Source organism: Chenggangzhangella methanolivorans (assembly GCF_042648545.1).
In the GTDB taxonomy this organism is placed as follows: domain Bacteria; phylum Pseudomonadota; class Alphaproteobacteria; order Rhizobiales; family Methylopilaceae; genus Methylopila; species Methylopila methanolivorans.
This window is the reverse complement of sequence record NZ_JBHRXS010000006.1, coordinates 1,490,507-1,537,024: the sequence shown is the minus strand read 5'-3', so window position 1 is coordinate 1,537,024 and position 46,518 is coordinate 1,490,507. Positions and strand designations below refer to the sequence as shown.

60 protein-coding genes and 1 tRNA gene (1 of these 61 running past the window's edge) are annotated in these 46,518 nt (G+C 67.9%); 53 read left to right on the top strand and 8 right to left on the bottom strand.

Annotated elements, in window-relative coordinates; all coding sequences use genetic code 11:
* Positions 1-128 precede the first annotated feature (128 nt).
* The 27 genes from rpsJ (at position 129) to rplQ (ending at position 14,590) form a co-directional block, all read left to right on the top strand.
* Positions 129-437 (top strand): 30S ribosomal protein S10, encoded by a 309-nt coding sequence (rpsJ, locus tag ACFOWB_RS18855; RefSeq protein WP_020178162.1) that lies wholly within the window; start codon positions 129-131, stop codon positions 435-437.
* A gap of 31 nt (positions 438-468) precedes the next feature.
* Positions 469-1,224: a 50S ribosomal protein L3 gene (gene rplC / locus ACFOWB_RS18850; protein WP_261403631.1), complete on the top strand. Its 756-nt coding sequence runs from the start codon at positions 469-471 to the stop codon at positions 1,222-1,224.
* Entirely contained in the window at positions 1,224-1,847 is a 624-nt protein-coding gene (rplD, locus tag ACFOWB_RS18845; RefSeq protein WP_261403630.1) for a 50S ribosomal protein L4, read from the top strand. Before rplC ends, rplD begins: the two co-directional genes overlap by 1 nt.
* Positions 1,844-2,137, top strand: coding sequence for a 50S ribosomal protein L23 (locus tag ACFOWB_RS18840; RefSeq protein WP_261403629.1), 294 nt, complete (start codon positions 1,844-1,846; stop codon positions 2,135-2,137). The genes rplD and ACFOWB_RS18840 overlap by 4 nt, the downstream gene beginning before the upstream one ends.
* A 22-nt stretch (positions 2,138-2,159) precedes the next feature.
* Positions 2,160-2,996 carry a 50S ribosomal protein L2 gene (gene rplB, locus ACFOWB_RS18835; RefSeq protein WP_378148804.1) on the top strand — a complete coding sequence of 279 codons (837 nt, stop codon included), beginning with the start codon at positions 2,160-2,162 and terminating at the stop codon, positions 2,994-2,996.
* A gap of 12 nt (positions 2,997-3,008) precedes the next feature.
* Complete coding sequence (rpsS, locus tag ACFOWB_RS18830; RefSeq protein WP_261403628.1) at positions 3,009-3,287, top strand: 30S ribosomal protein S19; 279 nt, start codon at positions 3,009-3,011, stop codon at positions 3,285-3,287.
* A gap of 4 nt (positions 3,288-3,291) precedes the next feature.
* Entirely contained in the window at positions 3,292-3,681 is a 390-nt protein-coding gene (gene rplV / locus ACFOWB_RS18825; protein ID WP_261403627.1) for a 50S ribosomal protein L22, read from the top strand.
* 10 nt (positions 3,682-3,691) lie between these two features.
* A complete protein-coding gene (gene rpsC / locus ACFOWB_RS18820; RefSeq protein ID WP_261403626.1) occupies positions 3,692-4,396 on the top strand; it encodes a 30S ribosomal protein S3 in 705 nt (234 codons plus the stop codon).
* A gap of 25 nt (positions 4,397-4,421) precedes the next feature.
* Positions 4,422-4,835, top strand: a complete 414-nt coding sequence (rplP, locus tag ACFOWB_RS18815) for a 50S ribosomal protein L16 (RefSeq protein ID WP_261403625.1) — start codon at positions 4,422-4,424, stop codon at positions 4,833-4,835.
* 11 nt (positions 4,836-4,846) lie between these two features.
* The gene (gene rpmC / locus ACFOWB_RS18810) at positions 4,847-5,047 is read left to right on the top strand and encodes a 50S ribosomal protein L29 (RefSeq protein ID WP_261403624.1); all 201 of its coding nucleotides are present in this window, start codon (positions 4,847-4,849) and stop codon (positions 5,045-5,047) included.
* A gap of 12 nt (positions 5,048-5,059) precedes the next feature.
* Complete coding sequence (gene rpsQ / locus ACFOWB_RS18805; RefSeq protein ID WP_261403623.1) at positions 5,060-5,332, top strand: 30S ribosomal protein S17; 273 nt, start codon at positions 5,060-5,062, stop codon at positions 5,330-5,332.
* A gap of 77 nt (positions 5,333-5,409) precedes the next feature.
* Complete coding sequence (gene rplN / locus ACFOWB_RS18800; protein ID WP_261403622.1) at positions 5,410-5,778, top strand: 50S ribosomal protein L14; 369 nt, start codon at positions 5,410-5,412, stop codon at positions 5,776-5,778.
* Positions 5,778-6,104: a 50S ribosomal protein L24 gene (rplX, locus tag ACFOWB_RS18795; protein WP_261403621.1), complete on the top strand. Its 327-nt coding sequence runs from the start codon at positions 5,778-5,780 to the stop codon at positions 6,102-6,104. Before rplN ends, rplX begins: the two co-directional genes overlap by 1 nt.
* Positions 6,097-6,654 carry a 50S ribosomal protein L5 gene (rplE, locus tag ACFOWB_RS18790; protein ID WP_261403620.1) on the top strand — a complete coding sequence of 186 codons (558 nt, stop codon included), beginning with the start codon at positions 6,097-6,099 and terminating at the stop codon, positions 6,652-6,654. Before rplX ends, rplE begins: the two co-directional genes overlap by 8 nt.
* A gap of 12 nt (positions 6,655-6,666) precedes the next feature.
* Positions 6,667-6,972 (top strand): 30S ribosomal protein S14, encoded by a 306-nt coding sequence (gene rpsN / locus ACFOWB_RS18785; RefSeq protein ID WP_261403619.1) that lies wholly within the window; start codon positions 6,667-6,669, stop codon positions 6,970-6,972.
* A 10-nt stretch (positions 6,973-6,982) separates the two neighbouring features.
* Positions 6,983-7,378: a 30S ribosomal protein S8 gene (gene rpsH, locus ACFOWB_RS18780; protein WP_261403618.1), complete on the top strand. Its 396-nt coding sequence runs from the start codon at positions 6,983-6,985 to the stop codon at positions 7,376-7,378.
* A gap of 42 nt (positions 7,379-7,420) precedes the next feature.
* Positions 7,421-7,954, top strand: coding sequence for a 50S ribosomal protein L6 (gene rplF / locus ACFOWB_RS18775; protein WP_261403617.1), 534 nt, complete (start codon positions 7,421-7,423; stop codon positions 7,952-7,954).
* A gap of 12 nt (positions 7,955-7,966) precedes the next feature.
* Positions 7,967-8,329 carry a 50S ribosomal protein L18 gene (rplR, locus tag ACFOWB_RS18770; protein WP_378148803.1) on the top strand — a complete coding sequence of 121 codons (363 nt, stop codon included), beginning with the start codon at positions 7,967-7,969 and terminating at the stop codon, positions 8,327-8,329.
* Between the two features lie 29 nt (positions 8,330-8,358).
* Positions 8,359-8,925, top strand: coding sequence for a 30S ribosomal protein S5 (gene rpsE / locus ACFOWB_RS18765; RefSeq protein WP_261403616.1), 567 nt, complete (start codon positions 8,359-8,361; stop codon positions 8,923-8,925).
* Between the two features lie 30 nt (positions 8,926-8,955).
* On the top strand, positions 8,956-9,162 hold the full coding sequence (rpmD, locus tag ACFOWB_RS18760) for a 50S ribosomal protein L30 (protein ID WP_261403615.1): 207 nt from the start codon (positions 8,956-8,958) through the stop codon (positions 9,160-9,162).
* Between the two features lie 17 nt (positions 9,163-9,179).
* Positions 9,180-9,671, top strand: a complete 492-nt coding sequence (rplO, locus tag ACFOWB_RS18755; protein ID WP_261403614.1) for a 50S ribosomal protein L15 — start codon at positions 9,180-9,182, stop codon at positions 9,669-9,671.
* Between the two features lie 96 nt (positions 9,672-9,767).
* Positions 9,768-11,105, top strand: a complete 1,338-nt coding sequence (gene secY, locus ACFOWB_RS18750) for a preprotein translocase subunit SecY (protein WP_261403613.1) — start codon at positions 9,768-9,770, stop codon at positions 11,103-11,105.
* Positions 11,102-11,698, top strand: a complete 597-nt coding sequence (locus ACFOWB_RS18745; protein ID WP_378148802.1) for an adenylate kinase — start codon at positions 11,102-11,104, stop codon at positions 11,696-11,698. The genes secY and ACFOWB_RS18745 overlap by 4 nt, the downstream gene beginning before the upstream one ends.
* 362 nt (positions 11,699-12,060) lie before the next feature.
* Positions 12,061-12,429, top strand: coding sequence for a 30S ribosomal protein S13 (rpsM, locus tag ACFOWB_RS18740; protein ID WP_261403612.1), 369 nt, complete (start codon positions 12,061-12,063; stop codon positions 12,427-12,429).
* Between the two features lie 155 nt (positions 12,430-12,584).
* Entirely contained in the window at positions 12,585-12,974 is a 390-nt protein-coding gene (gene rpsK / locus ACFOWB_RS18735) for a 30S ribosomal protein S11 (RefSeq protein ID WP_261403611.1), read from the top strand.
* A gap of 133 nt (positions 12,975-13,107) precedes the next feature.
* Positions 13,108-14,124, top strand: a complete 1,017-nt coding sequence (locus ACFOWB_RS18730) for a DNA-directed RNA polymerase subunit alpha (RefSeq protein WP_261403610.1) — start codon at positions 13,108-13,110, stop codon at positions 14,122-14,124.
* 55 nt (positions 14,125-14,179) lie between these two features.
* Positions 14,180-14,590, top strand: a complete 411-nt coding sequence (rplQ, locus tag ACFOWB_RS18725) for a 50S ribosomal protein L17 (protein WP_261405880.1) — start codon at positions 14,180-14,182, stop codon at positions 14,588-14,590.
* 209 nt (positions 14,591-14,799) lie between these two features.
* Here rplQ and ACFOWB_RS18720 read toward each other — a convergent pair whose 3' ends face one another.
* The gene (locus ACFOWB_RS18720; protein ID WP_261403609.1) at positions 14,800-14,985 is read right to left on the bottom strand and encodes a hypothetical protein; all 186 of its coding nucleotides are present in this window, start codon (positions 14,983-14,985) and stop codon (positions 14,800-14,802) included.
* A gap of 141 nt (positions 14,986-15,126) precedes the next feature.
* On the opposite strand from ACFOWB_RS18720, the gene ACFOWB_RS18715 reads away from it, so the two are divergent.
* The 6 genes from ACFOWB_RS18715 to ACFOWB_RS18690 all read left to right on the top strand — a co-directional run bounded on the left by ACFOWB_RS18715 (position 15,127) and on the right by ACFOWB_RS18690 (position 20,209).
* Positions 15,127-16,530 (top strand): DegQ family serine endoprotease, encoded by a 1,404-nt coding sequence (locus ACFOWB_RS18715; RefSeq protein WP_378148799.1) that lies wholly within the window; start codon positions 15,127-15,129, stop codon positions 16,528-16,530.
* Between the two features lie 140 nt (positions 16,531-16,670).
* Positions 16,671-17,975 carry a replication-associated recombination protein A gene (locus ACFOWB_RS18710; RefSeq protein WP_261403607.1) on the top strand — a complete coding sequence of 435 codons (1,305 nt, stop codon included), beginning with the start codon at positions 16,671-16,673 and terminating at the stop codon, positions 17,973-17,975.
* Positions 17,976-18,038: 63 nt separating this feature from the next.
* Positions 18,039-18,263 (top strand): hypothetical protein, encoded by a 225-nt coding sequence (locus tag ACFOWB_RS18705; protein WP_261403606.1) that lies wholly within the window; start codon positions 18,039-18,041, stop codon positions 18,261-18,263.
* Complete coding sequence (locus tag ACFOWB_RS18700) at positions 18,260-18,496, top strand: type II toxin-antitoxin system RelE/ParE family toxin (RefSeq protein ID WP_378148796.1); 237 nt, start codon at positions 18,260-18,262, stop codon at positions 18,494-18,496. Before ACFOWB_RS18705 ends, ACFOWB_RS18700 begins: the two co-directional genes overlap by 4 nt.
* Before the next feature lie 51 nt (positions 18,497-18,547).
* Positions 18,548-18,922: a fluoride efflux transporter CrcB gene (gene crcB / locus ACFOWB_RS18695; protein ID WP_261403605.1), complete on the top strand. Its 375-nt coding sequence runs from the start codon at positions 18,548-18,550 to the stop codon at positions 18,920-18,922.
* A gap of 33 nt (positions 18,923-18,955) precedes the next feature.
* Complete coding sequence (locus ACFOWB_RS18690) at positions 18,956-20,209, top strand: RluA family pseudouridine synthase (RefSeq protein ID WP_378148794.1); 1,254 nt, start codon at positions 18,956-18,958, stop codon at positions 20,207-20,209.
* A gap of 144 nt (positions 20,210-20,353) precedes the next feature.
* Here ACFOWB_RS18690 and ACFOWB_RS18685 read toward each other — a convergent pair whose 3' ends face one another.
* Positions 20,354-21,649 carry a DUF3616 domain-containing protein gene (locus tag ACFOWB_RS18685; protein ID WP_261403604.1) on the bottom strand — a complete coding sequence of 432 codons (1,296 nt, stop codon included), beginning with the start codon at positions 21,647-21,649 and terminating at the stop codon, positions 20,354-20,356.
* A gap of 114 nt (positions 21,650-21,763) precedes the next feature.
* On the opposite strand from ACFOWB_RS18685, the gene ACFOWB_RS18680 reads away from it, so the two are divergent.
* The gene (locus ACFOWB_RS18680) at positions 21,764-22,450 is read left to right on the top strand and encodes an HAD-IA family hydrolase (protein WP_261403603.1); all 687 of its coding nucleotides are present in this window, start codon (positions 21,764-21,766) and stop codon (positions 22,448-22,450) included.
* Positions 22,451-22,545: 95 nt separating this feature from the next.
* A complete protein-coding gene (locus ACFOWB_RS18675; RefSeq protein WP_261403602.1) occupies positions 22,546-23,205 on the top strand; it encodes an ATP12 family chaperone protein in 660 nt (219 codons plus the stop codon).
* A gap of 15 nt (positions 23,206-23,220) precedes the next feature.
* On the opposite strand, the gene ACFOWB_RS18670 is transcribed toward ACFOWB_RS18675, so the two are convergent.
* Together ACFOWB_RS18670 and ACFOWB_RS18665 are read right to left on the bottom strand one after the other, a co-directional pair.
* On the bottom strand, positions 23,221-24,150 hold the full coding sequence (locus tag ACFOWB_RS18670) for an amino acid ABC transporter substrate-binding protein (protein ID WP_261403601.1): 930 nt from the start codon (positions 24,148-24,150) through the stop codon (positions 23,221-23,223).
* Between the two features lie 13 nt (positions 24,151-24,163).
* The gene (locus ACFOWB_RS18665) at positions 24,164-25,447 is read right to left on the bottom strand and encodes a dicarboxylate/amino acid:cation symporter (RefSeq protein ID WP_261403600.1); all 1,284 of its coding nucleotides are present in this window, start codon (positions 25,445-25,447) and stop codon (positions 24,164-24,166) included.
* Between the two features lie 207 nt (positions 25,448-25,654).
* Here ACFOWB_RS18665 and ACFOWB_RS18660 point away from each other — a divergent pair, with 207 nt between their 5' ends.
* From ACFOWB_RS18660 to ACFOWB_RS18625, 8 genes are all read left to right on the top strand, one after another.
* Positions 25,655-27,181: an acyl-CoA carboxylase subunit beta gene (locus tag ACFOWB_RS18660; protein ID WP_261403599.1), complete on the top strand. Its 1,527-nt coding sequence runs from the start codon at positions 25,655-25,657 to the stop codon at positions 27,179-27,181.
* Between the two features lie 11 nt (positions 27,182-27,192).
* A complete protein-coding gene (locus ACFOWB_RS18655; RefSeq protein WP_261403598.1) occupies positions 27,193-27,699 on the top strand; it encodes a hypothetical protein in 507 nt (168 codons plus the stop codon).
* A 196-nt stretch (positions 27,700-27,895) separates the two neighbouring features.
* Entirely contained in the window at positions 27,896-29,185 is a 1,290-nt protein-coding gene (locus tag ACFOWB_RS18650) for a glycosyltransferase (protein ID WP_261403597.1), read from the top strand.
* Between the two features lie 104 nt (positions 29,186-29,289).
* On the top strand, positions 29,290-30,603 hold the full coding sequence (locus ACFOWB_RS18645; protein WP_261403596.1) for a hypothetical protein: 1,314 nt from the start codon (positions 29,290-29,292) through the stop codon (positions 30,601-30,603).
* A gap of 155 nt (positions 30,604-30,758) precedes the next feature.
* Complete coding sequence (locus ACFOWB_RS18640; protein WP_378148787.1) at positions 30,759-32,777, top strand: acetyl-CoA carboxylase biotin carboxylase subunit; 2,019 nt, start codon at positions 30,759-30,761, stop codon at positions 32,775-32,777.
* 125 nt (positions 32,778-32,902) lie between these two features.
* Complete coding sequence (locus tag ACFOWB_RS18635) at positions 32,903-33,988, top strand: helix-turn-helix transcriptional regulator (RefSeq protein ID WP_378148785.1); 1,086 nt, start codon at positions 32,903-32,905, stop codon at positions 33,986-33,988.
* A gap of 150 nt (positions 33,989-34,138) precedes the next feature.
* Positions 34,139-35,449, top strand: a complete 1,311-nt coding sequence (locus tag ACFOWB_RS18630; RefSeq protein ID WP_378148783.1) for a hypothetical protein — start codon at positions 34,139-34,141, stop codon at positions 35,447-35,449.
* 189 nt (positions 35,450-35,638) lie between these two features.
* Positions 35,639-35,941, top strand: coding sequence for an acylphosphatase (locus tag ACFOWB_RS18625; protein WP_378148781.1), 303 nt, complete (start codon positions 35,639-35,641; stop codon positions 35,939-35,941).
* Positions 35,942-35,963: 22 nt separating this feature from the next.
* Here ACFOWB_RS18625 and lipB read toward each other — a convergent pair whose 3' ends face one another.
* Positions 35,964-36,683, bottom strand: coding sequence for a lipoyl(octanoyl) transferase LipB (gene lipB, locus ACFOWB_RS18620; RefSeq protein WP_378148779.1), 720 nt, complete (start codon positions 36,681-36,683; stop codon positions 35,964-35,966).
* Positions 36,684-36,755: 72 nt separating this feature from the next.
* Between lipB and ACFOWB_RS18615 the strand changes: the two genes are divergently transcribed.
* Both ACFOWB_RS18615 and ACFOWB_RS18610 read left to right on the top strand, forming a co-directional pair.
* Entirely contained in the window at positions 36,756-37,028 is a 273-nt protein-coding gene (locus ACFOWB_RS18615) for a FliM/FliN family flagellar motor switch protein (protein WP_261403590.1), read from the top strand.
* 71 nt (positions 37,029-37,099) lie between these two features.
* A tRNA-Leu gene (locus ACFOWB_RS18610) sits at positions 37,100-37,184 on the top strand.
* Between the two features lie 110 nt (positions 37,185-37,294).
* Here the strand turns inward: ACFOWB_RS18610 and ACFOWB_RS18605 are convergent.
* Entirely contained in the window at positions 37,295-38,044 is a 750-nt protein-coding gene (locus ACFOWB_RS18605) for a hypothetical protein (RefSeq protein WP_378148776.1), read from the bottom strand.
* Positions 38,044-38,778, bottom strand: coding sequence for a hypothetical protein (locus tag ACFOWB_RS18600; protein WP_261403588.1), 735 nt, complete (start codon positions 38,776-38,778; stop codon positions 38,044-38,046). The genes ACFOWB_RS18605 and ACFOWB_RS18600 overlap by 1 nt, the downstream gene beginning before the upstream one ends.
* 211 nt (positions 38,779-38,989) lie before the next feature.
* On the opposite strand from ACFOWB_RS18600, the gene ACFOWB_RS18595 reads away from it, so the two are divergent.
* The 6 genes from ACFOWB_RS18595 (at position 38,990) to ACFOWB_RS18570 (ending at position 44,141) form a co-directional block, all read left to right on the top strand.
* On the top strand, positions 38,990-40,072 hold the full coding sequence (locus tag ACFOWB_RS18595) for a helix-turn-helix transcriptional regulator (RefSeq protein ID WP_261403587.1): 1,083 nt from the start codon (positions 38,990-38,992) through the stop codon (positions 40,070-40,072).
* A gap of 11 nt (positions 40,073-40,083) precedes the next feature.
* Entirely contained in the window at positions 40,084-41,052 is a 969-nt protein-coding gene (locus ACFOWB_RS18590) for a SphA family protein (protein WP_261403586.1), read from the top strand.
* A 168-nt stretch (positions 41,053-41,220) separates the two neighbouring features.
* A complete protein-coding gene (gene mgtE, locus ACFOWB_RS18585) occupies positions 41,221-42,633 on the top strand; it encodes a magnesium transporter (protein ID WP_378148773.1) in 1,413 nt (470 codons plus the stop codon).
* 102 nt (positions 42,634-42,735) lie between these two features.
* The gene (locus ACFOWB_RS18580) at positions 42,736-42,900 is read left to right on the top strand and encodes a hypothetical protein (protein WP_261403585.1); all 165 of its coding nucleotides are present in this window, start codon (positions 42,736-42,738) and stop codon (positions 42,898-42,900) included.
* A 67-nt stretch (positions 42,901-42,967) separates the two neighbouring features.
* The gene (locus ACFOWB_RS18575; protein WP_261403584.1) at positions 42,968-43,813 is read left to right on the top strand and encodes a glycoside hydrolase family 25 protein; all 846 of its coding nucleotides are present in this window, start codon (positions 42,968-42,970) and stop codon (positions 43,811-43,813) included.
* Between the two features lie 157 nt (positions 43,814-43,970).
* Positions 43,971-44,141: a hypothetical protein gene (locus ACFOWB_RS18570; protein WP_261403583.1), complete on the top strand. Its 171-nt coding sequence runs from the start codon at positions 43,971-43,973 to the stop codon at positions 44,139-44,141.
* Positions 44,142-44,193: 52 nt separating this feature from the next.
* Here ACFOWB_RS18570 and ACFOWB_RS18565 read toward each other — a convergent pair whose 3' ends face one another.
* Positions 44,194-45,309: an acyltransferase family protein gene (locus ACFOWB_RS18565; RefSeq protein WP_378148770.1), complete on the bottom strand. Its 1,116-nt coding sequence runs from the start codon at positions 45,307-45,309 to the stop codon at positions 44,194-44,196.
* 140 nt (positions 45,310-45,449) lie between these two features.
* On the opposite strand from ACFOWB_RS18565, the gene ACFOWB_RS18560 reads away from it, so the two are divergent.
* Complete coding sequence (locus ACFOWB_RS18560) at positions 45,450-46,256, top strand: YdcF family protein (protein ID WP_261403581.1); 807 nt, start codon at positions 45,450-45,452, stop codon at positions 46,254-46,256.
* 64 nt (positions 46,257-46,320) lie between these two features.
* On the top strand, positions 46,321-46,518 hold the start of the coding sequence (locus tag ACFOWB_RS18555) for a potassium transporter Kup (RefSeq protein WP_378148766.1). 1,782 nt of this gene lie beyond the right edge of the window; the window shows 198 of its 1,980 coding nt (coding positions 1-198); its start codon is at positions 46,321-46,323; its stop codon lies beyond the right edge, outside the window.

Sequence of the window (46,518 nt, the reverse complement as noted above, 5' to 3'; positions counted from 1 at the left end):
CATCCGCGAAGGCGGCCGAACCGTCGGCGCCGGCGTCGTCGCCACCATCATCGAGTGATTGAACTTTCCTGACGCGGAAGGGGGCCGGCTTAACCGGCCTGCCTCCGACCCGTGGAGACGGTAGACCCATGAACGGCCAGAACATCCGGATCCGCCTCAAGGCGTTCGATCACCGCATCCTCGACACCTCCACCCGGGAGATCGTGTCGACGGCTAAGCGGACCGGCGCCCAGGTGCGCGGCCCCATCCCGCTGCCGACGCGGATCGAGAAGTTCACGGTGAACCGCTCGCCCCACGTCGACAAGAAGAGCCGCGAGCAGTTCGAGATTCGGACGCACAAGCGTCTTCTCGACATCGTCGACCCGACGCCGCAGACCGTGGACGCGCTGATGAAGCTCGACCTCGCCGCCGGCGTCGACGTCGAGATCAAGCTCTGATCCAGGCTCACTGAGTAGAAGGACGAGGCGGATGCGCTCCGGACTCATCGCACAGAAGCTGGGCATGACCCGCGTCTTCACCGACGCTGGCGAGCATGTGCCGGTCACCGTGCTTAAGGTCGACATGTGCCAGGTGGTCGCCCACCGCACGGTCGAGACGAATGGTTATGTGGCTCTTCAGCTCGGCGCGGGTTCGCGCAAGCCGAAGAACGTCACCAAGGCCGAGCGTGGCGGTTTCGCCAAGGCCGAGGTCGAGCCGAAGCGGAAGGTCGTGGAGTTCCGCGTCTCCGACGACGCCGTGATCCCCGTGGGCGCCGAGCTCACCGCGGACCACTTCGTCGCCGGCCAGCGCGTCGACGTCACCGGCACCTCGACCGGCAAGGGCTTCGCCGGCGCGATGAAGCGCTGGAACTTCGGCGGCCTTCGCGCCACTCACGGCGTCTCCGTTTCGCACCGTTCGCACGGTTCGACCGGCGGCCGTCAGGATCCGGGCAAGGTCTTCAAGAACAAGAAGATGGCCGGTCATCTCGGCGACGAGCGCGTCACCACGCAGAACCTGAAGGTGGTCTCCACCGATCCGGAGCGCGGTCTGATCCTCGTCGAGGGCGCGGTTCCGGGCGTCAAGGGCGGCTGGATCCTGGTGCGCGACGCCGTGAAGACCAAGCTTCCCGAGGGCATTCCGATGCCGGGCAAGTTCCGTGAGCGTGGGCAGCAGTCCGACGCCCCGGCTTCGACCCCGGTCGAGGAGGCCCCGGCCACTGAAACGACCGCCGGGGAGACCGCGTGATGGTTGAGATCGCGATCACCAAGGCCGACGGCAAGTCGGGCGACAAGGTCACGCTTTCGGACGAGATCTTCGGCCTTGAGCCGCGGACCGACATCCTGCACCGCGTCGTTCGCTGGCAGCTCGCCCGCCGTCAGGCCGGCACGCATGTCACCAAGGGCCGCTCGGACATCGCCCGCACGGGCAAGAAGATGTACAAGCAGAAGGGCACGGGCCGCGCCCGTCACGCCCAGGCGTCGGCTCCGCAGTTCCGTGGCGGCGGCCGCGCTTTCGGTCCGGTCGTGCGCTCTCATGAGCACGACCTGCCGAAGAAGGTCCGCGCGCTCGGCCTGAAGCACGCTCTCTCGGCCAAGGCCAAGGGCGAGCAGATCGTCGTGCTCGACGACTTCGCGCTGACCGAGGGTAAGACCAAGGCGTTCCTGGCGCAGATCGAGAAGCTTGGCTTCTCGAACGCGCTGGTCATCGACGGCGCCGACGTCGACGCCAACGTGAAGCTCGCCTCGCGCGCCGTCCACACCGTGGACGTGCTGCCGGTGCAGGGCATCAACGTCTACGACATCCTTCGCCGCGACACGCTCGTGCTGACCAAGGCCGCCATCGATGCGCTGGAGGCGCGCTTCAAATGACCGACCTTCGCCACTACGACGTCATCCGCGCGCCGATCATCACCGAGAAGGCCACCTACGCTTCCGAGCAGAACAAGGTGGTGTTCAAGGTCGCTGACACCGCCACCAAGCCGCAGATCAAGGCGGCGGTGGAGAAGCTCTTCGACGTGAAGGTCGTGAGCGTGAACACCCTCGTCCGCAAGGGCAAGGAAAAGCGTTTCCGCGGCCGCCTCGGCCGGCAGGGCGACACCAAGCGCGCGATCGTGACGCTGGCCGAAGGCCACGCCATCGACGTGACGACGGGCCTCTGAGGCTGAGGACCGGAGAACAGCTATGGCTTTGAAGACCTACAACCCGATCACTCCGAGCCTTCGCCAGCTCGTGATCGTCGACCGGTCGGCGCTCTACAAGGGCAAGCCGGTCAAGCAGCTGACGGAGGGACTCACGTCCTCCGGCGGCCGCAACAACCTCGGCCGCATCACGGTGCGGTTCCGCGGCGGCGGCCACAAGCGGACCTACCGCCTGATCGACTTCAAGCGTCGCAAGCTGGACGTGCCGGCGACCGTCGATCGGATCGAGTACGATCCCAACCGTTCGGCGTTCATCGCGCTGATCCGCTACGAGGACGGCGAGCTCGCCTACATCCTCGCGCCGCAGCGCCTCAATGTCGGCGACCAGGTCGTCGCGGGCGCCCAGGTCGACGTGAAGCCGGGCAACGCGATGCCGCTCGGCGTCGCGCCGGTCGGCACGATCGTGCACAACGTCGAGATCAAGATCGGTCGCGGCGGCCAGATCGCGCGGTCGGCGGGCTCCTACGCCCAGATCGTCGCTCGTGACCAGGGCTACGTGACGCTCCGCCTGTCTTCCGGCGAGCAGCGCCTCGTGCACGGCCAGTGCTTCGGCACCATCGGCGCGGTGTCGAACCCCGACCACGCCAACATCAATCTCGGCAAGGCCGGCCGTTCGCGCTGGCTCGGCCGCAAGCCGCACAACCGCGGCGTGACCATGAACCCGGTCGACCATCCGCATGGCGGCGGCGAAGGCCGCACCTCGGGCGGCCGCCACCCCGTCACCCCGTGGGGCAAGCCCACCAAGGGCAAGCGCACGCGTTCGAACAAGGCGACCGACAAGTTCATCGCCACGAGCCGGCACGCCCGGAAGAAGAAGTAAGGGAGCCCGAGAATGTCTCGTTCAATCTGGAAGGGTCCCTTCGTCGACGGGTACCTGCTTAAGAAGGCGGACGTGGCCCGCGGTTCGACCCGCAACGAGGTCATCAAGACCTGGAGCCGCCGTTCGACCATCCTGCCGCAGTTCGTCGGCCTCACCTTCGGGGTCTACAACGGCCAGAAGCATGTGCCCGTGTCGGTCAACGAAGAGATGATCGGCCACAAGCTCGGCGAATTCGCTCCGACGCGGACCTTCTACGGTCATGCGGCGGACAAGAAGGCGAAGAGGAAGTAATCCGATGGGCAAGCCAGCCGCCAAGCGCGCGCTTCCCGAGAACGAGGCCAAGGCCGTGCTGCGCATGGTCCGGATCTCGCCGCAGAAGCTCAACCTCGTCGCTCAGCTGATCCGCGGCAAGAAGGTCGAGACGGCGCTCGCCGACCTCACCTTCTCGCGCAAGCGCATCGCCGGCCAGGTGAAGAAGACGCTCGAGAGCGCCATCGCCAACGCCGAGAACAACCATGATCTCGACGTGGACGACCTGATCGTCTCCGAGGCGTTCGTCGGCAAGTCCATCGTGATGCGCCGGTTCTCGCCGCGAGCCCGTGGCCGCGTGGGCACGATCCAGAAGCCGTTCTCGCACCTGACGATCGTCGTTCGTCAGGTCGAGCAGGCGTCGGCCAAGGCTTGAGGAGAAGACGATGGGTCACAAGGTCAACCCGATCGGGCTTCGGCTCGGCATCAACCGCACGTGGGACTCGCGCTGGTTCGCCAGCAAGGGCGAGTACGGCAAGCTCCTGCAGGAAGACATCGCGATCCGCGACGCGCTCCTGAAGGATCTGAAGCAGGCGGCGGTCTCCAAGATCGTCATCGAGCGCCCGCACAAGAAGTGCCGCGTGTCGATCTACTCGGCGCGTCCGGGCATCGTGATCGGCAAGAAGGGCGCGGACATCGAGAAGCTTCGCAAGAAGGTCGGCTCGATGACCTCGTCGGAAGTGCACATCAACATCGTTGAGGTGCGCAAGCCCGAGATCGACTCGACGCTCGTCGCGGAGTCGATCGCCCAGCAGCTCGAGCGCCGCGTGGCGTTCCGCCGGGCGATGAAGCGCGCGGTCCAGTCGGCCATGCGTCTCGGCGCCGAGGGCATCCGCATCAACTGCGCCGGCCGTCTCGGCGGCGCGGAGATCGCCCGCACCGAGTGGTACCGCGAGGGCCGCGTTCCGCTGCACACGCTGCGCGCCGACGTCGACTACGGCGTCGCCACCGCGAAGACCGCGATGGGCACCTGCGGCGTGAAGGTGTGGATCTTCAAGGGCGAGGTCATGGAGCATGACCCCATGGCCCAGGACAAGCGTCTGAACGACGGCGACGGCGGCCGTCCCCAGCGTCGCGATCACGCGGCCTGAGGCGGTTCGACCGGGAGTTTGAACAATGCTGCAACCGAAGAAGACCAAGTTCCGCAAGCAGTTCAAGGGCCGCATCTCTGGCGCGGCCAAGGGCGGCTTTGAGCTGGACTTCGGCGCCTATGGCCTCAAGGCCATGGAGCCCGAGCGCATCACCGCGCGTCAGATCGAGGCGGCTCGCCGCGCTCTGACCCGTCACATGAAGCGCGCCGGCCGCGTGTGGATCCGCGTCTTCCCGGACGTGCCGGTCTCCAAGAAGCCGACCGAAGTGCGCATGGGTAAGGGCAAGGGCGCGAACGAGTACTGGGCCGCTAAGGTCAAGCCGGGCCGCATCATGTTCGAGATCGACGGCGTGCCGCTCGACATCGCCCGTGAGGCCCTGCAGCTCGCCGCGGCGAAGCTTCCGATCCGCACCCGTTTCGTCCAGCGCGTCGCCGAGTGAGGGCTGAGATCATGACCAAGGCTCAGGATTTCCGCGCGATGACCGCGGACCAGCTCGACGACGAGGTCGTCAAGCTGAAGAAGGAGCAGTTCAACCTTCGCTTCCAGAAGGCGACGGGACAGCTCGAGAACACCTCGCGGGTGAAGACGGTTCGCCGTGACATTGCCCGCGTTATGACGGTCGCGGCCGCCAAGCGCGCCGAAGCCAAGTAAGAGGAGGACACAATGCCGAAGAGAGTCCTGCTCGGGACCGTCATTTCCGACAAGAACGCCAAGACCGTCGTGGTCAAGGTGGAGCGCCGCTTCACGCACCCGCTGCTGAAGAAGACGGTGCGCCGGACGAAGCACTACCACGCCCATGACGAGAACCAGGCCTTCAAGGTCGGGGACCTCGTCTGGATCGAGGAGAGCCGTCCGATCTCCCGGCTGAAGCGCTGGGTCGTTCGACCCGACGCCTCAGTCGACGCCGACGCCTCGGCCCCTGCGCCGACCGAGTGATCATCTGAAACGGCCCGCCGGGCGAGGTCCGCAGAGTTCGTGGATACCGGTCCGGGCGAAATTGAAAGGCTAAGGCCATGATTCAGATGCAGAGCAACTTGGATGTCGCTGACAACAGCGGCGCCAAGCGCGTGATGTGCATCAAGGTTCTGGGCGGCGCCGGCCGCCGCTACGCCGCCGTGGGCGACATCATCGTGGTGTCGGTCAAGGAGGCGATCCCGCGCGGTCGCGTGAAGAAGGGCGACGTCATGAAGGCGGTCGTCGTTCGCACGGCCAAGGACATCCGCCGCGTCGACGGCTCGGTGATCCGCTTCGACCGCAACGCCGCCGTTCTGATCAACAATCAGAAGGAGCCGGTCGGCACGCGCATCTTCGGCCCGGTTCCGCGCGAGCTTCGCGCCAAGAACCACATGAAGATCATCTCGCTCGCGCCGGAGGTGTTGTGATGGCCGCAAAGATCAAGAAGGGCGACAAGGTCGTCGTTCTCGCCGGCAAGGACAAGGGCAAGACCGGCGAAGTGCTGAAGGTGCTCCCGAAGGAGACGCGCGCCGTCGTGCAGGGCGTCAACGTCGTGATGAAGCATCAGCGGCAGACCCAGAACCAGGAAGGCGGCATCATCCGCAAGGAGGCCTCCATCCATCTCTCGAACATCGCGCTCGCCGATCCGAAGGACGGCAAGCCGACGCGCGTCTCCTTCAAGATCGAGGGCGAAGGCGCGAACCAGACGAAGGTCCGCGTGGCTGCGCGGTCCGGGGAGCGCATCGATGGCTGAGGCCGCTTACACGCCGCGCCTGAAGCGGCATTACGACGACGTGGTCCGGGCCCAGCTCATCGAAGAGTTCGGCTATAAGAACCCCATGGCCGTTCCCTCGATCGAGAAGATCGTGCTGAACATGGGCGTGGGCGAGGCCGTCGCCGACTCGAAGAAGGCCACGACCGCCGCGTCGGAGCTCGCCAAGATCGCCGGGCAGAAGCCGGTCATCACCAAGGCGCGCACCTCGATCGCGACGTTCAAGCTGCGCGAAGGCCAGTCGGTCGGCTGCAAGGTCACCCTGCGCCGCGCCCGCATGTACGACTTCATTGACCGCCTGGTCACGATCGCGCTGCCGCGCGTTCGCGACTTCCGCGGCCTGAACCCGAAGAGCTTCGACGGCCGTGGCAACTACGCCATGGGCATCAAGGAGCACATCGTGTTCCCCGAGATCGAGTACGACAAGATCGACCAGGTCTGGGGCATGGACGTCATCGTCTGCACGACGGCGAAGTCTGACGACGAGGCGCGCGCCCTGCTGCGCGCCTTCAACTTCCCCTTCAGGCAGTGACGGGAGGATCGCATGGCTAAGAAAAGCGCGATCGAGAAGAACACCCGCCGTCGCAAGATGGTCGCCCGCGACGCCGCGAAGCGCGCGGAGCTCAAGGCGATCGCCAAGAACCCGAACCTCGACCTCGAGGACCGGTTCGCGGCGCGGCTCAAGCTCGCCGAACTGCCGCGGAACGGGTCGAAGACCCGCATCCGCAATCGCTGCGAAGTCACGGGACGCCCGCGGGCCTATTACCGCAAGCTCGGCATCTCGCGTATCGCGATCCGTGATCTAGGCTCCAAGGGCTTGGTCCCGGGCCTTCTGAAGTCCAGCTGGTGAGGAGGGACCGATGGTGAACGACCCCCTCGGCGATATGCTGACGCGCATCCGCAACGCGCATATGCGGAACAAGACCTCGTGCTCGACGCCGGGCTCCAAGCTCCGCGCGCATGTGCTCGACGTCCTTCAGTCGGAAGGCTACATCCGCGGTTACACGCAGACGGAGCTGACCAATGGCCGCACCGAGTTCGAGATCGAGCTCAAGTACTATGACGGCGCGCCGGTCATCCGCGAGCTTCAGCGCGTCTCGAAGCCCGGCCGCCGCGTCTACGCGTCGGTCGACAATCTTCCGCGCGTGGCGAACGGCCTCGGCATCTCGATCCTCTCCACGCCCAAGGGCGTGATGGCGGATCACGACGCCCGCGACAACAACGTGGGCGGGGAGATCCTTTGCCGCGTCTTCTGACGCTGGGCGAAGGGTCTTCCACGAAGGATTAGGAGAGCGATCATGTCGCGCATCGGCAAAAAGCCGATCGACGTGCCGTCGGGCGTCACCGCGGCGGTCGACGGTCAGAACGTCAAGGTTAAGGGACCGAAGGGCGAGCTCGCCTTCACGGTCCACGACGACGTCGTCGTCGAGTTCAAGGACGGCAAGGTTTCGGTCCAGCCGAAGGACGAGACCAAGCGCGCCCGCTCGATGTGGGGCATGTCGCGCACCATGGTGTCGAACCTCGTCGAGGGCGTCACCAAGGGTTTCGAGAAGAAGCTCGAGATCACCGGTGTCGGTTACCGCGCGTCGGTCCAGGGCAAGAACCTGGTTCTCGCGCTTGGTTACAGCCACGACGTGATCTACCCGATCCCGGACGGGATCCAGATCGTGACGGGCAAGCCGACCGAAGTGACCATCACCGGGATCAACCGTCAGCAGGTTGGTCAGGTCGCGGCCGAAATCCGCGACTTCCGCCGCCCCGAGCCTTACAAGGGCAAGGGTGTTAAGTACGCGGGCGAGTTCATCTTCCGCAAGGAAGGCAAGAAGAAGTAAGGGCCGGGACCGATGGCGAAGAAACTTGCGACTGAGGCGCGCCGCAAGGCGCGCGTGCGCCGCGCGCTTCGCGCGGCGGCCAACGGGCGTCCGCGCCTGTCGATCCACCGTTCGTCGAAGCAGATCTACGCGCAGGTCATCGATGACGAGCGCGGCGTGACGCTGGCTTCGGCCTCGACGCTCGACAAGGATTTCCGCGCCGCGAAGAAGACCGGCGCGGACATGGCCGCGGCGAGCGAGATCGGCAAGCTTGTGGCCGAGCGCGCCAAGGCGGCCGGCGTCACCGAGGTCGTGTTCGATCGCGGCGCCTACATCTATCACGGCCGGGTCAAGGCCCTGGCCGAGGCCGCCCGTGAGGGCGGGCTCAACTTCTGAAGCCCGCTCGAAGGGAAGAGGACACTTAAATGGCTCGTGAGCCCAGAGAGAACCGCCGCGAACGTGAACGCGAGGACAGCGAGTTCGTCGACAAGCTGGTCCACATCAACCGCGTCGCCAAGGTGGTGAAGGGCGGCCGTCGCTTCGGCTTCGCCGCTCTCGTCGTCGTCGGCGACCAGAAGGGCCGCGTCGGCTTCGGCCACGGCAAGGCCCGCGAGGTGCCGGAGGCCATCCGCAAGGCGACGGAAGCCGCCAAGCGCGGCCTGATCCGCGTGCCGCTGCGCGAAGGCCGGACGCTCCATCACGACGTCGACGGCCGCCACGGCGCCGGCAAGGTCGTGCTGCGCGCCGCCCCGGCCGGCACCGGCATCATCGCCGGCGGTCCGATGCGCGCCGTCTTCGAAACGCTCGGCGTCCATGACGTCGTCGCGAAGTCGCTCGGCTCGTCGAACCCGTACAACATGGTCCGCGCGACGTTCGACGCCCTCAAGGCGGAAGACAGCCCGCGTTCGGTCGCCGCTCGCCGCGGCCTCAAGGTTTCGACCCTGCAGGCCCGCCGCAAGGACGTCGACGCCGACGCGGTCGCCGAAGGCTGACCGTCGGACATCGCTTGAAGGAGCCTGATCATGGCCGCAACTGAGAAGAAGAAGGTCGAAGGCGCGACCGTGACCGTCGTCCAGACGGGTTCGTCGACCCGCCGCCCGTTCGACCAGCAGCAGACCCTCGTCGGTCTCGGCCTCGGCCGGATCGGCAAGCGCCGCGAGCTGATCGACACCCCCGCGGTGCGCGGCATGATCGCCAAGGTCGCGCACCTCGTGCGCGTCGAAGCCTGAGCGTCGGAGAGAAGACGATGAAGCTCAACGAACTCAGAGACAACCCCGGCGCCACCAAGAAGCGGATGCGCGTCGGACGCGGCATCGGCTCCGGCAAGGGCAAGACCGGCGGCCGCGGCGTGAAGGGTCAGAAGTCGCGCACCGGCGTCGCCATCAAGGCGTTCGAGGGCGGCCAGATGCCGCTCTACAGGCGTCTGCCGAAGCGCGGCTTCACCAACATCTTCGCCAAGGATCTGAACGAGGTGAACCTCGCGCGGCTCCAGCAGGCGGTGGACGCCGGCAAGCTCGACGCCAAGAAGCCCGTTACCGAGGAGGCGCTGGTCGAGGCCGGCGTTCTCTCGAAGAAGCGTGACGGCGTGAAGGTTCTCGGCCGCGGCGAGCTCAAGACGAAGCTCGACCTCGAGGTCTACGCGGTCTCCAAGACTGTCGCGGACGTGATCGAGAAGCTTGGCGGCAAGGTGACGCTTCTCGCGCCGGCCGTCGAAAAGGCCGATGCGGAACCCGCGTAAATCGCCTATCTAACGGCGCGCGCCGTCCCTGCCGGGTCCGTCGGGCCCCGGCTGGGGCGGCGTTTCATTTTGTGGTCCAGACGGACGAGGGCGTAGATGGCTTCCGCCGCAGAGCAGCTTGCCGCCAACTTGAATTTCTCGGCCTTTTCAAAGGCCGACGAGCTGAAGAAGCGTATCTGGTTCACACTTGGCGCGCTGATCATTTACCGCCTCGGCACGTACATCCCGATGCCCGGCATCAACCCGGCGGCTCTCGCCGAGGTGTTCCGTCAGCAGTCGACGGGCATCATCGGCCTGTTCAACATGTTCTCGGGCGGCGCCGTCGGCCGCATGGCGATCTTCGCGCTCGCCATCATGCCCTACATCTCCGCCTCGATCATCGTGCAGCTGATGACGACCGTCTCGCCGCACCTCGAGGCTCTGAAGAAGGAGGGCGAGCAGGGCCGCAAGATCATCAACCAGTACACCCGCTACGGGACGGTGGCGCTGGCGACGGTCCAGGCCTACGGCATCGCGGTCGGCCTCGAGGGTCAGGCCAACGTGGTCGTGGATCCGGGCTGGTTCTTCAAGATCTCCACGGTCATCACCCTGACCGGCGGCACCATGTTCCTGATGTGGCTCGGCGAGCAGATCACCGCGCGCGGCATCGGCAACGGCATCTCGCTGATCATCTTCGCCGGCATCGTGGCCGAGCTCCCGGCGGCCATCGCCGGCGCGTTCGAGCTCAACCGCCAGGGCGCGCTGTCGAACGCGCTCATCATCGGCATCATCGTGATGGCGATCGGCGTCATCGCGCTCGTGGTCTATATGGAGCGCGCCCAGCGCCGGCTGCTGATTCAGTATCCGAAGCGACAGGTCAGCCAGAACCGCATGACGGGCGGCGAGAGCTCGCACCTGCCGCTGAAGCTCAACACCGCCGGCGTCATTCCGCCGATCTTCGCCTCCTCGCTGCTGCTGCTGCCGACGACCGTGGCGAACTTCTCGGCGCAGGGGACCGCCTCGGGCTGGCTCACGACCATCACGTCGTACCTCGCCCACGGCCGGCCGCTCTACATGGCGCTCTACGTCGCGCTGATCGTGTTCTTCTGCTTCTTCTACACCGCGATCGTCTTCAACCCGAAGGAGACGGCGGACAACCTGAAGAAGTACGGCGGCTTCATTCCCGGCATCCGTCCGGGCGAGCGCACCGCCGAGTACATCGACTACGTGCTGACCCGCATCACCGTCGTCGGCGCCGCCTACATCGCGCTCGTCTGCGTGATTCCCGAGATCCTCATCTCCTGGGCCGCAGTGCCATTCTACTTTGGCGGGACTTCGCTCCTGATCGTGGTGTCTGTTACGATGGACACGGTGGCGCAGGTGCAGGGGCATCTCTACGCGGCGCAGTACGAGGGCCTCATCAAGAAGGCCCGGCTCAGAGGAAAACGTAGATGAGGCTGATTCTTCTCGGACCGCCCGGCGCCGGTAAAGGCACCCAGGCTGAGCGCCTCGTCGAGAAGCACGGCATCGTCCAGCTCTCCACCGGCGACATGCTGCGCGCGGCCGTCGCCGCGGGTTCGCCTGTCGGCCTCGAAGCCAAGGACGTGATGGCGCGCGGCGAGCTCTGCTCGGACGGCCTCGTGGTCAAGATCGTCGCCGACCGCATCGACGAGCCGGACGCCAAGAAGGGCTTCATCCTCGACGGCTTCCCGCGCACCGTCGCCCAGGCCGAGGCGCTCGAGCGCATGCTCGAGGAGAAGGATCTCCGCCTCGACGCCGTGATCGAGCTCGTGGTCGACGACAACGCGCTGCTCGCCCGCGTCGAGGGCCGCGCGCGCGACGCCGCCGCGGCCGGCAAGCCCCTGCGCCCTGACGACGCTCCGGAGACGGTCAGGAAGCGCATCGCCGACTTCAACCGCGTCACCAGCCAGCTCCGGCCGTTCTACGAATCGAAGGGGCTTCACGCCACGGTCGACGGCATGGCGTCGATCGACGAGGTGACGGAGCAGATCGAGGCGATTCTCTCCGAGACCGTCAGCGCGGGCTGACGGACCCGCCGCGGGGCGCAGGGTCGGAGTTTCGGTCGTTGTCCCCCGGCTTGTCCCGGGGGAACTGCTGCACGTCCGAGAACTGCGCGCCGCTGACGGGCTGACGCTTCTGACGAGCGGGGGCGCGGCGACAGCGGGACAGCGACTGCTGGGCTCCGAATCTCCTAGCAAGGGGTTGACGCCTGGCGTGTAAGGCGCTAACCGCACGCATCCTGAAAGCAGTCTGGTCGCGCTGTGCTTTCCAAGCGCTGCGTCCGCGCTGCCTTTCGGCGCTTCGAATTCATGAGCGCGCATGGGCCGGCCTCCACCGGACGCACGCTTCTTCCGCCGGCCTCGCGCCGGCCCACATGGAGGGGACAAAGATGGCCCGTATCGCCGGCGTCAACATTCCGACGAACAAGCGCGTCGTGATCGCGCTTCAGTACATCCACGGCATCGGCGCCTCGAAGGCGACCGAGATCTGCGCCAAGGTCTCGATCCCGGCCGAGCGCCGCGTGAACGAGCTGACCGACGCCGAAGTCATCCAGATCCGCGAGACGATCGACCGCGACTACATCGTCGAGGGCGACCTGCGCCGCGACGTCGCGATGAACATCAAGCGCCTGATGGACCTCGGCTGCTATCGCGGTCTGCGCCATCGCCGCGGCCTGCCGGTGCGCGGCCAGCGCACCCACACCAATGCGCGCACCCGCAAGGGCAAGCCGAAGCCGATCGCCGGCAAGAAGAAGTGATTTCCGCCGCGGCCTGATCGGCTGCGGCGCGTCGTTCCGGATCGGCTCCGCCGTCCGGGACGACGCCGAACCGAAGATCCCGGGCGCGCGCCCGGGAGACGCATATTTCCCGAGCGCCTGGCATCACGGGCGCGCCTGAAGGACACGAGAGACCTATGGCCAAGGAAGCCCAGCGCATTCGCCGCCGCGAGCGCAAGAACATCGCCTCCGGCGTGGCGCATGTGAACGCCACCTTCAACAACACGATGATCACCATCACGGACGCCCAGGGCAACACCGTGTCGTGGTCGTCGGCCGGCGCGCAGGGCTTCAAGGGCTCGCGCAAGTCGACCCCGTACGCGGCCCAGGTCGCTGCCGAGGACGCGGCCAAGAAGGCCGCCGAGCACGGCATGCGCACCCTCGAGGTCGAGGTCCGCGGCCCGGGTTCGGGTCGTGAGTCCGCTCTCCGCGCCCTTCAGGCTTCGGGCTTCATGGTGACGTCGATCCGCGACGTGACCCCGATCCCGCACAATGGCTGCCGTCCGCGCAAGCGCCGTCGCGTCTGACGTCGTCCTTTTCGACGCCGCGCTCCGAGACGTCGGAGCGCGGGACTGTTCCAGCCGGCTGCGGTTTTCGCGAGGTCGGCTTCTCCGCGGAGGGCGACGGCGGCCCGCGGCGACTGACGAAGGATGCTGAGAAGTGATCCAGAAGAATTGGCAAGACCTTATTAAGCCGAACAAGCTCGAGGTCTCGGCGTCCGGCGACGGCGCGCGGATCGCGACCATGGTGGCGGCCCCGCTCGAGCGCGGCTTCGGCCTGACGCTCGGCAACGCGCTGCGGCGCATCCTGCTGTCCTCGCTCCAGGGCGCGGCCGTGACCTCGGTGCACATCGATGGCGTGCTGCACGAGTTCTCGTCCATCCCGGGCGTGCGCGAGGACGTGACCGACATCGTCCTCAATATCAAGGACATCGCCATCAAGATGCAGGGCGAAGGCCCGAAGCGGATGGTGCTGCGCAAGCAGGGCCCGGGCCAGGTGCTCGCGGGCGACATCCAGGTGGTGGGCGACGTCCAGATCCTGAACCCGAACCTCGTGCTCTGCACTCTCGACGAGGCGGCCGAGATTCGCATGGAGTTCACGGTCGACACCGGCAAGGGCTACGTCCAGGCCGACCGCAACCGTCCCGAGGACGCTCCGATCGGCCTCATCCCGGTCGACAGCCTCTACTCGCCGGTCAAGAAGGTCTCGTACCGCGTCGAGAGCACCCGCGAGGGCCAGAACCTCGACTTCGACAAGCTGACGCTCAACGTCGAGACCAACGGTTCGATCACGCCTGAGGACGCGGTGGCCTACGCCGCCCGCATCCTGCAGGACCAGCTCGAAGTGTTCGTCAACTTCGAGGAGCCGAAGAAGGAAGCCGCGCCGTCCTCCATCCCGGAGCTCGCCTTCAACCCGGCGCTGCTCAAGAAGGTGGACGAGCTCGAGCTTTCGGTGCGTTCGGCCAACTGCCTGAAGAACGACAACATCGTCTATATCGGCGACCTCATCCAGAAAACCGAAGCCGAGATGCTCCGCACTCCGAACTTCGGTCGCAAGTCGCTGAACGAGATCAAGGAAGTGCTGGCCCAGATGGGTCTGCACCTCGGGATGGAAGTCGGCGGCTGGCCGCCGGACAACATCGACGAACTCGCCAAGCGTTTCGAAGAACACTACTGAGGTCGCAAGACCGGCGGGCCGCTGAGTCCCGGTCTTAAGGAGAACGAAAATGTCGATGCACGGCCGGCGGGGACGCCGCTTCAACCGGCTCCAGAGCCACCGCAAGGCGATGTTCCAGAACCTCGCCCAGTCGCTGATCGAGCACGAGCAGATCATCACCACGCTGCCGAAGGCCAAGGACCTGCGTCCGGTCGTCGAGAAGCTGGTGACGCTCGCGCGCCGCGGCGATCTTCACTCGCGCCGCCTCGCGATCTCCGAGCTTCGTCACGTTCCGACCGTGCAGAAGCTCTTCGACGTGCTCGCGCCGCGCTACGAGGAGCGCCCGGGCGGGTATCTCCGCATCATCAAGGCGGGCTTCCGCCAGGGCGACAACGCTCCGATCGCGGTGATCGAGTTCGTCGACCGCGACGTCGACGCCAAGGGCAAGGTCGACCGCGAGCGCGCCGAGGCTGCCGAAGCCGCCTGAGGCTTGGCGTTTCGGCTTTTAAACTGACGGAGAGCGGCCGGCGACGGCCGCTTTTCGCGTTTTTGGATCCGGGGAACCGAGCTCCTTGTCCCGGACTTGATCCGGGACCCAGAACCGAGACGGCTACAAGATCAATTGCTGAAAGACGAGCTTTTAGCGGAACCGACGTCGGCTCTGGGTCCCGGATCAAGTCCGGGACAAGGGCGGCGTCACCTCCGCGACCACACCACGAGCGCGAGGCCAACGAGCGATGTCGCGCCGCCGTACCAGGCCCATTGCGTCTGGGCGATCATGAAGCTCTCCTGCGGCCAGGTCACGATCCCGAGCCCCTGCAGGAACCAGAGCCCGCCCGAGGCGACGAGCAGCAAGCCGACGATCAGCAGAATGGTTTTCACGGTCTTTTCTCCGTTCCGCCCGTCGCTGCAAGCGGCTCGCTTCGCCATATAGAGCGCGCAGTCTTCGGCTTGATCGAGGCGTACGGCCTTTGGCTGTCGCCGCCACGGTCGCCCGGCCGTCCGAAAGGAGCCCGCCCAAAAATGCGTTTCGTCCAGACTCTGGCCGCCGCCGTCGCGGTTTTCTTGGCGGGGGCTCCCGCGCATGCGCAGGACCAGCGGCGCCTCCCCGACAGTCGGCAGGAAGTGAAGCTGTCGTTCGCGCCCGTGGTGGCGCAGGCGACGCCTGCTGTCGTGAACATCTATGCGAGCCGCGTCGAGCAGCGCCGGCGCAACCCGCTGCTGGACGACCCGTTCTTCCGCCAGTTCTTCGGCGACCGCGGCCCTCTGGGACAGGACCGGACCCAGCGTTCGCTCGGCTCCGGGGCGATCGTGTCGGACGATGGGCTCGTGGTCACCAACAACCACGTCATCGAGGGCATGACGGAGCTCCGCGTCGCGCTCTCCGACAAGCGCGAATTCGAGGCGAAGCTGATTCTGAAGGACAAGCGCACCGACCTCGCGGTGCTGCGCATCGGCGACGGCAAGCAGAAGTTCCCGTGGCTGCCCTTCGCCGACTCCGACGAGCTTCAGATCGGCGACCTGGTGCTTGCAATCGGCAATCCGTTCGGCGTCGGCCAGACGGTGACGTCCGGCATCGTTTCCGCGCTCGCCCGCACGCAGGTCGGCGTCGGCGACATCTCGTCCTTCGTGCAGACCGACGCCGCCATCAATCCTGGCAATTCGGGCGGCGCGCTCGTTGACCTCGACGGCAGGCTCGCCGGCATCAACACCGCGATCTTCTCGCAATCGGGCGGCTCGGTCGGCATCGGCTTCGCGATTCCCGCCAACATGGTGCAGGCGGTCGTGGCCTCGGCGCGCGCCGGCTCGAAGTCCGTGACCCGGCCCTGGTTCGGCGCGGACCTGCAGAACGTCACCAAGGACATCGCCGACGGGCTCGGGCTGAACCACCCCGGAGGCGCGCTGATCGCGAACGTCGCCAAGGGCTCGCCCGCCGCCAAGGCGGGAGCGGAGTCAGGCGACCTGATCACCGCGGTGGACGGCCGCCCCGTGGACGACGTCGAGAATTTTTCGTTCCGTTTCGCGACGCGCCCCGTCGGCGGCCACGCCACGGTGACGATCCAGCGGCAAGGCAAGGCGCGCGACCTGAAGGTGGAGCTTGCGGCCGCGCCCGAAAATCCGCCGCGCGAGCAGCGCACGATCGGCGGCGAGACGCCGTTCACAGGCGCGACGGTCGTGAACCTTTCGCCGGCGCTCGCCGAGGAGATGTCGCTCGGATCGGGGCTCACCGGCGTCGCGGTGGCGGAGGTCGCGAGCGGCTCGATCGCCGAGCGCCTCGGCTTCCAGAAGGGCGACGTCGTCCGGCAGGTGAACAACGCCAAGATCGCCAGCACCCGCGATCTCGAGCGCGTCGCGGCCTCGGGGCAGAGCGGCTACTGGAAGGTCACGATCGAGCGCGACGGGCAGCTGGTGACGAGCGTGTTCTGACGAGGCTTTGCGCTCGTCATCCCCGGCGAAGCCGGGTATCCACGACTTCGGCTCGCGCGGCGATCTACGATCAAGTCGTGGATGCCCGAGGCAAGCTCGGGCATGACGGCCGGGGCGGTCGCCCCGCGTGAGAGACGGCAATGAGCAACCTCTTCGAAGCCGCAGGCATGGACCGCGACGCGCCACGGCCGCTCGCCGACCGCCTGCGGCCAAGATCGCTTGAGGAAGTCATCGGTCAGGAGCATCTTCTCGGCCGCGACGGCGCGCTGGGACGGCTCGTCGAGGCGGGGTCTCTCGGGAGCCTCGTGTTCTGGGGGCCGCCCGGCACCGGCAAGACGACGGTCGGCCGGCTGCTGGCCGACGCCACCAACCTCGCCTTCGAGCCGATCTCCGCGATCTTCACCGGCGTCGCGGATCTCAAGAAGGTGTTCGACGCCGCCCGCGCGCGGCGGATGACGGGGAGGGGCACGCTGCTCTTCGTCGACGAGATCCACCGCTTCAACAAGGCGCAGCAGGACTCGTTCCTGCCCGTCATGGAGGACGGCACCGTCACGCTTGTCGGCGCGACGACTGAAAATCCATCCTTCGCGCTCAACGCCGCGCTGCTGTCGCGCGCCCGCGTGCTGGTGTTCCGTTCGCTCGACGCGGCGTCGCTCGAAAAGCTGCTGGCGCGTGCGGAAGAGATCGAGGGCAGGGCGCTTCCGCTCGACGCCGAAGCGCGGTCGGCTCTGATCCGCATGGCCGACGGCGACGGCCGCGCGGCGTTGACGCTGTCGGAAGAGATCTGGCGGGCGGCGCGCAAGGGCGAAACATTCGACGCGGAGCGCGTGCAGGACGTCGTCCAGCGTCGCGCGCCGATCTACGACAAGTCCGCGGACGGCCACTACAACCTCATCTCCGCGCTCCACAAGTCGGTCCGCGGCTCCGACCCCGACGCCGCGCTCTATTGGCTCGCCCGCATGCTCGACGCGGGCGAGGACCCGCTCTACCTCGCGCGACGCCTCATCCGGATGGCTTCGGAAGACATCGGCCTCGCCGACCCGCAGGCGCTCGTGGTCGCGATCGCGGCGCGCGACGCCTATGAGCAGCTCGGCACGCCCGAAGGGGAGCTCGCGCTCGCCGAATGCGTCATCCATCTCGCCACCGCGCCGAAGTCGAACGCGGTTTATGTCGCCTACAAGCGCGCGCGAGCCGCCGCCAAGGAGCACGGCTCGCTGCTGCCGCCGAAGCACATCCTCAACGCGCCGACGAAACTCATGAAATCGGAAGGCTATGGCGACGGCTACGCCTATGATCACGACGCGCCGGACGGGTTTTCGGGGCAGGACTACTTCCCCGAGGCCATGGGGAGGCGGGCCTTCTACGACCCGCCGGACCGCGGCTTCGAGCGGGAGCTGAGAAAGCGCATCGACTACTGGGCGCGGCTGCGGGCCGAGCGCGGGTGAGGGCTGCGGCGCGTGCCCCGGGTGGGGTGTAGCCTTCCGTGACGCGAGATCGAGGAACGCTCGATGACCGAACTTCTGATGAAGGCCTTCGAAGAGCTTTCAAAGCTACCGGACGATAGGCAAAACGAATTGGCGCAGATGCTGATCGACGCAGCGGAGAGCGAGCTCTCCGGCGAACTGCGATTATCGGATGAGCAGCTGGCCGAGGTCGATTCTGCGCTTTCGGAAGACGGCCCTTATGTCCCCGCCGCGGAGATGGAGGCGTTCTTCGCGCAATATCGGCGGTGATCGTCCGGTACGCTGAACGATCTCGCACGCACTTGCGTGGCATAGCTGAGCATATCCGACGCGATAACCCCGCAGCTGCCGCTCGTGTGCTCGATCGGGTCGACGAGGCGGTCAAAAGGCTTGCCGATTTCCCATTCATCAGCCGTCGGGGCGTGCGCAGAGGAAGCGTACGAACTTATTCTCTCGAACCTACCCTACATCGTCGTCTATGGGGTCGGTCGCGAGCACATTGATATCCTCGGCGTCTTTCACGCCGCCCGTCACCCTTCCGTCCGAACCCGCCCATGATCCCAATCCTTCTCGTCGCCCTGGGGGGCGCTCTCGGCTCCGTCGCGCGCTACGGCGTCAACGTCTGGACGATGCGCGCCTTTGGCCCGGGATTTCCCTGGGGCACGCTCACCGTCAACGTCGTGGGCGGTCTGGTGATGGGTCTCATCGCGGCGCTGCTTGCGCTGAAAGGCGGGACCAACGAGCTCCGCGTCTTCCTGATGACCGGGATCATGGGCGGCTTCACCACCTTCTCGGCCTTCTCGCTCGACGCCGTCGCGCTCTGGGAGCGAGGGGAGGCGACGACCGCCACGGTCTATGTGGCGGCCTCCGTCGTCCTCTCGATCGGCGCGCTTGTCGCGGGTCTCGCGCTCGGGCGCGCTCTGGGCTAAGAGAAGCGCTTCTCCAGCCTCGAGTTCGAACTGATGTCCGCCCGCCCGCCCCGCGGCAGAAAGCCCGCATCCGGCCAAAACCGCGCTACGCCCGCCGGCGCACGGCGGCCGACCCGCGCCGCCACCAAGGCCAAGGCCAACGAGGCGTTTCGTGCGCCAGCCAAATCGGCCGCCAAACCTGCCGACAAGCCCGCGCTGCGGCAGCGCCCTGCGCCCGAACCTGCGCCCGCGCCGAAGGTCTTGCCGGCGCTCCCCGGAAAATCCGCCGGCGTCCAGTCGATCCCGGTGCGTCCGGCCGAAGAAGGCCTGAGGCTCGACCGCTGGTTCAAGGAGCGCTTTCCTGCGCTCGCTTTCGGGCATCTGCAGAAGCTCTGCCGCACGGGCCAAATTCGCGTCGACGGCGCGCGGGCCAAGACCGCGACGCGGCTGTCCGCAGGCATGACGGTGCGCGTTCCGCCGCTGAAAGACGAGAGCGACGGGGAGGGGGACGACGAACGCCCCGCCGCGCCTGCGGTGCGCCGTCCGGTGAAGGACGACCGCGATGCGAAAGACCTGCGTGACATGACCATCCACGAGGACCGCGACGTCCTCGTGCTCAACAAGCCCATGGGGCTCGCCGTGCAGGGCGGTTCCGGCATCACCCGCCATGTCGACGGGATGCTGACCGCGCTCACCGACAGCCAGGGACAGAAGCCGCGCCTCGTCCATCGCATCGACAAGGACACGGCCGGCGTGCTGGTGGTGGCCAAGACCCGGCTCGCGGCGTCCGAGCTCGCGCGCGCCTTCCGATCGCGCTATGCGCGGAAGGTGTACTGGGCGCTCGTTCCCGGCGTCCCGCGCGTGAAGCAGGGGCGGATATCGACCTATCTCGCCAAGGGCGAGGGCGACGGCCCGCTGGGCGAGCGCATGGTGGTGGCCGAGCATGGCGACGACGGCGCGGCGCACGCGCTGACCTATTACGCCGTGGTGGAGCACGCCGGGCAGAAGCTCTCATGGTTGTCGCTGAAGCCGGTCACCGGACGCACACACCAGCTTCGGGCGCATTGCGCCCATATCGGCCACCCGATCGTGGGCGACCCGAAGTATTTCGACATCGAGAACTGGCAGCTGCCGGGCGGCGTGCAGAACCGGCTTCATCTGCTCGCCCGCCGCCTCGTTCTGCCGTTGCCGTCCGGCGACGTTCTCGACGTCTCCGCGCCGCTGCCGCCGCATATGGAGCAGAGCTGGAACCTTCTGGGCTTCGACACGAGCAAATACGACCCGATCGTCGAAGCGCCCGAAGAGTGACGAAATGAACGGCATGCTTCGAGACGCGGCCTGACGGCCGCTCCTCGGCATGAGGAGAGGCTCAGTTCTTCTCCACCCGGACGGTCCTGACGCTGAGGAGCGCCGACGGCGCGTCTCGAAGCGCCAAGTCCGCTTCAAACCCCATCAGAACCGCTCCGGCGCTTCGAAGACGTCCGCCAGAACGCCACCGCTTCGCACCAGCCGCGCGTGCGCCGGCGTGTCGTAGGCCACCACTAGTCGAATCGGATCGCCGGGCGAGAGAGGCATGAGCGTCGCGCCTTCGGCGTGGTCGTCGCCCTCGCCGAAAGGCAGGTCGAGGATGCGCTCGACGTCCGCGCGTGGGGCGACGGTCGAGTCCTGCGCGTTGAGGCCCCCGCGCCAGCGATAGAGCCGCACTGGACCGTCGAGATCCATCGTCGGGCCGGCCAGCACCACGAGATCCTCGCCGTCGATCAGCAGCGAGCGGACGCCGAGGCCGTCGAGATCGAGAAAATGGCGACGGATGAGATCGCCGTCGTCCTGACGCCGGAGCTTGAGACGGCCCGTCTTTTTCTTCGCCCTGAACCGAAGCTCTAGAATGGTGGCCCAGCCGCGCAGCACGGGGCCGCGCAGACCGAGGAACACCCGGTCGCCTGAAACCGCCATGCCTTCGACGTCGAGCCCGTTGTCCTTGGACGGGATCGACATGAACGGGCCGAGGTGAGGATCGCGGGCGAGCCGTCGGGAGAGGACACTGCCGTCCTTGTCCATCCGAAGCGCCCCCGCGCGACGCGTTCGGCCGCTCCCGTCGACCGCGGGCCCGGACGCAGCGAGCTTCGGCGCGCCGGGATGGTCGCCGGCCACGAGCGGGATGCGGCAGAGCAGGAAACGGTTGGCCTCCCGCACCACGCGGGTCAGCGTTTCGAGCGCTTTCTCGGGATCGTCGCCGGCCTTCGGCTTCTTGCGCTTCAGGCTGTGCGATCCGACGACCCACAGAAATCCGTCCGCGATCGCCAGACCCTCCACGTCCGCCTCCTCGTCACGGCCGTTGGGAAAGTCGAAAAAGTCGTGCAGATCGAAGCGCTTGTGTCCGCCATAGCCCACCACGCGGCCCGCCGCGTCGCGTCGCGCCGTGAGCCGCTCCAGCGCCGCGCCCTCGTCGGCGCCGATGAACAGGCTTTCGCCCTCGGCGATCGCGGCGATCGCCGAGACGTCTTCGCGGATGGCTTTCTCCGCGTCCGGGTCTGGCTCGTGAAAAACGAGCGGCAGCTGCGTCACCAGCTTCGCCTTGCGGCGCTCGGCGTGAGCGGCGGCGAGCCGCTGGTACTCGCTCTTCACGAGGCCGAGCGACCGGGCGGCGTCCGTGACCGAGAGCCCGCCCTCGACCTCGCGCATCGCCGCAGCGATCTCGCGAGGAGAGCGCGCGTCGCCCTCTGCGTCTTCGTGCTTCGCCTTCGTCATCGGAATCTCCACCCCGCCTGTCGCCGTCGTGACGTCTGGATGACATAGGGGCGGGCGCCTGCGCGGCGACGGGGCGCTTGTGCGAAGCGAGGCGGGCGCGCTACCTGCTGCGGCATGAGCGCTCCCCGACTGCTCGTCTTCTTCGACGTCGACGGCACCTTGATCGACAGCCAGCACGCCATCGTCTCGGCGATGCGCGAAGCCTATCTCGGCCACGATCTCGAACCTCCGGATCGCGAAGCCATTCTCAGCGTCGTCGGCCTTTCCGTCGCGGAGGCGGTGGCGGAGCTGTCGCGCGAGGCGCCGGGTCATCCGCGCAAGGCGATCGGCGAAGCGTTCAAGACGATCTTTCGAAACAGCCTGACCCATGGCGCGGATCATTCGCCGCTCTATCCCGGAGCCGCGGAGGTCATCGACAGGCTTGGCGCGCGCGACGACGTCCTGCTTGCGCTTGCGACCGGAAATTCTCGCCGGGGCGTGGAGCGGTTTCTCGACCGCTTCAGTTACGAGGGCCGGTTCGTCTCGACGCAATCGGCGGACGACGCGCCGTCGAAACCCCATCCCGCCATGATCTTCCAGGCCTGCCTGGAAGCGGGGCTGAAACCCGAGGAGGCGGTGATGGTCGGCGACACGAGCTTCGACATGGCGATGGCGCGGGCGGCCGGCGCGCGGGCCATCGGCGTCTCCTGGGGCTATCACCCGGCCGACCGGCTGCTCGCTGCGGGCGCCGAGCTCGTGCTCGGCTCGTTCGAAGAGCTCGACGCGGCCCTCGGCCTCTCCGACACGGCGGACGCCATATGACCGATTCTCAGCGTCCTGGCGCGCAGCGTCCCGAGGGATTGGCCCAACGGCCAGTCTTGCCGAAGCGCTTCTACAAACACGCAGAAGCCGTTGCGGTGAAAGGCGGCTTTGTCATCGCGCTCGACGGGCGTCCCGCCCGAACGCCCGCCCGGGCGCCGCTCGCGCTTCCGACCCTGGCGCTCGGCGCGGCGGTTGCGGCCGAGTGGGAGCGGCAGAGCGAGACCATCGATCCGAGCACGATGCCGCTGACGCGGATCGCGAATGTCGCGATCGACGGGGTGGCGCGCGAGCGCGAGGCGGTGGCGGCGGAGATCGTGAAATACGCCGGCAGCGACCTCGTCTGCTATCGCGCGGAGCGTCCCGAGCGGCTCGTCGCCAAGCAGAGCGCGCACTGGGATCCGGTGCTCGCCTTCGCGCGCGACGGGCTCGGCGCCCGGTTTGTGTTGGCCGAGGGAGTGATGTTCGTCGGCCAGCCCGGCGCGGCGCTCGAGGCGGTGGACCGCGCGCTGCCCCGCCACGACGTATTCGCGCTTACGGCCTTGAGCGTGCTTACGACTTTGACCGGATCCGCGCTGATCGCGCTGGCGCTCCAGCGCGGCGCGCTCGACCTCGCCGCCGCCTGGGCCGCCGCCAATGTCGACGAGGACTGGAACGAGGAGCTCTGGGGCTACGATTCGGAGGCCGCGGCCCGAAAGGCCAACCGCGAGACCGAGATGCGGGCCGCAGTCGAGACGATGGCGCTGGCGCGAGCCTGAGGGTGTCGCGCCGCCTCAGTCGGCGAGGCCGATGTTGCGAAACACCTCCTGAAGCTGCGGACTGATCGGCAGGGCGATCTGCTCGCCGGTCGGCGTCGGCCGTTCGAACCAGCGGTGATAGGCCTCGATCAGGTCCCGGTCCTCGGCCATTTTCGCGAAGGCCCGCGCGACCGCCCGCGCCATCTGCGGGTCGTCCTTGCGGAACATCAGCCCATAAGGCTCGTAGGTGAGGAAGTCGCCGACCACGATGAGGTCGGCGTCGGCCTTGTGGCGGGCGATCAGACCATAGAGCAGCACGTCGTCGGTCGCGAAGGCGTCGGCCTGGCCGCTGGCTACCATGGCGTAGCTCTGTTCGTGGTCGGGCGCGGTGACGATCCTGAGGTCGATCTTCTGCCTCTCGGCGATCGCCCGCAGCGCCTTCTCGTTCGTCGTGCCCGCCGTCGCCACGACGGTCTTGCCCGCAAGGTCGCGATAGGACCGGAGCCCGGAGGCGCTCTTCACCATGAGCTTGGTGCCGGCCACATAGGTGATCGGCGAGAAGGCGACCTCTTTCTCGCGGTCCTTGTTGGCGGTGGTGGAGCCGCATTCGAGGTCGATCCTGCCGGCGACCGTCTCGGGGATGCGCGTCTCGGACGTGACCTTCTCATAGGCGACGTCGAGCGCCTGACCGTCGAGCTCCCGCTTCATCTCCTCGACGACGCCGAGGCAGAGGTCGATCGCGTAGCCGATCGGCTTCGGGCCGTTGTTCGCCACATAGGAGAACGGGAACGAGGCCTCGCGATAGCCGATCGTCACCGTCCCGCTGTCGTGTGCCTTCTTGAGCGTGCCGCCGAGCGCGGTCGGTTCGCCGCCGGTGGTGACGGCCTCCTCGGCCCAGGCCGCCGGCGCGAGCGCGAAGAGCGCGAGGAGCGCGGCGGAGATCGTCGCGCGGGGCAGGGCGGCCATGGCGGCGCGTCCCTCAGGCGGCCGCGGGCGCATGCGCGCCGACAGGCTCTCCGGCGGCGCTTTCCTGCTCGTCCTCGTGCAGTTCGCCCTCCCACTTCGCCACCACGGCCGCGGCGATCGAGTTGCCGATGACGTTGGTGGCCGAACGGCCCATGTCGAGGAACTGGTCGATGCCCATGATGAGCAGCAGGCCGGCCTCCGGGATGTTGAAGGTCGAGAGCGTGGCGGCGATCACCACGAGCGAGGCGCGCGGCACGCCCGCCATGCCCTTCGAGGTCACCATCAGCAGGAGCAGCATGGTGATCTGCTCGCCGGCCGACAGGTTGACGCCGTAGGCCTGCGCGATGAAGAGCGTCGCGAAGGTGCAATAGGCCATCGTGCCGTCGAGATTGAACGAATAGCCCATCGGAAGCACGAAGCTCGCGATGCGCCGCGCCACGCCGAACTTGGCGAGCTGGTCGAGGATCTTCGGGTAGGCGGCCTCGGAGCTCGCGGTCGAGAACGCCAGCAGGAACGGCTCGCGCACCCGCGCGATCAGGTTCTTCACCCGCGCGCCCAGCACCAGGAAGCCGGCGAGCGCCAGCAGCGCCCAGAGGATCGCCAGCGTCGCGTAGAACTCGAGGATGAATGCGCCGTAGGTCCAGAGGACGGAGAGCCCCTGCGTGGTGATGGTGGCGGCGATGGCGGCGAACACCGCGACGGGCGCGGCCTTCATGACGTAGCCGGTGATCACCAGCATCATGTGGGCGACCTGGTCGGCGAACTCGGCGAGCATCTTGCCCTTCTCGCCCAGCGACGCGATCGCGATGCCGGCGAAAATGGAAAAGACCACGATCTGCAGGATTTCGTTGGTGGCCATGGCCTCGACGATCGAGGCCGGCACCAGATGCGGCACGAACTCCTTCAGCGTCAGCGACGACACCTTGAGGTTCGTGGCGGTGCCGGCGTCGGGCAGCGGCAGGTTCAGGTTCGCGCCCGGCTGCAGCAGGTTGACCATGATCAGGCCGAGCACCAGCGACACCAGCGAGGCGGAGATGAACCAGCCCATGGTCTTGGCGCCGATCCGCCCGACGGAGGCCGTGTCGCCCATATGGGCGATGCCGACGACTAGCGTCGAAAACACGAGCGGGGCGATCAGCATCTTGATCAGCCGGAGAAACACGGTGGTGATGAGCGAGATGTATCCCGCCACCGCTCCCGCGACCTTGGCGTCCGGAAACGCCACGTGGCAGGCCTGGCCCACCACGATGCCGAGAACCATCGCGATCAGGATGTAGAGGGTGAACTTGTTGCGCATCGCCGTCCCCTCGGTAACGAAAACGTTAACGAAAGATGACGACTCCGTGAACAAGCTGTCAATCGCTGACTTCGCCCGAAGATTGTGCGTGCTCGCCCCGTGGGCGCCGCGTCGCGGTCATCGGCCCTTTGTCGACATTGCGGCGCCGCATGACGCGCGTTACGCCTCTGCCCTCTTGATCGACCCGGAAAGCCGAGGGCGCGCCACGTGAAGGACATTCTGCAGGAGCTCGAGGAGCGTCGCGCGACGGCGCGCCTCGGCGGCGGCGAAAAGCGCATCGCGGCGCAGCACGCGCGCGGCAAGCTCACGGCCCGCGAGCGCCTCGAGATCTTCCTCGATCCGGAGTCGTTCGAGGAATACGACATGTTCGTCCAGCACCGGAGCCATGACTTCGGGATGGAGAAGCAGACCATTCCGGGCGACGGCGTCGTCACCGGCTGGGGCACGGTGAACGGCCGCAAGGTCTTCGTCTTCGCCAAGGACTTCACGGTGTTCGGCGGCTCGCTCAGCGAAACCCACGCCCAGAAGATCATCAAGATCCAGGACATGGCGATCCGCAACCGCGCGCCGGTCATCGGCCTGTTCGACGCCGGCGGGGCGCGCATCCAGGAAGGCGTCGCGGCGCTCGGGGGCTATGGCGAGGTGTTCCAGCGGAACGTCTTGGCGTCCGGCGTGATCCCGCAGATCTCGGTCATCATGGGCCCGTGCGCGGGCGGCGACGTCTATTCGCCGGCCATGACCGACTTCATCTTCATGGTGCGCGACCGCTCCTACCTCTTCGTCACCGGCCCCGACGTCGTGAAGACGGTGACCAACGAGACGGTGACGTCCGAGGAGCTCGGCGGCGCGAAGGTGCACACCACGAAGTCTTCGGTGGCCGACGGCGCCTATGACAACGACGTCGACGCGCTCGTGGACATGCGCCGCCTGATGGATTTCCTGCCCGGCAACAACATCGAGGGCGTGCCGGAGTGGCCGACCTTCGACAGCGCCGACCGCGACGACCTCTCGCTCGACACGCTGATCCCCGACAACCCGAACAAGCCCTACGACATCAAGGAGCTGATCCTGAAGACGGTCGACGAGGGCGACTTCTTCGAGATCCAGGAAAGCTTCGCGAAGAACATCGTGGTCGGCTTCGGCCGCATGGAGGGCCGCACGGTCGGGATCGTGGCCAACCAGCCGATGGTGCTGGCGGGCGTGCTGGACAGCGACGCCTCCCGCAAGGCCGCGCGCTTCGTGCGCTTCTGCGACTGCTTCGAAATCCCGATCGTCACCTTCGTGGACGTGCCCGGATTCCTGCCCGGCACCGCCCAGGAATATGGCGGCTTGATCAAGCATGGGGCGAAGCTGCTGTTCGCCTACGCCGAGGCGACGGTGCCGAAGGTGACGATCATCACCCGCAAGGCGTTCGGCGGCGCCTATGACGTCATGGCGTCCAAGCACCTGCGCGGCGACGTCAACTACGCCTGGCCGACCGCGCAGATCGCGGTGATGGGCGCCAAGGGCGCGGTCGAGATCATCTTCCGCGGCGCGGACGCGGACGGCATCGCGGCCAAGACCAAGGAGTATGAGGACCGCTTCATGTCGCCCTTCGTGGCGGCGGAGCGCGGCTACATCGACGAGGTCATCCACCCGCGCTCGACCCGCAAGCGCGTCGCCCGCGCGCTCGCCATGCTGCGCGGCAAGCGGCTCGAGAATCCCTGGAAGAAGCACGACAACATCCCGCTCTGAGACGCGCGCGGATGAGCCGGTTGTCGATCGCCGCGCTGGTCCTGTCCTTCGCGGCGCTTCTGCTCGGCGTCGCGGGGCCGGCGCTCGACCCTGCGGTGCTGAGGGAGCAGATCTCCTTCGCGGACGCCGCCGCGCAGCGGGCCGAACCCGTTCAGCCGGAAGGCGAGCGGTCGCTTCACGAGGAAGCCGGGCGCTGGCTCGCGCGCAAGATCCGCGAGCGCAACGACCGCGCGGCGCAGGAGGAGCGGACGGCCGCGCCGGCGCCGGTCGAGGAGCCGGGCCTCTTCGGGAGCTCGGCCCGCTTCGTCGTGCCGATCGTGGTCCTGATCGCGCTTTCGGGCGCGGCGCTCGCCGTCGTCGACTGGCTGAGGACGCGGGCGGTGAGGGGCAATCTCACGGCCGCGGTCGTGGCCGGCGCAGCCATCGCGCTGCCGTTCGTCTGGACCGCGCTCGCCACCGCGATGGCGTTCGCCGGCGTCCTGATCGCGCTCGTCATCGTCGGGGCGATCGTCGGCTGAGACAGACCCGACGCCGTGTCGCCCAAGTCGCGACGCACAACGAAATCAATCGTGCGCGCTTGCCTTCTTCCCCTCGGCGACGAAATGCTGCACGACGATCAAGAGACGGCGAGCGCCGACTGGCGCGCGACTTGCTGATGGAGAGCCGAACAGCGCGTCGCGCTTTGCGGCGTCGCGTAGGGTTGGACTGGGTCACATGCGCGTTCTTATCGTCGCGATCGGGACATATGGCGACGTGCTGCCCTTCATCGGGCTCGCGGCCGAGCTCGACCGGCGCGGCCATGAGGTCACGCTCTCCTGCGCCGAGACTTTCGCGCCCGCCGCCCGCCGCGCCGGCGTCGACGTCGAACCGCTGACCACCGCCGCCGAATATTCGGCGCTGTTCGAGCATCCGCAGTTCTGGCGGCCGTTCCTGGGCGCCCGGCGACTGTTCAAGAACCTGCATTCCTTCCTAAAGCCCACCCACGACTTCGTCGTCCGACATCATCGTGAAGGCGACACGCTGGTCATCGCCTCGGCGCTCGCGATCGGCGCCAAGGTGGCGCATGAGACGCTCGGCGTGCCGGTGGTCTCGGTGCATCTGACGCCCATCATGTTCGTCTCGCGCGACGCGCCGCCGCGCACGCCGTTCCTGCCGATGCCGCGCTGGATGCCGGCCGCGATGAAGCTGAAGCTGCAGACCGGGCTCTACACCGCCTTCATCGCGCCGCTGATCAAGCCGGGCCTCAACGCCTTCCGCGCGTCGCTGGGCTTGCGGCCGAAGCGCAAGATCCGCAGCTGGTGGCATTCCTCGCAGCGCATGCTGCTCCTGTTTCCGCACTGGTTCGCGCCGCGGCAGGCTGACTGGCCGGCCCAGTCGGTGCAGCTCGACTTTCCGCGCGCCGACATGTTCGGCGCCGCGACCGCGCGGCTCGATCCGGCGCTCGACGCGTTCCTGTCGGCCGGGGAGCCGCCGGTCGCCATCACCTTCGGCTCCGCCCGGCTGCGCACCGCCTCGCTCTATCGGGCCGCGGTCGAGGCCTGCGCGAAGACCGGGCGCCGATGCCTCGTGCTGTCGCACCAGACGATCGATCCGCCCAAGGGCCTCGAGGGCCGGGCCTTCTTCTCGACCTACGCCCCGCTCGGCCAGGTGTTGCCGCGCTGCTCGGCGCTGATCCACCACGGCGGCGTCGGCACGGTGTCGCAGGCCTTCGCGGCGGGCGCGCCGCAGATCGTCGTGCCGATGGCGTTCGACCAGTTCGATCATGCGAGCCGCATCCGCCGGCTCGGCTGCGGAACCTCGGTGCCGCGCGCGCTCTTCACCGCGCGTCGCGCCGCGCAGGCGCTCGACGCGCTGCTCGCCTCCGATGCGGTCGCCTCGGCCTGCCGGTCGGTGGCGGAGCGCACCAGCCGCTCCGACGTGATCGCCGAGGCCTGCGATCGCATCGAGGCGGAGTTCGGCCGCGCCCGGTCGGTCGTCTATCCTCCCTGCGAGGCCGCCGAGTGAGTTGAGCGCAGTCGGAGCGCCTGTCCTTCGGGCGCCGGCCGTGACATAGATCGCCGCCCATGAGCACGGGTGAGCGTATGGCAGCCGAAGCCGCCGCGGATGATGTGACGAAGCCGGCGGATGAGTTCGGGACAGGCGGCCCCGCCGGCGGGCAGGAAGTCCGCCGACGCCACCTCGTTTATGTCCCCGGCTACGACCCGCGCGATCCCGATCTCTATCGTCGTCTCTCCGTGTTCGAGCTCCGGCGCTTCGCCAAGCTCTGGGGCGTCGTCGTCGACGTCGACCGGGACGACGTCACACGCACGCCGACGCCGAGCCTCAGCTGGCGGGCGCGGCTGACCGCCGGCGACGCCAGGGTCGAAACGACCTACGAGACGTTGCGGTGGGACGATCTCGTCCGCCGCGACTTCGCCGCGCCGCTGCTCGCCACGCTCGTTCGAAGCCTCAGGACCGGCGTCGAGGTGATCGTGACGGGCCTCCTCTGGCGGATCTGGCGCGCCGCGCCGTGGTGCGCGGTGGCCTGGTTCTATCCGATGCTCACCGTCATCGCGCTGTTCGCCCTCTCGGTGTGGGGCGGGGTCGCGATCGCGGATCTCGTCGCCGGCCACGGAGCGCCGGTGTTGGGCGTGCTCGTCGGAGTCGCGCTCGGCCTTGCGCTTCTGCTCGGCGTCGTCGCCGCGCTCCGCCGGTCCGGCTCGTTCCTCGTCCATCTGATCGACGACGGCCGGTCCCAGCGCCGATACGCGACGCGCGCCGACAGGGAGCTCGACGCCCGCGTCGACGCCTTCGCGGCCCGGATCCGCGAGATCGTCGAGGCGCGCGCGGCCGACGAAGTTCTCGTCGTCGGCCATTCGAGCGGAAGCTTCGTCGCGATCGACGCCATCGCGCGCGCCTATGAGGCGAGCCCCGACTTCGCCCGCGGATCGAACTTCGCGCTGCTCACCGTCGGGGCGAGCGAGCTTCTGGTCGCGTTCCACCCGCGCGCCGGCTGGTTCCGCGAGCGCATCCGGCGGCTGGCGATCGAGCCGTCGCTGTTCTGGGCCGAGGTCGTCGGCCCCTGGGACACGCTCAATTTTCCGCACCGCGACCCGGTCACCGAGCTCGGCCTCGACGTGCCGGCCGACCGGCCGAACCCGACGTTCCGCCGCGCTTTTCTGACCAAGATGCTCGGTCAGCACTCCATCAAGTCCCTGCAGAAGGGATGGCGGGTGTTCCGGGCGCACTTCCAGTTCGTCATGGCGAACGAGGTCCGCGGGCCCTACGACTACTTCTCGCTGGTCCTTGGACCGTGGACCGCGCGCAGCCAGTTCGCCCGAACCGCGGACGGAAGGCTGATGTCGCCGAAGGTCGAGCCCGCCCCGCCGCCGCTGCCGCGGCCGGACTGGATGCCGCCGCTGCCCAAGGACCACAAGGACTAGGGCTTTCGGCGCCGCGCCGCGGCGAAGCTTCTTCGGCGGCGCCGTTCGCCCTTTGAACAGGTGGACGGCGGGCGACCCGCTCCCCTAAGTACGAACGGCGTCGGCGCGCGATCCGCGGGACTTGTCCGGCGCGGCTCCGGAGTTCTCAAGCCTCGATGTTCAAGAAGATCCTGATCGCCAACCGCGGCGAGATCGCCTGCCGCGTCATCAAGACCGCGCGCAAGATGGGCATCAAGACCGTCGCGGTCTATTCCGACGCGGACAAGGACGCGTTGCATGTCGAGATGGCCGACGAGGCGGTGCGCATCGGCCCGCCGCCGGCCGCGCAGTCCTATCTGCTGATCGACGAAATCCTGCGCGCCTGCAAGGAGACCGGCGCCGAAGCCGTTCATCCCGGCTACGGCTTTTTGTCCGAGCGCGCGGCCTTCGCCGAGGCGCTCAAGGCCAACGGCGTCGTGTTCATCGGCCCGAATCCCGGGGCGATCGAGGCCATGGGCGACAAGATCGAGTCGAAGAAGGCGGCGGCCAAGGCCAACGTCTCGACCGTGCCCGGCAATCTCGGCGTGATCGAGAGCGTCGAGGACGCCGTGAAGGTCGCCGACGAGATCGGCTATCCGGTGATGATCAAGGCCTCGGCCGGCGGCGGCGGCAAGGGCATGCGCATCGCGCACTCGGCCGATGACGTGGCGGAAGGCTTCCGCGCCTCGCGCTCGGAGGCCAAGAACTCCTTCGGCGACGACCGCGTCTTCATCGAGAAGTTCATCGTCAATCCGCGCCACGTCGAGATCCAGGTGCTCGGCGACAAGCACGGCAACGTCATCTATCTCGGCGAGCGCGAATGCTCGATCCAGCGCCGCAACCAGAAGGTCGTCGAGGAGGCCCCGTCGCCGCTGCTCGACGAGGCGACCCGCAAGGCCATGGGCGAGCAGTCGGTCGCTCTGGCCAAGGCCGTCGGCTACGATTCGGCCGGCACCGTCGAGTTCGTCGCGGGGCAGGACAAGTCGTTCTATTTCCTCGAGATGAACACGCGTCTTCAGGTGGAGCATCCGGTGACGGAGCTCGTCACCGGCATCGACCTCGTGGAGCAGATGATCCGCGTCGCCTATGGCGAGAAGCTCGCGATCAAGCAGGAAGATGTGAAGCTCACCGGCTGGGCGGTGGAGAGCCGCGTCTACGCCGAAGATCCCTATCGCAACTTCCTGCCCTCGATCGGGCGCCTGTCGGCCTACCGGCCGCCGGCCGAATCGAGCGCCGACGGAATCACGGTGCGCAACGACACCGGCGTGACCGAAGGCGGCGAGATCTCGCTCTATTACGACCCGATGATCGCCAAGCTCGTGACCCACGGGCCGGATCGCCTGTCGGCCATCGAGGCGCAGGGCAGGGCGCTCGACGCCTTCGGCATCGACGGCATCCAGCACAACATCCCGTTCCTCACGGCGCTGATGGAGCATCCGCGCTGGCGTTCGGGCGAACTGTCGACCGGCTTCATCGCCGAGGAGTTCCCGGACGGTTTCGCGCCTCGCAAGCCCGCAGGCGAAGTCGCAGCGGCCCTGGTCGCGATCGCGGCGCAGATCGACTGGATGGTGATGGAGCGTCGCCGCCTCATCTCCAATCAGCTCCGCAAGGGCGCGGCCACCAAGGAGCGGCTGCGCACCGTGCTGCTCGACGGCGAGCCGACCCGCGTCGAGACCTCGGCGATCGGCGAGGCCGTGATCGTGCGGACGCTTGGGCAGGACGGCTCGGAGATCCGTCTCCAGCGCGTCGAGACCGACTGGAAGCCCGGCGAGCCGGTGTGGCGCGGGACGATCGACGGTCAGGAGATTGCGGCGCAGGTCCGCAAGGCCAAGAACTACGGCTACGACATCCAGCATCGCGGTGTCGCGGTTTACGCCCGCGTCCACGGCGCGCGCATCGCCGAGCTCTATGCGCTGATGCCCGAGAAGGTCATCGCCGACACCTCCAAGCAGCTGCTCTGCCCGATGCCCGGCCTCGTGGTCTCGATCGCGGTCGAGGAGGGGCAGGAGGTCAAGACCGGCGAGACGCTCGCGGTGGTCGAGGCGATGAAGATGGAGAACGTGCTGCGCGCCGAGCGCGACGGCAAGGTCGCCAAGATCAACGCTAAGGCCGGCGACAGCCTCGCGGTCGACGCGGTGATCCTCGAGTTCGAGTGATCTTCGCGAGACAGCGCCGACGAAACGTCTGAGACGAAACGGAAAAAGGGTGGGCCGATGTGGCGCGCGGATCTCGCGCGCCGTAGGGTTGCATATCTCTCGCCGCCGCCCCTCGGACCGACGTCATGCGTCACGACCCGGAACTCATCGCCCGACGCATCCGCGAGGCTGCGGGCGCGCCTGAGATCTGGGCTCAGGCGCTCGGAGACGTCAGCGCGAGCGTCAACGGCGCCGGCGCGCTGCTGTTCTGCGTCGACGACCGGCTGGTCCGGCCGCCCGCCTCCGCCGAACAGGCGCACGTCCTGGACGAGTATCTGACGAAGGGCTGGAACGCGCTCGACGTCCGCTACCGCGGCATCCCCAAGATGGAGCGCCGGGGCTTCATCACCGACGAAGACTGCATGGACCGCGACGAAATCGCCTCCTCGCAGTTCTACCAGGACTTTCTCGCCGGGCACGGCATCGGAGCCTTCGCGGGCGTCGGGTTCCGGGCGGGCGGGGATCTCTGGTGCCTCTCAGTTCAGCGCCGGCTGCGCGACGGCCCGTTCGAGCCGCGCGAGCTGGACGCGCTCCTGAGGCTCTGGGGGCCGCTGAGCGACGCCGCGACGCTCTCGCGCCAGTTCGATTTCGCCAGGCTGAAGGGGATGACGGACGCGCTGGAGCTGACCCGCGACGCGGCGATCGTCTGCGACCGGGGAGGGCGGATCGCCTCGATCAACGCCCGGGCAGAGGCGCTGGTCGGCCGCATGATCGATCCGCGCAGCCGGACGCTGTCGCTGCGCAGCGCGGCCGATCGCGACGCCTTGCGCGCCTGCCTCGCCTCGAGCCAGCGGCGGCGCGGGCCGGAGCCGGCGGCCTGCGTCGTCAGGGATCCGAAGGGCGGCGAGATCCTCGTCCGGGCGATCGAGGTCGATGGCATGAGCGTGTTCGCGCCCGCCGACGGCCGCGCGGTGCTTCTTCTGCTCAAGCGCCGCGTCCTCGATCCCGTCGCGGCGCTCGCCGCCCGGTCCAGCCTCACGGCCGCCGAGTCCGCGATCGTCGCGAGCCTCAGGGCAGGCGGCTCGGTGGCCGAGATCGCGCAGGCGCGCGGCGTGAGGCCGGACACGATCCGCACGCAGCTGAAGTCGATCTATCTGAAGACCGGCGCGTCCGGGCAGGCGAGGCTGCTGTCGCGCGTCGCCGCGCTCGGCGACGAGCGGCCGGCGGACTGACGACCGCGGCCTCTCCCCAGGCTTCGACGACCGGACCGGCGCGTGTTCCCCATTCGGGTAAGGGGCGGCGACGGGGCGCGGCGTAGCCTCTTGCGAGGCTCGCCCATCGTCGGCGCGGGCCGCCTGTCGGCCATCGCCTGGAGCTCGAGGATGCGGCGTTTCCTGTCAGTTTTGTTCGCGGCCGCGGTGTTTGCGGGCGCCCAGTCGTCAAGCGTTTCGGCCCAGCAGGCGAAGGTCACGGCCGACGGGTTCTTCAGGATTGGTCCCGTCATCGACTATGCGTTCAATCCCATCCAGAGCGCGGCGCTGAGCGACGGCGTGACGGTCGCGACCGCGAGTTACGCTCCGAGCCTGGACTACAACAAGATCCGGGTTTTCTTCACGAAGGACGGGAAAACGCTGGCGTCGCATGACGTCAGCGTCTCGAGCCTCGAGCAGATCTTCTCGTTCAAGATCGTCGCGCTTGAGAAGAACGATCTCGGAATTGTCTATGAGTCGCACAGTTTCAGCGCTGAAGATTCAGTCGGCGGATTTTATTTCGTTCGCGTCTCTCAGACCGGCGGCGTCAGCGTGCAGAAACGCGTCGCGAGCGTCGAGAAGACCGACGACGGCGACAACTCGCTCCAGATCCATGCGAGCCGGCTAAAGAATGGCGAACTCGCGCTGGCCTATGAGCGTCGCGAAACGGTCAAGATAGGCCGGCTGATGGGCCGGAACTACAATATCTTCACGATGATCATCGATGGCGCTGGAGGCGTCGTTTCGCCTTCGAGACTCGTCACGCCGATCGAAGACAAGAAAGTATTAAAGTTCTCAGACGGCGCTAGATACTCCGACACATACATGTTCGGAGGAATGTACTATTCGCCGGAATCCGCGATCGTGACGCTTTCCGATGGCAACTACGCCATCGTTTACACCGACGAGCTTCGCAAGAGCGGCGCGTTTCGCGTGTTCTCTCAGGCCGGAGCGCCAGTGACCAATCCGGTCTATGTCGGCGAAACCTATCGGTTTCCGGCCGGAACGCTCGCGCTGAAGAACGGCAGCTTCATGCTCCTCTACAACAACAATCATTTCCTCTCCGGAGTGAAAATCAGCGGGTCGTATAAAGACACAGGCGAGGGGCTCGCGATCTCGCCGGACTACTATACGGGCGACAAGGACCCCGCCTGCGTGCTCCGGCGTCCGAACGGCGACCTCGTGTCCATCTACAATCAGCCCGACGACCTCAAGCAGAGGGATATTCGCTACAAGCTGCTGTCGCCCGAAGGCGCCACGCGGTCTGACGGTTTCGCCTCGAAGAAGGCGTTCGACAAGCAGCGCACGCCGTCTTGCGCGGCTCTCAAGGACGGTCGGGTTTTCTTCACCTATTACCTCCTCGACGCGAATCCGAAGCGCAACATGCTGATGGGCGCCTATCTCACGATCGAAGAAGCGGCCAGGACGGCGGCGGCGGAGTAGGGCGGCCGCCGACGTCTTCCTGTGCTGAGCGGGAGCTCGGCGCGACGCGTCGGCTTCCGCCATGTTCGAGGCTCGGCCATTGGCCGGTCATCGTCGAGGCGTTCCGCGCGGAGGCGTTCGACCTCTCGCCCGCTCCAGCCCTTGTCGCGCTCCCGTCCCGCCTCACTTCTCGCGGACGGAAAAACGGCGATGAGGGGCGCGATGGCGGCTCAGGCGGCGAAATTCGAGATCACCGGCCGCGTCCAGGGCGTCTTCTACCGCAAATGGGCGCAGGCGACCGCGAACGGACTCGGGCTGAGGGGCGTCGTCCGCAACATGTCGGACGGCTCCGTCGAAGCGGTTCTCGAAGGCCCCGAGGAGCGCATCGCGGCGTTTGCGGAAGCCGCGCTCGCGGGGCCGCCCGACGCCGAGGTGAAGACGGTCAGGCGGTCGGCCGCGCGCGGCGGCGATCTTCCCGCCGGCGCCGGCGTCGTGATCGGCGAGGACGGCTGAGCGCCGTCCGTCGGCCCGGCGGTCATTCCCGGGCGGCCGGCCCGAAGATCTCCTCGAACGTCTCCCGCATCGCCATGTCGACCTCGGCCATCGAGACCACCCGGCCGAGATCGGCAAGGCTCGTGACGCCATGGTCGCGCACGCCGCAGGGGACGATGCCGGCGTAATGCGACAGATCGGGCTCGACGTTGAGGCTGACGCCGTGGAGCGTCACCCAGCGCTTCACCCGCACGCCGATGGCCGCGATCTTGTCCTCCGCGTCGCGGCCGCGCTCCGGCCGGCGCACCCAGACGCCGACGCGGTCCTCGCGCCGCTCGCCCGTCACGCCGAATCGGTCGAGAGTCGCGATCAGCCAGGCCTCGAGCGCGGCCACATAGGCGCGCAGGTCCGGCGCGCGGCGGCGCAGGTCGAGCATGGCGTAGGCGATGCGCTGCCCGGGGCCGTGATAGGTGTATTGCCCGCCGCGGCCCGTCTGGAACACCGGCAGCCGCTCCGGCTCGACGAGGTCGGCGGCCTTGGCGCTCGTGCCGGCGGTGTAGAGCGGCGGATGCTCCAGCAGCCAGACAAGCTCGCCCGCCTTTCCGTCGGCGATCGCGGCGGCGCGCGCCTCCATCTTGGCGAGCGCCTCCGCGTAAGTCACGAGACGGTCGCTGACGCGCCATTCGACCGGGGCTGAGCCGGGGGCTGGCGGAAACGTCGCGGGCAAAGCGGATCGGTCGGTTTTCAGCACGTGGTGAACCATGGATTAACCACGCGCGTGGTCATCTCGTCGTCAAGCGGCGCCTGCGTTCATGCGCGCCCCGGGAGACGTTTCGTGCCGCAGATCGACAAGGTCAACCTCGAGCTCTCGGTGGTGCTCGGATCGACCAGCATGCCGATCCACCAGCTCTTGAGAATGGGCCGCGGCGCGGTGATCGAGCTCGGCGCGAGCGAGGGCGACGCCGTGACGGTGCTCGCCAACGACCATCCGATCGCGCGCGGTTCGGTGTTCGTGAACGGCGACCGCATCGGCGTCGAGATCACCTCGATGATCGAACGCGACGCCAAGGGACGCACCGAGCGGACGCCGGCCGACCAGGCCGCCTGAGCGCTATCCCGCTCCATCCGGCGAACTTGCGCTTGTGGTCCCGGAACCGACCTGTTATCAGCACCGCCGTCGCGGTCGTGGCGGAACTGGTAGACGCGCAGCGTTGAGGTCGCTGTGGGGCAACCCGTGGAAGTTCGAGTCTTCTCGACCGCACCAAGCAAGCTGATCGCATCCGTAACCTCATGCGATCCCAAAACCCCCGGAGCCGAAACGCTCCGGGGGTTTTGCTTTTTCAGGGCCCTGGCGGGCGGCGGAGACTCCCGGCGTCAGCCGGCGGCGGCGAGCGGCGCGTCTTCGGCCAGCTCCGCCATGTCGAAGGACCGAATCCGCTCGAACTCAGCCTCCGCGATCGCCTCGTCGTCCCGGTCGGAGAGCGAGGCGAGACATCCCGGGCGAAGCGCCCATTCGGCCATGCGAAGATAGAGCACCGTGCCCTTGCGCGCGCCCTCGGCGAGATCCGCAAGGTGCCGCTCCTCCAGATTCGCCGAGCTGAGCGCTTCGAGGATCTGGTCGCCATGCGGCAGGGTCTCGTGCTGGTGCAGCACGAGGAACTTGGTGTTGTCGCGCGTCAGGAAGGCGCCGGTCAGGGCCTTGCGGACCCAAGGGCGCGCCGCACCGTTCGAGATGTTTTCGAGAATCGTCGCCGCGCCGAGGCGCACGAACGGCCGGTCGACAACCACGCGCTCGAAATAGGCGTGCCAGAGCTCCACGTCGAACGGCGCCGGCATCGGCTTCAGCCCGAGCTGATGCAGGTCGTTGGCGGCGACGAGGTAGTGCAGCTCCTCCTCGTTTGCGAAGTTCACGAGGAAGGCGCGGAGCCTGCGCCGCCGCGCGAGGTCGGCGTGCGCCGCCGCGCTCATGAAGTAGCGCTGCACGCCGCGCGTCAGGTGGTACTGGAACGAGAGGTAGCGGATGTATTGGTCGACCGTCGTCGCGCCGCCGTTCTTCAGGTAGCTCTCGAGCAGTTCGGCGAACAGCGCCTGGGCGTCCGCGATGCAGGTTTCGATTCGGGTCATCACGCTGCGCCCTGGATGTGGATGTCGCCGGTCCGCGCCGCTTTCGGGCGGACGGGAAGGTCATGCGTGTCGAGCAGCATGGTCTGGAGCCGGCCGGCGCTCTCGTCCTGGCTCCAGCGGCCGGTGCTCGTGAAGCCCTGGCGCTCGAAGAAGCGCACCAGCGCTTCCGAGGTTTGCATCAGGCAATAGCGCCATCCGGCCTCGACGGTTCGGACGCGGACGAAGGACACCAGGTCGACCGCATGCCGGCCGGAATGTCTGGGATCGCGGACGAGCCTGGTGCAGATGAGCGTCCGTCGGGCGCTGACGTTCAGGTCTTCGGCGATGGACTGAAAGTGCCGGGCTTTCGGATGGTTCGAGCCCACCAGCGGGCCGACGCGCATCGCCGCCGTCAGGCCGTCGCGGTCGACGGCGTAGAGGTTTACCGAGGAGAAGTCGGCGAGCTCCAGCAACGTCCCGGCGTCCCGCACGGCGGAGGCGTAGGGCTTGCCTTGTCCGGCGACGTATTGGCGGTGGCGGAGCGCGCCGATCGCTCTCAGGCGCGCATAGGTGTCGGCGATCCGCACATGCGGGAAGGCGGAATGCGCGACGAGCGCCTCCCGCAGCGGGCGCGGCTCGATCGGTTCCGACCGAGCGATTGAAGCCGGTCCGCCAAGCGACAGCGAGAACGCCGCTGCGGCGTACGATCCGGCCTCCCGCTCCGCATCTGCCGCCGCCGTGTTCGCGAGCTCCATTCAGCATCCTCCGGCGCAACTTGTGGTGTTTATCAAGGATGCGTGAGGCCGATCTTTGCGGGCGTCCCCCAAATGGGGGAGGTGGCCGTCGCGGAGGATGCTAAAAACTACGTACGTACTCCCCCGTTCTGCCAATCGGACGGAGATCCGGCGATGATGCGGCGGAGTTTCAGGGCGACGTTGCAGGCGGATAAGGGACGGCTCTCACGCGATGCTCGATCTCGTCGAGAGAATTTACGAAGCGGCCGCCATCCCGGAACTGTGGCCCGACGCCCTCGACGCCGTGACGACTCGGATCGGCGCCGCCGGCTGCACCATCATCACGATCGACCGCGCGGCGCCCGTCTGGGTGTCGTCGCCCGGCCTTCGAGCCGACGTGCGCGACTACTTCGAAAGCGGCTGGGCGCAGAAGAACGACCGGATGGAGAGGCTGTTGCGGGACGGCTATTCGGGCTTCGTGCGCGACGTCGACCTCTACACCCGTGACGAAGTGCAGAACCTGCCGATGGTGCAAGAGTTCCTGCGGCCGCGCGGCTACGGCTGGAGCGCCGCGCTCGCGACGCCCGTGCCGAGCGGCGAAATCCTGCTGTTCTCGATCGAGCAGATGTGGCGCGACGGGCCGATCTCCGACGACTCCATGCGGGTGCTCGAGGCGTTGCGCCCGCACATTTCGCGCTCGTCCTTGCTCACCGCGAAGCTGCGTTTCGAGCGCGCGCGCAGCGCCGTCGAGGCGTTCGCGGTCGCCGACATGCCGGCGGCGCTTGCGCGCGCCGACGGGCACGTGCTCGCCGCCAACGATCTGTTCGCGGCGCTTGGTCCGCAACTCGCCATCGGCGCCCGCAACCGGCTGCGGGTGGCGTTCGAGGGGGCGGCGGGCCTGATCGATGCCGCGCTCGCCCGCGCGCCGGGGCCTGGCGGACGCAAGCCGCCCTTGTCCGTCGCGATTCCGGCCGAAAGCGAGTCGCCGCCGCTGGTGGTCCACATCCTGCCGACCGAGGGCGCGGCCCGAGACCTCTTCGGCGCCCGGACCGCGCTGCTGCTCGTGACCCGCGTCGAGGCCGGATCTGCGCCGGACGCCGGGCTCCTGCGCGCCTTGTTCGACCTGACGCCGACCGAGGCGCGGGTTGCACAGGAATTGCTTGGCGGCGGTTCAGGCGACGAGGTCGCGCGCCGGCTCGGCATGGGTGGGGAAACGTTGCGCACGCACGTGAAATCCGTGCTGCGCAAGACCGGTTTCGGGCGGCGCGTCGAACTCGTGCGGTTTTTGGCCGGTCTGCCGTCTTTCGGATCTTGAGGGTTTTTGTGATGCGCGTGGGGGTTTGGGCGGCGGGGGTCGCCGCGGCGGTGTGGTGCGGCCCGTCGGCCGCTGTGGAAGGGCCCGCGGCCGCAGGGCCCATCGGCGGCACCGACATGCGCTCGGCGCTGCCGCTGCCGCCGGGGTTTTATGGCGGGACCGTCCAGGCCTATGCCGAAACCCGGGGCTTCGTGGACGGGAAGGGGAACCGCGTCTTCGGCCTCGAGGACGCCAAGCTGACGAAGGCGATCGGCGGGCCGTTCCTGATGTACGTGCCCGACGCGACCGTCTATGGCGGCTTGCTGACCTTCGGCGGGCTGCTGCCCTTCGTGCGCCAATGCGGCAAGCTGTTCGCGGGCCAGGATCGCGCCTGCGAAAACGGCATGGGCGATCCTTACGTCGAGGCCCATTGGAGCCGCTTCTTCGGGACATGGCGGCCGTCGAAGCACCCGGACGCCTATCCGATCCCCGAGGGCCTGTCGGTGCTCTTCGGTCTCGGAGCGGTGATTCCTGTCGGGGAGTACGACCACCGCGATCCGCGGGCGCAGGCGATCAGCGCCGGCACCGGGATCTGGGACGTGTCGCCGACCGTCGCGCTCACCTACACGACGCCGGCTTGGCTCGGGGAAGGCACCGAGTTCAGCGCCAAGCTCTTCTGGAACAATTATTTCGAGAACCGGAAGACCGACTACCGGACCGGCGACCTTGTCAATCTCGACTTCGCGGTGACGGAGCGGTTCGGTCCGCTGCAGGCGGGGCTTGCGGGCATCTACGCGTTCCAGCCCCAGGACGACCGCATCTCGGGCCGCCGCATTCCGCCGGACGGGCGCCGCGGCGAGCTTCTGCAGCTCGGCGGCGTCGCGGCCTACGACCTGCCGTCGCTCGGGACGTCGCTGAAGGTCAAGGCGACGACGACCGCGCACGCCGAGAACACGGTGCGCTACTGGTCCGTGGTGACCTCCTGGATCACCAAGTTCTGACGCGCTGAACGAGGCTGCGGCCGAGGCGCTCGTCGCCTCGGCGCGCGCCCGCGCCCCGCCTGGAGCGCGGCGAGGCGCCGGTCCGCGGCCGGTTGCCGAAGGCGCCCAAACCCCCTACACCCGGCGCGCGCCTCTCGCGTTTTCTCCAGATTTTCCAAAAGGCCCGCGATGAACGCTGACGCCGAAACGCGCGCCGTGTCCGACGCGGACGACGAGATCCGGGACGAGGACGGCCGCCTGATCCAGGCCTTCGTCGATCAGGTCGCCGCCGCGATCGGCGCGAATGACGCCGAGCGCGTGCGCGAGATCGCGGGCGACCTGCACGAATCCGACGTCGGCGACCTGATCGAGACGCTCGAGCCCGACGACCGCCCAAAGCTCGTCGAGCTGCTGGGCAAGGACTTCGACTTCACGGCGCTGACCGAGATCGACGAGACGGTCCGCGTCCAGCTGCTCGAGGAGTTGGCGCCGGAGACGGTCGCCGAGGGCGTGCGCGAGCTCGACTCCGACGACGCGGTCTACATTCTCGAGGACCTCGACGAGGAGGATCGCGCCAAGATCCTCGAGCAGATCCCCGCGCCCGAGCGCGTGGCGCTGACCCGCAGCCTCGATTATCCGGAAGACAGCGCCGGCCGGCGCATGCAGACCGAGTTCGTGGCCGCGCCCGAGTTCTGGACCGTCGGCCACACCATCGACTACGTCGCCGACGCCGAGAACCTGCCCGACACCTTCTACGAGATCTTCGTCGTCGACCCGACGTTCAAGCTCGTGGGCTCGGTTCCGCTCGACCGCCTGCTGCGCGCCAAACGCTCCAAGCTGCTTTCCGAGATCCTCGATGACGATCCGCGCACCATCAGCGCGACCGAGGACCAGGAAGACGCCGCCCGCACCTTCGAACGCTACAACCTCGTCTCGGCCGCCGTCGTCGACGACGCCGACCGGCTGGTGGGCGTGCTGACCGTCGACGACATCGTCGACGTCATCGAGGAGGAGGCCGACGAGGACCTTCGCGCGCTCGGCGGCGTCACCGGCGACGAGGAGATCTCCGACCCGGTGTTCTACACAGCGCGAAGCCGCATCCCCTGGCTGCTGATCAATCTCGTGACCGCGATCCTGTCGGCGAGCGTCATCGGGCTGTTCGAAGGGACCATCGAGCAGATGGTCGCGCTCGCCGTGCTGATGCCGATCGTCGCCTCGATGGGCGGCAACGCCGGGACGCAATCGATGACGGTCGCGGTGCGCGCGCTCGCGACCCGCGACATCGGCGGCCACAACGCCCGCCGCCTCGTGCGCCGCGAGACGCTTGTCGGGCTCGCCAACGGCGTGGTGCTGGCGATCCTGATCGCGCTCGCGGCGGGCTTCTGGTTCCAGAACCCGCAGCTCGGCGTGATCATCGGTTGCGCCATGGTGACCAACCTCGTCTTCGCCGGGCTGTTCGGCATCCTCATTCCGCTCACCCTCGACAAGCTGAAGGCCGATCCGGCCGTCGCCTCGGGCGTGTTCCTGACGACCGTCACCGACACGGTGGGCTTCTTCTCCTTCCTCGGTCTCGCCACCTGGTGGTTCGGCCTCGGCAAGTGATCGGGGCGCGGCGCGCGCCGGCATGGTGAGCGGCGCGTTAACGGTTTGGCAGCCATTGCGCCTTTAACCTTCCCTCAATCATGAAGGGAAGGAGCGAAATCCGTGCTCGATCCGATGATCGCCCGTCTCGGCGGCTGCCTGGTGTTCGCCGGCCTGTTCGGCGCTCTGATCGCAGTCGTGGCGCAGCCTCAGGCGCCCAAGCGCGACGTTTCGGCCGCCGCCGAGATCCATCACCGCGTGGCGTCGTCTTTGTTCGCGCGTCCGTGACGAGATTTGCTATCATGGCGCGGCTAGACTGACGCCTGAACGATTTTTCGGACCTTCGGGGGACAGCATGCGGAACCAGCGCGCGATCCGCGCCGCCATGGCGGCGGGAGCCTTCGCGGCGGCCTTCGGCCTCGGCGCCTGTTCGACCGTCGCGGGCGACGCCCAGACGGCGCGCAATGAGGCCGCGGCCTCGGGGGTCGAGCGCACGGCGCTCACCACCGAGACGCCGCTCGGCGTCGGCGCGGTTTCGCTGTCCACCGGCGTCGTGACGACCCCGGACGACCATCCGATCAAGGGGATCGACGTCTCCAAGTTCCAGGGGACGGTGAACTGGAGCGCGGTGCGCGGCTCGAACGTCTCCTTCGCCTTCATCAAGGCGACCGAGGGCGGCGACCGGGTCGACGACCGCTTCGCCGAGAACTGGGCCAACGCCCGCGCGGCCGGCGTGCCCCACGGGGCCTATCACTTCTATTATTTCTGCCGCACCGGCGCCGAGCAGGCCGCCTGGTTCATCCGCAACGTGCCGGCGGACCCGAACGCGCTTCCGCCCGTGCTCGACATGGAGTGGAACCATCTCTCGCCGAGCTGCAAGCGCCGGCCGGACCGCGTCGAGGTGCTGCGCGAGATGGGCGTGTTCCTGCGCATCGTCGAGAAGCACTACGGAAAGCGGCCGATCATCTATTCGAGCGTCGACTTCCACCGCGACCGGCTCGTGGGCGCGTTCCCCGGCCATCATCTGTGGCTGCGCAGCGTCGCCGGCCATCCGAGCCTGAAGTACCATGTCTCGACCAGCTTCTCGCTCTGGCAGCACACCGCGACCGGCCGCAATCCGGGCGTCGTCGGCAATGTCGACCAGAACGTCTACATGGGCACGGCCGAAAGCTGGCGCCGCCTCGCCGCGACCGGCTACTGATGCGGCGCGAAGCGTCTCGAACGTCACCGGTCACGTTCTTCCTCGCCGGTGCGGCAGCACGACGCCGCTTGCGGTTTCGCCAAACATCTTGCCGAAGCAGGCGCGGCGTGATCGGTTCCCCCGGACGACCGTTCCGGTCCGAAGGAGAGTGACGTCCGTGTCCGAACTCATCGAAAGCAGGCTCGACGAAATGGCGTCGAAGATCGCCATCCTCGAGGAGGAGATCGTCGGCCTCAAGAAGCGCGTGAAGATCGCCCGCCGTCAGGCCCGCAAGGCGACCGGCGCCGGCGCCGGCGGCAAGAAGAAAAAGAAGGCTGACGCCGAGTAAGGCGCCGCGAGGGCGGGCGCCTGCGGCGCGCCCGCCGGTCCCAAGCCATTCGCTAGTCCGGCCGGACCGTCGGCGACGCTTCGCGGCCGATGGTCCGGACCTTCGAAAGCGCTCGCCGGATCGCGGAGGCGATCGCGCTCGTCTGCGCGATCGAGGGCCGCTCCACGAAGACCCAGGACGCCCAACCGGCCGCGAGAGCGATCGGGAAGGAGAGGGCGAACACCGCCCAGGCCGACACGCCCGGCAGCGCGTAGACCACGGTCTGTTCGATCAGATAGCCCCAGACATAGAAGCCGTAGGACCAGACCCCGAGGCGCGCGAACGTCGCGGCGAGCGGCGGCGCGCAGAAGCCGATCCAGATGATGGCGTAGGCGAGCAGCGCCATTCCCGCGATCGCGGCGAGATTGGTGAAGCCGAGCGGGACGGCGACGAGCGTCACGATCAGCATCATGCGGCTCGAGACCGGAATGCGGTCGGCGAACACGCCCATGGCGATGCCGATGCCGAAGGTCGAGCAGAAGCGCACGAGATGATGCGGCCCGCCGAGCGCGAGGTGCTCCTCGCCGTTCCAGAACCACACGACGTTGACCGCGAGCGTCGCGACGAGGCCGAACAGCACCAGGCGCCTGAAGCGCAGCAGGCCGAGCGCGCCGATGACAGCGAGCACCACCGCGAAGACGAGCTCGTAATGGATCGTCCACAGCGGGATGAAGAGGATGCCGGGCTCGGGGTTCCGGTCAAAGACGCCCGGAAGCGCGGCGTTGACGTCGGCGAGCGTCGTGATCTTCATCACGAAGCCCGCGAGCGCCGGCGTGAAATAGGCGCCGGCGTCCTTCGACGTCACGAGCGGGCCGATCACCAGCGCGGCGAAGAGCGCCGAAACCAGGATCGCGGGGACGTAGCGGGTCAGGCGCGCCACGGTGAAGCGCAGCGCGTCGGGGCGGTCGATCAGGCTGCGGGTGAGCAGCAGGCCCGATAGGATGAAGAAGGCGTGGACGCCTTGGAAATCGAGCGTGAAGGCGAAGACGTGGAGGAAGTCCTCTGTCTTCAGGCCGGGGACCGCAGTGTACCAGGCGTGCGCGTGAAGCACCGCGGTCGCCGCGAAAATCCGCACGGCCGCAAGGTCGTTGCACGGCCGGGAGAGGCATTCGGCGAGCGTGGGCGTCACGTCTTCTGGTCCTCGCAGGCGGCCGGATTGGGGGCGGCCGACGTCAGCCTAGGCGCAAGCGCGTGAATAAAACGTCGCGCCCGCCCGCCGTATCTCGCCGGCCGCCGGCGCATTAGACTCGCTCTACGCTCGGAGGCCCGATGTTCTTCGTCCTGTCCAAGGTTTTCGGCTTCGTGACCGCGCCGTCGAACGCGCTCGCGCTCGTCGGGCTTCTGGGCGTCGTCCTTGCGGCCTTCGGCGCGCGGGGCGCGGGTCTCGCTCTGATGGCGACGTCGATCCTGGGCCTTGTGGTCTTCGGCCTGTCGCCCGCCGCGAACCTTCTCCTGCTTCCGCTGGAGGAGCGGTTTCCGCGGACGCGGATCGACGCGGCGCCGGACGGGATCATCGTGCTCGGCGGCTCCTTCGACACGGTGGTGGCCGGGGCGCGGCGCGAGATCGCGCTCACCGAGGCCGCCGAGCGCCTGACCGAGATCGCCACGCTCGCGCGGCGGTGGCCGGAGGCGCGGATCGTGTTTTCGGGCGGCTCGGGCCAGATCATCTACGACGGCGCGACCGAGGCCGATCTCGCCGCGCGCGTGTTCGAAAGCTTCGGCGTCCCGGCCGAGCGCATGATCTTCGAGGGGCGCTCGCGCAACACCGTCGAGAACGCCCGCTTCACGCGCGAGCTGGTGACGCCTGCGCCGAACGAGCGCTGGCTCCTCGTCACCTCCGCCTATCACATGCCGCGGGCGGTGGGCTGCTTCCGCAAGGTCGGCTTCGACGTCGAGGCCTGGCCGGTCGACTTCCGCACGCGCGGCCCGGAGGACGCCGCGCGGCCGTTCTCCTCGGTCTCGGCCGGTCTTCGCCGGACCGACGTCGCGGTGCGCGAATGGGTCGGCCTTGTGACCTACTGGCTGCTCGGTTATGTGGTCGAGCCGTTGCCGCGGCCCGCAAAGGGCGACAGATGACACATCGCGCCGACGTTTCCTCCCGGGCGCTCTTTGGTTTCAGCGGCGCCGTCCAAGGCTCTTCATGACGACAGGTTCCGACCAGTCGGGCGCTCCGGCGCCCGAACCTTCCGCCGCCGCGCGAAGCCCGGGCCCTCGCGGCGCGACCGGCACGCACGGCGTCACGGCGTCGAAAGCCGCCGAAGAAAAGGAAGGCCATCAGGGATTCTGGACCCTGACGGTCGGCAGCGTCGGCGTCGTCTATGGCGACATCGGCACGAGC

Bases quoted from the DNA above. Each gene is read 5' to 3' on its own strand.
- crcB (WP_261403605.1), top strand. From the start codon at position 18,548: ATGATCCCAATCCTTCTCGTCGCCCTGGGGGGCGCTCTCGGCTCCGTC.
- rplQ (WP_261405880.1), top strand. From the start codon at position 14,180: ATGCACGGCCGGCGGGGACGCCGCTTCAACCGGCTCCAGAGCCACCGC.
- ACFOWB_RS18605 (WP_378148776.1), bottom strand. From the start codon at position 38,044: ATGACCCGAATCGAAACCTGCATCGCGGACGCCCAGGCGCTGTTCGCC.
- mgtE (WP_378148773.1), top strand. From the start codon at position 41,221: ATGAACGCTGACGCCGAAACGCGCGCCGTGTCCGACGCGGACGACGAG.
- rplN (WP_261403622.1), top strand. From the start codon at position 5,410: ATGATTCAGATGCAGAGCAACTTGGATGTCGCTGACAACAGCGGCGCC.
- ACFOWB_RS18670 (WP_261403601.1), bottom strand. From the start codon at position 24,150: ATGGCCGCCCTGCCCCGCGCGACGATCTCCGCCGCGCTCCTCGCGCTC.
- ACFOWB_RS18625 (WP_378148781.1), top strand. From the start codon at position 35,639: ATGAGGGGCGCGATGGCGGCTCAGGCGGCGAAATTCGAGATCACCGGC.
- ACFOWB_RS18745 (WP_378148802.1), top strand. From the start codon at position 11,102: ATGAGGCTGATTCTTCTCGGACCGCCCGGCGCCGGTAAAGGCACCCAG.
- rpsS (WP_261403628.1), top strand. From the start codon at position 3,009: ATGTCTCGTTCAATCTGGAAGGGTCCCTTCGTCGACGGGTACCTGCTT.
- rplR (WP_378148803.1), top strand. From the start codon at position 7,967: ATGGCGAAGAAACTTGCGACTGAGGCGCGCCGCAAGGCGCGCGTGCGC.
- rplD (WP_261403630.1), top strand. From the start codon at position 1,224: ATGGTTGAGATCGCGATCACCAAGGCCGACGGCAAGTCGGGCGACAAG.
- ACFOWB_RS18630 (WP_378148783.1), top strand. From the start codon at position 34,139: ATGCGGCGTTTCCTGTCAGTTTTGTTCGCGGCCGCGGTGTTTGCGGGC.
- ACFOWB_RS18595 (WP_261403587.1), top strand. From the start codon at position 38,990: ATGCTCGATCTCGTCGAGAGAATTTACGAAGCGGCCGCCATCCCGGAA.
- ACFOWB_RS18640 (WP_378148787.1), top strand. From the start codon at position 30,759: ATGTTCAAGAAGATCCTGATCGCCAACCGCGGCGAGATCGCCTGCCGC.
- rpsM (WP_261403612.1), top strand. From the start codon at position 12,061: ATGGCCCGTATCGCCGGCGTCAACATTCCGACGAACAAGCGCGTCGTG.
- rplB (WP_378148804.1), top strand. From the start codon at position 2,160: ATGGCTTTGAAGACCTACAACCCGATCACTCCGAGCCTTCGCCAGCTC.
- ACFOWB_RS18705 (WP_261403606.1), top strand. From the start codon at position 18,039: ATGACCGAACTTCTGATGAAGGCCTTCGAAGAGCTTTCAAAGCTACCG.
- rplC (WP_261403631.1), top strand. From the start codon at position 469: ATGCGCTCCGGACTCATCGCACAGAAGCTGGGCATGACCCGCGTCTTC.
- rplP (WP_261403625.1), top strand. From the start codon at position 4,422: ATGCTGCAACCGAAGAAGACCAAGTTCCGCAAGCAGTTCAAGGGCCGC.
- rpsJ (WP_020178162.1), top strand. From the start codon at position 129: ATGAACGGCCAGAACATCCGGATCCGCCTCAAGGCGTTCGATCACCGC.
- rpsQ (WP_261403623.1), top strand. From the start codon at position 5,060: ATGCCGAAGAGAGTCCTGCTCGGGACCGTCATTTCCGACAAGAACGCC.
- rpsN (WP_261403619.1), top strand. From the start codon at position 6,667: ATGGCTAAGAAAAGCGCGATCGAGAAGAACACCCGCCGTCGCAAGATG.
- ACFOWB_RS18840 (WP_261403629.1), top strand. From the start codon at position 1,844: ATGACCGACCTTCGCCACTACGACGTCATCCGCGCGCCGATCATCACC.
- ACFOWB_RS18590 (WP_261403586.1), top strand. From the start codon at position 40,084: ATGCGCGTGGGGGTTTGGGCGGCGGGGGTCGCCGCGGCGGTGTGGTGC.
- rplX (WP_261403621.1), top strand. From the start codon at position 5,778: ATGGCCGCAAAGATCAAGAAGGGCGACAAGGTCGTCGTTCTCGCCGGC.
- ACFOWB_RS18575 (WP_261403584.1), top strand. From the start codon at position 42,968: ATGCGGAACCAGCGCGCGATCCGCGCCGCCATGGCGGCGGGAGCCTTC.
- rpsE (WP_261403616.1), top strand. From the start codon at position 8,359: ATGGCTCGTGAGCCCAGAGAGAACCGCCGCGAACGTGAACGCGAGGAC.
- ACFOWB_RS18560 (WP_261403581.1), top strand. From the start codon at position 45,450: ATGTTCTTCGTCCTGTCCAAGGTTTTCGGCTTCGTGACCGCGCCGTCG.
- ACFOWB_RS18715 (WP_378148799.1), top strand. From the start codon at position 15,127: ATGCGTTTCGTCCAGACTCTGGCCGCCGCCGTCGCGGTTTTCTTGGCG.
- ACFOWB_RS18665 (WP_261403600.1), bottom strand. From the start codon at position 25,447: ATGCGCAACAAGTTCACCCTCTACATCCTGATCGCGATGGTTCTCGGC.
- rplV (WP_261403627.1), top strand. From the start codon at position 3,292: ATGGGCAAGCCAGCCGCCAAGCGCGCGCTTCCCGAGAACGAGGCCAAG.
- ACFOWB_RS18635 (WP_378148785.1), top strand. From the start codon at position 32,903: ATGCGTCACGACCCGGAACTCATCGCCCGACGCATCCGCGAGGCTGCG.
- rpmC (WP_261403624.1), top strand. From the start codon at position 4,847: ATGACCAAGGCTCAGGATTTCCGCGCGATGACCGCGGACCAGCTCGAC.
- rplE (WP_261403620.1), top strand. From the start codon at position 6,097: ATGGCTGAGGCCGCTTACACGCCGCGCCTGAAGCGGCATTACGACGAC.
- ACFOWB_RS18650 (WP_261403597.1), top strand. From the start codon at position 27,896: ATGCGCGTTCTTATCGTCGCGATCGGGACATATGGCGACGTGCTGCCC.
- rpmD (WP_261403615.1), top strand. From the start codon at position 8,956: ATGGCCGCAACTGAGAAGAAGAAGGTCGAAGGCGCGACCGTGACCGTC.
- rplO (WP_261403614.1), top strand. From the start codon at position 9,180: ATGAAGCTCAACGAACTCAGAGACAACCCCGGCGCCACCAAGAAGCGG.
- ACFOWB_RS18655 (WP_261403598.1), top strand. From the start codon at position 27,193: ATGAGCCGGTTGTCGATCGCCGCGCTGGTCCTGTCCTTCGCGGCGCTT.
- ACFOWB_RS18680 (WP_261403603.1), top strand. From the start codon at position 21,764: ATGAGCGCTCCCCGACTGCTCGTCTTCTTCGACGTCGACGGCACCTTG.
- rpsC (WP_261403626.1), top strand. From the start codon at position 3,692: ATGGGTCACAAGGTCAACCCGATCGGGCTTCGGCTCGGCATCAACCGC.
- ACFOWB_RS18710 (WP_261403607.1), top strand. From the start codon at position 16,671: ATGAGCAACCTCTTCGAAGCCGCAGGCATGGACCGCGACGCGCCACGG.
- secY (WP_261403613.1), top strand. From the start codon at position 9,768: ATGGCTTCCGCCGCAGAGCAGCTTGCCGCCAACTTGAATTTCTCGGCC.
- ACFOWB_RS18690 (WP_378148794.1), top strand. From the start codon at position 18,956: ATGTCCGCCCGCCCGCCCCGCGGCAGAAAGCCCGCATCCGGCCAAAAC.
- lipB (WP_378148779.1), bottom strand. From the start codon at position 36,683: ATGGTTCACCACGTGCTGAAAACCGACCGATCCGCTTTGCCCGCGACG.
- rpsH (WP_261403618.1), top strand. From the start codon at position 6,983: ATGGTGAACGACCCCCTCGGCGATATGCTGACGCGCATCCGCAACGCG.
- ACFOWB_RS18685 (WP_261403604.1), bottom strand. From the start codon at position 21,649: ATGACGAAGGCGAAGCACGAAGACGCAGAGGGCGACGCGCGCTCTCCT.
- rplF (WP_261403617.1), top strand. From the start codon at position 7,421: ATGTCGCGCATCGGCAAAAAGCCGATCGACGTGCCGTCGGGCGTCACC.
- ACFOWB_RS18600 (WP_261403588.1), bottom strand. From the start codon at position 38,778: ATGGAGCTCGCGAACACGGCGGCGGCAGATGCGGAGCGGGAGGCCGGA.
- rpsK (WP_261403611.1), top strand. From the start codon at position 12,585: ATGGCCAAGGAAGCCCAGCGCATTCGCCGCCGCGAGCGCAAGAACATC.